Origin of the sequence: Pseudarthrobacter sp. B907 (assembly GCF_040137805.1) — a bacterium.
In the GTDB taxonomy this organism is placed as follows: domain Bacteria; phylum Actinomycetota; class Actinomycetes; order Actinomycetales; family Micrococcaceae; genus Arthrobacter.
In genome coordinates this window covers 166,031-206,710 of the sequence record NZ_JBEEQE010000007.1, presented here as the reverse complement: position 1 = coordinate 206,710, position 40,680 = coordinate 166,031, and the positions used below count along the sequence as shown (strand labels likewise).

Genomic DNA, 40,680 nt, shown 5'->3' with positions numbered 1-40,680 from the left:
ACCTGTGAGTCCAGCGTCGGCACCTGCGCCCTGTGCTACGGCCGTTCGCTGGCCACCGGCAAGACCGTGGACATCGGCGAGGCCGTCGGCATCATCGCCGCGCAGTCCATCGGTGAGCCCGGTACCCAGCTGACCATGCGTACCTTCCACACCGGTGGTGCTGTCTCCGCCGGCGGTGGCGACGACATCACCCAGGGTCTGCCCCGTATCCAGGAGCTCTTCGAAGCCCGCACTCCGAAGGGTGTGGCGCCGATTGCGGAAGCAGCCGGCCGCATCGCCATCGAAGAGTCCGAGCGTCAGATGCGCCTGGTCATCACCCCGGATGACGGATCCGAAGAGATCGCCTACCCGGTGCTGCGCCGTTCACGTCTTCTCATCGAAGACGGCGAGCACGTCAGCGTTGGCCAGAAGCTCATCAACGGTCCGGTCGACCCCAAGCAGGTGCTGCGCATCATGGGCCCCCGGGCCGCGCAGAAGTTCCTGGTGGACGAAGTCCAGGGCGTGTACCGCAGCCAGGGCATTGGTATCCACGACAAGCACGTCGAGGTTATCGTCCGCCAGATGCTGCGCCGCGTCACGGTCATCGAGTCCGGTGAATCGGACCTGCTGCCCGGCGAGCTCGCCGAGCGCAGCCGCTTCGAGGACGCCAACCGCCGCGTTGTATCCGAGGGCAAGACGCCGGCCTCCGGCCGTCCCGAGCTCATGGGTATCACCAAGGCGTCCCTGGCGACCGAGTCCTGGCTGTCGGCAGCTTCCTTCCAGGAGACCACCCGCGTCCTGACGCAGGCGGCCATGGAAGGCAAGAGCGACCCGCTGCTGGGCCTCAAGGAGAACGTCATCATCGGTAAGCTCATCCCGGCCGGCACGGGTCTCCCGCGCTACACCGAGGTCACGGTGGAACCGACTGAAGAAGCGAAGGCCAACCTGTTCACCGGCCCGAGCGCATTCAGCGACTTCTCCTACGATTCCCTGGGCGGCGACGGAGCTCCTGAGTTCCACGCCATCCCGCTGGATGACTACGATTTGGGCAGCGACTTCCGCTAACGGATAGCTTTCCCAAGGATGGTCCCGCACCGCAAGGTGCGGGACCATCCCCGTTTAACAGGGGAGTGGTCGACGTCGGAGGGCTGCAGTTTCCGGCCGATTAAGGGCTGGGGACCGTCCGTGTTAGACTGGAGACTAATTGTTATTGTGGCAGTGGATGAGTGCGCCGGTTGCAGCCGAGAGGCTGGACCAGGACGACGTTTCCGGTTTGCAGGGTTCTTGTGCAACGTATGCCACATTTTCGCATGCCTAGGGGCCATTCAGGATGAAAGTCCGGAGCCCCGGCGTGCGGTCCGACTATTAAGGCTTCGCCTCAGCTGCTCTGGAGAGAACTTCAAAGCTCGAGCGGCGGGGCGCAGCGACAAGAGAGCGGCTGCCAACGGCCGCTCCGGATAAAACGGAGAACACGAGAGTGCCTACGATTAACCAGCTGGTCCGCAAGGGCCGCACGCCTAAGGTCAAGAAGACCAAGGCTCCCGCGCTTAACGGCAGCCCGATGCGCCGCGGTGTCTGCACCCGCGTGTACACCACGACCCCGAAGAAGCCGAACTCGGCTCTGCGTAAGGTTGCGCGTGTGCGCCTCAACGGCGGCGTTGAAGTCACCGCCTACATCCCCGGTGTTGGCCACAACCTGCAGGAGCACTCCATTGTGCTCGTCCGTGGCGGCCGTGTTAAGGACCTCCCGGGTGTCCGTTACAAGATCGTCCGTGGCGCCCTCGATACCCAGGGTGTGAAGAACCGTAAGCAGGCACGCAGCCGCTACGGCGCAAAGATGGAGAAGAAGTAATATGCCTCGCAAGGGTCCGGCCCCCAAGCGGCCGCTAGTACTAGATCCCGTTTACGGCTCCCCGCTGGTCACGCAGCTGATCAACAAGGTGCTGGTTGACGGCAAGAAGTCCACCGCAGAGCGCATCGTCTACGGTGCACTCGAAGGCGCACGCGCCAAGTCCGGCGGCGACCCGGTTGCAGCCCTCAAGAAGGCCATGGACAACGTCAAGCCTTCCCTCGAGGTCCGCTCCCGCCGCGTCGGTGGTGCCACCTACCAGGTTCCCGTCGAGGTCAAGCCGGGCCGTTCCACGGCCCTCGCCCTCCGCTGGCTGGTCGGCTACTCCAAGGCCCGCCGCGAAAAGACGATGACCGAGCGCCTCCAGAACGAAATCCTGGATGCCTCGAACGGTCTCGGAGCCGCTGTGAAGCGTCGCGAAGACACCCACAAGATGGCCGAGTCCAACAAGGCCTTCGCACACTACCGCTGGTAATACTTCCCGGACGCCGCCGGCTCACCCGAGTCGGCGGCGAACGTGCAGTCCATCCGAAAGGGAGACACCGTGGCACAGGACGTGCTTACCGACCTTAGCAAGGTCCGCAATATCGGCATCATGGCCCACATCGATGCCGGCAAGACCACTACTACCGAGCGCATCCTGTTCTACACGGGTGTGAACCACAAGATCGGCGAAACGCACGACGGTGCGTCGACCACTGACTGGATGGAACAGGAAAAGGAACGCGGCATCACCATCACGTCTGCCGCCGTGACCTGCTTCTGGGAAAACAACCAGATCAACATCATTGACACCCCCGGCCACGTGGACTTCACGGTTGAGGTTGAGCGCTCCCTGCGCGTCCTCGACGGTGCAGTCGCCGTGTTCGACGGCAAGGAAGGTGTGGAGCCGCAGTCCGAGACTGTGTGGCGCCAGGCCGACAAGTACAACGTGCCCCGCATCTGCTTCGTCAACAAGATGGACAAGCTCGGCGCTGACTTCTACTTCACCGTCGACACCATCGTCAGCCGCCTCGGTGCCAAGCCGCTCGTCATGCAGCTGCCGATCGGCGCCGAGAACGACTTCATCGGCGTCGTCGACCTGCTTTACATGCGCTCACTGGTCTGGCCCGGCGACTCCAAGGGTGACGTCACCATGGGTGCCAAGTACGAGATCCAGGAGATCCCGGCTGACCTCAAGGAAAAGGCCGAAGAGTACCGCGCAACGCTTGTTGAGACCGTTGCGGAGTCCTCCGAAGAGCTCATGGAGAAGTACCTCGAAGGCGAAGAGATCTCGATCGACGAGCTCAAGGCCGGCATCCGCAAGATGACGATCAACTCCGAGCTCTACCCGGTCTTCTGTGGCTCCGCGTTCAAGAACCGCGGCGTGCAGCCGATGCTCGACGCCGTCGTGGACTACCTGCCGAACCCGCTCGACGTCCCCCCGATGATCGGTCACGATCCTCGCGACGAAGAGAAGGAACTGACCCGTAAGCCTTCCGCTGACGAGCCGTTCTCCGCACTGGCGTTCAAGATCGCCGCGCACCCCTTCTTCGGCCAGCTCACCTTCATCCGCGTGTACTCCGGTCACGTGGAAGCAGGCGCACAGGTGGTCAACTCCACCAAGGGCAAGAAGGAGCGCATCGGCAAGCTGTTCCAGATGCACGCCAACAAGGAAATGCCGGTCGACGGCGCTACCGCAGGCCACATCTACGCAGCGATCGGTCTCAAGGACACCACCACGGGCGACACCCTGTGCGATTCGTCCAACCAGATCGTCCTCGAGTCCATGAGCTTCCCGGAGCCCGTGATCTCGGTTGCAATCGAGCCGAACACCAAGGGTGACCAGGAGAAGCTCTCCACGGCCATCCAGAAGCTCTCCGCTGAGGACCCGACCTTCCAGGTCTCCCTCAACGAAGACACCGGCCAGACCATCATCGCCGGCATGGGCGAGCTCCACCTGGACATCCTGGTGGACCGCATGCGCCGCGAATTCAAGGTCGAGGCAAACGTGGGCAAGCCCCAGGTTGCCTACCGCGAAACCATCAAGCGTGCTGTGGAGCGTCACGACTACACGCACAAGAAGCAGACCGGTGGTTCGGGCCAGTTCGCAAAGATCCAGATCGCGATCGAGCCGCTGGACACGTCCGAAGGCGAGATGTACGAGTTCGAGAACAAGGTCACCGGTGGCCGCGTTCCGCGCGAATACATCCCTTCGGTTGACGCTGGTATCCAGGATGCGCTGAACGACGGCGTCCTGGCCGGCTACCCGGTTGTCGGCATCAAGGCCACGCTGATTGACGGCGCGTACCACGATGTTGACTCCTCGGAAATGGCGTTCAAGATCGCCGGCCGTATGGCTTTCAAGGAAGCTGCACGCAAGGCGAACCCTGTCCTGCTCGAACCGCTGATGGATGTCGAGGTCCGCACCCCTGAGGAATACATGGGTGAAGTTATCGGTGACCTCAACTCCCGCCGTGGCCAGATGCAGTCCATGGAAGATGCCCAGGGCGTCAAGGTCATCCGCGCGCACGTTCCGCTGTCCGGCATGTTCGGTTACATCGGCGACCTGCGTTCGAAGACCCAGGGCCGCGCTGTGTACTCCATGACGTTCAACAGCTACGCGGAGGTCCCGAAGGCAGTTGCCGACGAGATCATCCAGAAGAGCCGCGGCGAGTAGTCCTCCGGGACTCCACGCAGCAGCGACGAAAAACTCGGGTGCGGTTCCTGAACAGGGGATCCACCTGGTGCTGGCGGCCGGTTCCCGGTCGGATGCAATCCGGTCAAACCGGCCGCCAGCACGAACAGGCACTAGGCACTAGTATTAGTTCCTGAATCTGCAATTTCACCAATCCAAAGCCCCCCAAGTAGACTTGCTGGAGTTTCGGCCGCGACAAGCGCGGACGAAGGGTAAGTCATTTGAAAACGTTCTAGGAGGAACCTGTGGCAAAGGCAAAGTTCGAGCGGACTAAGCCGCACGTTAACATCGGTACCATTGGTCACGTTGACCACGGTAAGACGACGCTGACGGCCGCCATTTCCAAGGTGCTGTACGACAAGTACCCGACTCTCAACGAGAAGCGTGACTTCGCGTCGATTGACTCTGCTCCCGAAGAGCGTCAGCGCGGCATTACCATCAACATCTCCCACGTTGAGTACCAGACCGAGAAGCGCCACTACGCACACGTAGACGCTCCGGGTCACGCTGACTACATCAAGAACATGATCACCGGTGCTGCTCAGATGGACGGCGCAATCCTCGTGGTTGCCGCTACTGACGGCCCGATGGCTCAGACCCGTGAGCACGTTCTGCTCGCCCGCCAGGTTGGTGTTCCCTACCTGCTGGTCGCGCTGAACAAGGCTGACATGGTTGACGACGAGGAACTCCTCGACCTCGTCGAAATGGAAGTTCGTGAGCTGCTCAGCTCGCAGGGCTTCGATGGCGACGAAGCTCCGGTCATCCGCGTCTCGGGCCTGAAGGCCCTGGAAGGCGACCCGGAGTGGGTCAAGTCCATCGAGGACCTCATGGAAGCCGTCGACGAGTCCGTTCCGGACCCGGTACGTGACCGTGACAAGCCCTTCCTGATGCCGATCGAAGACGTCTTCACGATCACCGGCCGTGGCACCGTTGTTACCGGCCGCGCCGAGCGTGGAACCCTCGCCATCAACTCCGAGGTCGAGATCGTCGGCATCCGCCCGGTCCAGAAGACCACGGTTACCGGTATCGAGATGTTCCACAAGCAGCTCGACGAAGCATGGGCCGGCGAGAACTGTGGCCTGCTGCTCCGCGGTCTGAAGCGCGACGATGTCGAGCGTGGCCAGGTTGTCGTCAAGCCGGGTTCCATCACCCCGCACACCGACTTCGAGGCCAACGTCTACATCCTCTCCAAGGACGAAGGCGGACGTCACAACCCGTTCTACTCCAACTACCGCCCGCAGTTCTACTTCCGCACCACGGACGTAACCGGCGTTATCACCCTGCCGGAAGGCACGGAAATGGTTATGCCCGGCGACAACACTGAGATGACCGTTGCGCTCATCCAGCCGATCGCAATGGAAGAGGGCCTCGGCTTCGCAATCCGCGAAGGCGGCCGCACCGTTGGTTCGGGACGCGTCACCAAGATCATCAAGTAACTACTTGCTGATCCGAGCTTGATACCGACCGGCCGCGCCGTCTGACGGCCGTCGGAAGGTAGGAACAGCCCCGCTGCACTGCAGCGGGGCTGTTCTGTTTAACTCCCTGCTACGGTTGCCGAAGAAGAGTTCGCCAGATAGAAGGGAGTCCGCCATGGAATGGATCATTTTCCTCGCGGTCGTTGTTGCCGTCGTCGCGGCAGGCCTGTGGGTCAAGAAGCATTTCCGGCACGAGATCGAGCGCGCGAAGCGCATCAACCGCGCCAACAAGAACCGGTAGCCCTGGGGCGCCAGCCGGGTCAGGCCCCCCTGGCCCGGCCTAGCGCCTGGTACCAGTAGAAGGATTCCTTGGGGGTCCGCTGCTGGGTCTCGAAGTCGACGTGCACCAGGCCGAAGCGCTGGGAGTAGCCGGCGGCCCATTCGAAGTTATCCATCAGGGTCCAGACGTAGTAACCGAGAAGTTCGACGTCGTCGGCAATACCGCCGGGCGCGGTGGCGGCCAGGGCATGGCCCAGATGGTCGGCCAGGTAGTTGATCCGGCCCGTGTCCGCGATCGGCCCGTCCACGTGGTCCGGTTCGGGGAAGCTGGCACCGCTCTCCGTGATGTACAGCGGCGGCAGCGCCGCGCCGTAGCGGTCCTTCATTTCGCGCAGCAGGGGGCCCAGGTGGTCCGGGGCAACGGGCCAGCCGAAGCCCGTGGTTCCGTACTCCGGGAACGCGGCCATGTGGAACGGCAGCCGCACCATCGCGTCCGCGGGGCCCACCGGGCTGTCCGCGGGCCCGCGGCCGGTGGCCACTTTCACCGGGTAGTAGTAGTTCAGGCCGTAGAAGTCCAGCGGCTGGTGGATGTTGCGCAGATCCGCGTCGGAGATCCTGCCGAGGGAACGGAACCACGGGCGGGCCAGCAGCGGCGGCTTCGGGTAGCTCCCCAGCAGGATCGGGTCCGCGTAGATTCGGTTCAGTGCCAAGTCGAACACCTTCGCCAGCAGCCGGTCGCTGACGGAGCCGGACGCCGGGCGGACGGGGGAGTGCAGGTTGGTGACGCCGACGGCGCCGCTTACCCCGGCGGCCCGCAACGCCTGCACCGCGAGGCCGTGGGCCAGGAGTTGGTGGTGCACCGAGGGCAGCGCGTCGAAGAGCAGGTCGTGGCCGGGGGCATGGACGCCGAGGGCGTAGCCGTTGAGCGTAACCGAGGCGGGTTCGTTCAGGGTCACCCACTGGGTCACCCGGTCGCCGAAGCGGGCGCCGGCCGCGGCGCTGTACTCGGCGAAGCGCTCCGCCGTCGTTCGGTTCATCCAGCCGCCCCGGTGTTCGAGCGGGAGCGGGGTGTCCCAGTGGTACAGGGTCGCCATCGGGGAGATGCCGGCCTCGAGGAGCCGGTCAATGAGCCGGTCGTAGAAATCGAGGCCCTCAGCGTTGAAGGGGCCGGTGCCGTCGGGCTGGATCCGCGGCCACGAGATCGAGAACCGGTAGGAATCGATGCCGAGTTCGCGCATCAGCCGGACGTCTTCGTCCGAGCGGTTGTAGTGGTCGCAGGCGACGGCGGGGGAGTGGCCGTCCTGGATGCTGCCGGGTTTCTCGGCAAAGGCGTCCCAGCCCGAGGGGCCGCGGCCGCCCGCCGCAAGGCCGCCCTCGATCTGGAAAGCGGCGGAGGCCACCCCCAGCATAAAGCCGGGCCGCAGCTTCGCGGCGAGATCCTGGACTGCTGGCGAATCCTGCACGGTCATGCCCCCTATCTTCGTAGCGACCGTTGCTGAAGGCAATGACCGGAGGACGGTCCCCGTGCCCCGCAAAGGAGCGGGACGGGGGCAGCCGGGCCCTGATTCGCTTCTGCCGATTAATTCCGGCATACTAGATGAGTTGTTCAAGCGCTCTTTCGCGTCCCGATCCGGATAATGCCGGGTGCCAGGGTCCAGGTAAGAGCCCAAACATAACCCACTTCCCAAGGAATTGCGGACGAGTACGCGTGCAAAGCGCGACACGCCCGACCGCGGGGGTCGGTTGCGCCGGCAGGTTGAGGAACCCGGATTCATCCGGATTCAGCTTGTGCGGCGGGTGGTAGTTACGACTTCAAATGCTTCGGCAGCCGCACAACAGGTAAGTAAACAGAGCAGCATTTACTGAAAGAGAGTCAGGCGACATGGCGGGACAAAAAATCCGCATCCGGCTGAAGTCATACGACCACGAGGTCATTGACGTTTCAGCACGGAAGATCGTTGAGACGGTCACGCGCGCAGGCGCAACTGTAGTCGGCCCCGTGCCGCTGCCGACGGAGAAGAACGTTTACTGCGTAATCCGCTCTCCGCACAAGTACAAGGACAGCCGCGAGCACTTTGAAATGCGCACGCACAAGCGTCTTATCGACATCATCGATCCCACGCCCAAGGCTGTTGATTCGCTCATGCGTCTCGACCTGCCGGCCGACGTGAACATCGAAATCAAGCTGTAGGGAGGTGCTGAGAGACTATGACCGCAACCCGTAACGTAAAGGGCCTGCTGGGCACGAAGCTCGGCATGACCCAGGTCTGGGACGAGAACAACAAGCTCATCCCCGTCACTGTGGTCCAGGCAGACTCGAACGTCATCACGCAGCTGCGCAACGCAGAGACTGATGGCTACGTCGCCGTTCAGATCGGCTACGGCCAGATCGATCCCCGCAAGGTCACCAAGCCGCTGGCTGGTCACTTTGAAAAGGCAGGCGTCACGCCTCGCCGCCACGTCGTAGAACTGCGCACCGCAGATGCTGACTCTTACGAGCTGGGCCAGGAGCTCTCCGTTGAGCTCTTCGAAGCCGGCCAGAAGATCGACGTCGTTGGCACCACCAAGGGTAAGGGCTTCGCCGGTGTTATGAAGCGCCACGGCTTCCACGGCGTTGGAGCTTCCCACGGTGCCCACAAGAACCACCGTAAGCCCGGTTCTATCGGTGGAGCATCCACCCCGAGCCGCGTCTTCAAGGGCATGAAAATGGCCGGCCGCATGGGCGCCGTTCGTCACACCACGCTGAACCTCACGGTCCACGCGGTTGACGTCGAGAAGTCGCTGCTCCTGATCAAGGGCGCCGTCCCCGGCGCCCGCGGCCAGGTCGTACTCGTACGCACCGCCGTGAAGGGAGCCTAGTTCAATGACTAGCACTGTCAAGGTTGACCTGCCCGCAGAGATCTTCGACGTACAGACCAACGTGCCGCTGCTGCACCAAGTCGTCGTTGCACAGCTCGCTGCTGCTCGCCAGGGTACCCACAAGACCAAGACCCGCGCCGAGGTTTCCGGTGCAGGTCGCAAGCCGTTCAAGCAGAAGGGCACCGGCCGCGCCCGTCAGGGTTCCATCCGTGCTCCTCACATGACCGGTGGTGGCATCGTCCACGGCCCGACGCCGCGTGACTACAGCCAGCGCACCCCCAAGAAGATGATTGCTGCTGCCCTGCGCGGCGCTCTCTCTGACCGCGCCCGTAACGGCCGCATCCACGTCGTTGCTGAACTGGTCGCCGGCACCAAGCCGTCCTCCCGTGAAGCACTGGCAACGCTGCGTGGCGTCTCCGAGCGCAAGAACCTGCTCGTTGTCATCGACCGCGCCAACGATGTTGCTGCACTCTCCGTGCGCAACCTCCAGGATGTTCACGTTCTGTACGCAGACCAGCTGAACACCTACGACGTGCTCGTTTCTGACGACGTAGTCTTCACCAAGGCTGCCTACGAAGCATTCGTTGCTGACAAGGCTGCAAAGAACGAGGAGGATGCCAAGTGAGCGCAGCCACCATCAAAGACCCGCGCGACGTCGTGCTTGCACCCGTCGTCTCGGAAAAGAGCTACGGCCTGATCGACGAGGGCAAGTACACCTTCCTGGTGGACCCCCGTTCGAACAAGACCGAGATCAAGCTGGCCGTGGAGAAGATTTTCTCCGTCAAGGTCGAATCGATCAACACCATCAACCGTGCCGGTAAGCGCAAGCGCACCAAATTCGGATGGGGTACCCGCAAGAACACCAAGCGTGCCATTGTGAGCCTCAAAGAAGGCACTATCGACATCTTCGGCGGTCCGCTCTCGTAGCGGAGACCACTTTAACGAGGAAATAAATTATGGGAATCCGTAAATACAAGCCGACTACCCCGGGCCGTCGTGGCTCGAGCGTAGCGGACTTCACCGAAATCACGCGGTCGACGCCGGAAAAGTCGTTGGTACGTCCCCTCCCGAAAAAGGGTGGCCGTAACAACACCGGTAAGATCACGACCCGTCACAAGGGTGGTGGCCACAAGCGCCAGTACCGTCTGATCGACTTCCGTCGCCACGACAAGGACGGCGTCAACGCCCGCGTTGCCGAAATCGAGTACGATCCGAACCGCACGGCTCGCATCGCCCTCCTGCACTACGTTGATGGCACCAAGCGTTACATCATCGCCCCGAACAAGCTGGCCCAGGGTGACACCGTGGAAGCAGGTGCCGACGCTGACATCAAGCCCGGCAACAACCTGCCGCTGCGCAACATCCCGGTCGGTACCGTAATCCACGCAGTTGAACTGCGTCCGGGTGGCGGCGCCAAGATGGGCCGCTCCGCCGGCGCATCGATCCAGCTCGTTGCAAAGGAAGGCCGTTTCGCCCAGCTGCGTCTGCCTTCCGGCGAAATCCGCAACGTTGACGTGCGCTGCCGCGCAACCGTCGGCGAGGTCGGCAACGCCGAGCAGTCGAACATCAACTGGGGCAAGGCCGGCCGTATGCGCTGGAAGGGCGTCCGCCCGACCGTCCGTGGTGTCGCGATGAACCCGGTCGACCACCCGCATGGTGGTGGCGAGGGTAAGACGTCCGGTGGACGTCACCCCGTCAACCCGAACGGTAAGCGCGAAGGCCGCACCCGCCGTCCCAACAAAGAGAGCGACAAGCTTATTGTTCGTCGCCGTCGTACTGGCAAGAACAAGCGATAGGAGCCTGGACACATGCCACGCAGCCTGAAAAAAGGTCCTTTCGTTGACCAGCACCTCTTTGTGAAGGTAGCCAGGGAAAACGAAAAGGGCACCAAGAACGTCATCAAGACCTGGTCCCGCCGTTCGATGATCGTCCCCGACATGCTCGGCCACACGATCGCCGTGCACGACGGACGCAAGCACATCCCGGTGTTTGTCACTGAGTCGATGGTCGGGCACAAGCTCGGCGAATTCGCTCCCACGCGGACATTCCGCGGCCATGTCAAGGACGACCGTAAGGGCAAGCGCCGCTAGGCGCCTGCACTTACGTCAAAGACGAGAGAAGGAAAGCAATGGAAGCCAAGGCAATTGCGCGTCACATCCGCGTAACGCCTATGAAGGCCCGGCGCGTCGTCAACCTTGTTCGTGGTAAGCAAGCGAACGAGGCTCTGGCAATTCTGAAGTTTGCCCCGCAGGCAGCTTCGGAGCCGGTATTCAAGGTAGTTCAGTCGGCAATCTCCAACGCCCGGGTCCTCGCGGACCGCGACGGCGTGGCGTTTGACGAAGGTGACCTCATCATCAGCGAAGCGTTTGTTGATGAAGGCCCGACCATGAAGCGGTTCCAGCCGCGTGCCCAGGGTCGTGCATTTCAGATCAAGAAGCGCACGAGCCACATCACCGTGGTAGTCGCTACCCCGGAGAAAGAGGAGGCTCGCTAAGTGGGACAGAAAGTTAACCCGCACGGGTTCCGACTCGGTATCACCACCGATCACGTATCGCACTGGTTCGCCGACAGCACCAAGTCCGGCCAGCGGTACAAGGACTTCGTTCGCGAAGACATCCGTATCCGCCAGCTCATGTCCACGGGCATGGAGCGCGCCGGCATCGCCAAGGTTGAGATCGAGCGCACCCGCGACCGTGTCCGCGTGGATATCCACACGGCACGTCCGGGCATCGTGATCGGCCGCCGCGGCGCCGAGGCAGACCGCATCCGCGGCGAGCTCGAAAAGCTCACCGGCAAGCAGGTTCAGCTGAACATCCTCGAGGTCAAGAACCCCGAGATGGAAGCACAGCTTGTTGCCCAGGGTGTTGCAGAGCAGCTGACTTCCCGCGTGGCTTTCCGCCGTGCGATGAAGAAGGCAATGCAGTCCGCACAGCGCGCTGGTGCCAAGGGCATCCGTATCGCTTGCTCGGGTCGACTGGGTGGCGCAGAAATGTCCCGCTCGGAGTTCTACCGCGAAGGCCGTGTGCCCCTGCACACCCTGCGCGCGAACATCGACTACGGCTTCTACGAGGCCAAGACCACCTTCGGCCGCATCGGCGTGAAGGTCTGGATCTACAAGGGTGACGTCACCGCCAAGGAACTGGCTCAGCAGGCAGCTGCTGCTCCGTCCCGCGGCCGCGGTGCCGGCGACCGTCCGGGCCGCCCGGGTGGCGCCGACCGTGGTGACCGCCGTCGTCGTAACGACCGTCCGGCCGCCGACGCAGCTCCTGCTGCCGACGCTCCGGCAGTTGAGGCTGCACCTGCTGCAGTAGAAGGAGGACAGGCTTAAATGCTTATCCCACGTCGAGTCAAGCACCGTAAGCAGCACCACCCGGGTCGTTCCGGCGCTGCTACGGGCGGCACCGAGGTCTCGTTCGGCGAGTGGGGTATCCAGGCTCTGAGCCCGGCATACGTCACCAACCGTCAGATCGAGTCTGCCCGTATCGCGATGACCCGCCACATCAAGCGTGGCGGAAAGGTCTGGATCAACATCTACCCGGACCGTCCGCTGACGAAGAAGCCGGCCGAAACCCGCATGGGTTCCGGTAAGGGTTCTCCGGAATGGTGGGTTTCAAACGTCAAGCCGGGCCGGGTTCTCTTCGAACTCTCCGGTGTTAGTGAAGAGGTAGCTCGCGAGGCCCTGCGCCTGGCAATCCACAAGCTGCCGTTGAAGGCACGCATTGTGCGTCGCGAAGGTGGTGAGTAGAAATGGCAGTAGGATCCAAGGAACTTGCATCCGCACAGCTGGACGGTTTCGACAACGAGCGTCTCGTTGAAGAACTCCGCAAGGCCAAGGAAGAGCTGTTCAACCTGCGTTTCCAGTCCGCCACCGGCCAGCTGGAGAACCACGGTCGTCTGCGCGCGGTAAAGAAGGACATCGCACGCATCTACACCGTTCTCCGTGAGCGCGAGCTGGGCATTCGTGCCGAGGTTGCCGCACCGGTTGTGGAAGCCAAGGAAGAGAAGAAGTCCAAGAAGGCTTCGACCAAGAAGGCTGACACGGCTGAAACGGTTGAGACCGAGGAGGACGCCAAGTGAGTGAAAAGGACGAGAACGTGACGGAAACTGTTTCCGACGCAGCCAAGGCTGACGAGCGCGGTTACCGTAAGACGAAGCGTGGCTACGTGGTCTCGGACAAGATGGAAAAGACCATCGTTGTCCAGGTCGAGGACCGCGTGAAGCACGCCCTCTACGGCAAGGTCATGCGCCGCAACACGAAGATCAAGGCTCACGACGAAGAGAACAGCGCCGGCATCGGCGACCTCGTTCTCCTCGCCGAGACCCGCCCGCTCTCCGCTACCAAGCGGTGGCGCCTGGTGGAGATCCTCGAGAAGGCCAAGTAACACCAGCACCCTGGTGATACAGCTGAAGCCCTCGTTCCCCTTTGGGGAGCGGGGGCTTCTGCGTTGCCCGGGGTGGGGAGTCGCCACGGGGTCACGCAGGGCAGGCTTTTGCGGGGCGTACGACGCCGGTGGGCCGGGTTTCCGGGGGAGTGGGGCGGCCGGCGGGCCAAAAGGCTGTCCTGCGTGACGGCGTCGTCGCCTTGTTCCGACGCTCCCTCACTTGTGGTGCGCAATTGGTTGACGCTCCCTCACTTGTGGCTGTCTCTTGGATGACGCTCGATCACTCCTGCCTGAAGGCCTGCAGGATGTGAGGGAGCGTTGCTGGAAGGCCTGCAGGATGTGAGGGAGCGTCGTCGGAAGGCATGCAGGATGTGAGGGAGCGTTGCTGGAAGACCTGCCGGATGTGAGGGAGCGTCGACCAGGTGGATACGACGCCGGTGGGCCGGGTTCCCGGGGGAATGGGGCGGCCAGTGGGCCAAAAGGCTGTCGTGCGTGGCGCCGTCGGGCGCCGCCGACGGGCGGGGCCTCAAGCGTCCGTTCGCGCTTTGGTGCCGTGCGGGGGAGGGCAGCTGTGATATGGGGATGCGCCGGAAACGTGCTAAGATTTTGAGTTTGTATGGCGCCTTTCGTGCGTCATCGTCAACCTCGTAAACAATCGTGCCACGGCATAGTGCCCCCTCGCGCCTCGCGCGCCAGGGAAGCAACTGTTTTTGGCACGGGCGTTTAGGCCTGGTCTGGCAAAATCCAGGCAGGTCAAGAGACACCCCGATCAACCGTTCCGCAAGGCTCATTCCGTAGGAAGATTTTCGGTCTGAGAACCGGCGCGACGCAAGGAGTAAATAGTGATTCAGCAGGAGTCGCGACTCAAGGTCGCCGACAACACGGGTGCTAAGGAAATCCTTACCATTCGCGTTCTCGGTGGATCTGGCCGTCGCTACGCAGGCATTGGCGACGTGATCGTCGCTACCGTCAAGGACGCAATTCCGGGCGGCAACGTAAAGAAGGGCGACGTCGTCAAGGCTGTCATCGTCCGTACCAAGAAGGAACGCCGCCGTGCGGATGGTTCCTACATCAAGTTTGACGAGAACGCAGCTGTGATCCTGAAGAACGACGGTGACCCCCGCGGTACCCGTATCTTCGGACCGGTTGGTCGTGAGCTTCGCGACAAGAAGTTCATGAAGATCGTTTCTCTGGCTCCGGAGGTGCTCTAGTCCATGGCTAAGATCAAAAAGGGTGACCTCGTTCAGGTCATCACTGGCGCCAAGGCTGAGCGCGGCGGCGACCGTGGCAAGCAGGGCAAGGTTCTGCGCGTATTCCCGGAGACCAACCGCGTGTTGGTCGAAGGCATTAACCGCGTAACCAAGCACACCAAGGTCGGTCAGTCGCAGCGCGGCACCAAGACCGGTGGCATCGAGGTCGTTGAGGCTTCAATCCACATCTCCAACGTGGCCCTGGTTGACCCCTCGACCAAGAAGCCCACCCGCGTCGGTTTCCGCACCGAGACCGTTGAGCGCGATGGCGTGAAGCGTGAAGTGCGTGTCCGCGTGGCCAAGAGCTCAGGGAAGGACATCTAATGACTGAGACTCTCGAGACTCCGGCAAGCAAGATCGTTCCTCGTCTGAAGACCAAGTACGCGGATTCCATCAAGAGCGCGCTCGTTGAGGAATTCAAGTACGAGAACGTCAACCAGGTTCCCCGTCTGGTGAAGGTCGTTGTGAACATGGGTGTTGGAGATGCCGCCAAGGACTCCAAGCTGATCGACGGCGCCGTCCGCGATCTGACCCTGATCACCGGCCAGAAGCCGCAGGTAACCAAGGCCCGCAAGTCGATCGCACAGTTCAAGCTGCGCGAAGGCATGCCGATCGGTGCGCACGCAACTCTGCGTGGCGACCGTATGTGGGAATTCCTGGACCGTCTGGTCACGCTGGCACTGCCGCGTATCCGCGACTTCCGGGGCCTCAGCGGCAAGCAGTTCGACGGCAACGGCAACTACACCTTCGGTCTGACCGAGCAGGTTATGTTCCACGAGATCGACCAGGATTCCATTGACCGCGTTCGCGGTATGGATATCACCGTCGTGACCACTGCCAAGACCGACGACGAAGGCCGCGCGCTGCTCAAGGCGCTTGGCTTCCCGTTCAAGACCGAAGATTAATCTAGCTACGTAAAAGGTCCGGCTGGCTGGCTCTGATGCCAGGGCAGCGGAAACCGTTATGAGGAAGGGCAAGAGCCCACATGACTATGACAGATCCTGTCGCAGATATGCTTACGCGTCTGCGCAATGCAAACTCGGCATACCACGATTCCGTGTCTATGCCTTACAGCAAGCTCAAGGCACGCGTTGCTGACATCCTGAAGGCAGAAGGCTTCATCGCCTCCTGGAAGGAAGAAGACGCGGAGGTTGGCAAGAAGCTGACCCTCGAGCTCAAGTTCGGTCCGAACCGCGAGCGTTCCATCGCTGGCGTTCGTCGTATTTCCAAGCCGGGACTGCGCGTTTACGCAAAGTCCACCAACCTGCCGCACGTGCTCGGTGGCCTGGGTATCGCAATCCTGTCCACCTCTTCCGGCCTCCTGACTGACAAGCAGGCCGGCAAGAAGGGCGTGGGCGGCGAAGTCCTCGCTTACGTCTGGTAACGGGAAAGGAAGAGAATAATGTCACGTATTGGACGTCTCCCCATCACCGTTCCTGCCGGCGTTGAGGTCAAGGTTGACGGCTCTGTCGTCAGCGTCAAGGGTTCCAAGGGCGAGCTGAGCCACACTGTGGCCAGCCCGATCGAGGTCACCCTGGAAGATGGCACCCTGACTGTCGCCCGCCCGAACGACGAGCGCGCCTCCCGTTCGCTGCACGGCCTGACCCGCACCCTGATCGCCAACATGATCCAGGGCGTTACCGCAGGCTACGAGAAGAAGCTTGAGATCGTCGGTACCGGTTACCGCGTCCAGGCCAAGGGTTCTGACCTGGAGTTCGCTCTGGGCTACAGCCACCCGGTCAACGTCTCGGCTCCGAACGGCATCACCTTTGCAGTTGAGACCCCGACCAAGCTCTCTGTTTCAGGTATCTCCAAGCAGCAGGTCGGCGAGGTTGCTGCCAACATTCGCAAGCTGCGGAAGCCGGACCCCTACAAGGGCAAGGGCATCCGCTACGCCGGCGAAGTCATCCGCCGCAAGGTCGGAAAGGCTGGTAAGTAACCATGGCCATCGCAATTAACAAGAAGCGTACGAACAAGAGCAAGTCTGCCCAGCGCAGCCGCCGCCAGCTTCGTATCCGCAAGCGCATCTCCGGTACGGCTGTACGTCCTCGCCTGGTCGTCAACCGTTCCGCCCGCCACGTATTCGTCCAGGTTGTCGATGACACCAAGGGCCTGACCGTAGCGAGCGCCTCCACGCTGGAAGCCGACCTTCGTGCATTCGACGGTGACAAGACCGCCAAGGCCAAGCGCGTTGGCGAGCTCGTCGCCGAGCGTGCCAAGGCTGCCGGTATCGAAGCTGTTGTCTTCGACCGCGGTGGTAACAAGTACCACGGCCGGATCGCCGCCGTCGCTGACGGCGCACGTGAAGGTGGGCTGGCACTGTGACCGAAAATAACGAAAAGGACATTCAGGTGACTGAAGCTGTAGCTGCTCCGGCAACTGAGACCGCTGCGCCTGCTACCACTGACGACCGCCGTGGTGGCGCGCGTCGTGGCGAGCGTGGCGACCGCGGCCAGGGCCGTGGCGACCGTGGTGGCCGTGGTGGCCGCGACGGCGGCCGCGAAGCCGAGAAGAGCCAGTTCGTAGAGCGCGTCGTAACCATCAACCGTGTTTCCAAGGTCGTCAAGGGTGGTCGTCGCTTCAGCTTCACCGCCCTCGTCGTCGTCGGTGACGGCAACGGTATGGTCGGCGTCGGCTACGGCAAGGCTAAGGAAGTTCCCGCCGCCATCGCGAAGGGCGTTGAAGAGGCCAAGAAGTCCTTCTTCCGCGTTCCCCGCATCGGCAGCACCATCCCGCACCGCGTTCAGGGTGAGGCCGCCGCAGGCGTCGTAATGCTGCGTCCGGCTTCCGCCGGTACCGGTGTTATCGCCGGTGGTCCGGTCCGTGCAGTACTGGAGTGCGTGGGCATCCACGACATCCTCTCCAAGTCGCTCGGTTCCTCGAACGCCATCAACATCGTTCACGCGACCGTTGATGCGCTGAAGCGCCTCGAAGAGCCGGCAGCAGTGGCAGCACGCCGCGGCCTGCCCCTCGACGAGATCGCTCCGCCGGCAATGGTGAAGGCGCTCCTGAACCAGAAGGCAGGTGTCTGAGTCATGGCTAAGAACCTGATCCCCTCCGACGCTCAGTTGGAGATCACTCAGATCAAGTCCGCCATTGGCGGCAAGCAGAACCAGCGCGACACCCTGCGGTCCCTCGGCCTGAAGCGGATCGGACACACCGTTGTCCGCACCGCCGACGCCGTGACCGTCGGAATGCTCAACACGGTTCCGCACCTGGTAAAGGTAGAGGAGGCGAAGTAAATGGCAGAGAAGAACACCGCCGAGAAGGCACAGGGCGCCGCTGCTGAGAAGCAGAACGCACTGAAGGTTCACCACCTGCGTCCCGCCCCGGGTGCCAAGACCGCCAAGACCCGCGTTGGTCGTGGTGAAGGCTCCAAGGGTAAGACCGCTGGTCGCGGTACCAAGGGTACGAAGGCCCGTTACCAGATCAAGGCTGGCTTTGCCGGCGGCCAGCTGCCGCTGCACATGCGCCTGCCGAAGCTGCGCGGCTTCAAGAACCCGTTCCGGGTTGAGTTCCAGGTTGTTAACCTGGACAAGCTCAACGAGCTGTTCCCGGAAGGCGGCGACGTCACCGTGGAGAACCTGGTCGCAAAGGGTGCCGTTCGCAAGAACCAGCCCGTCAAGGTGCTGGGCACCGGCGACATCACCGTCAAGGTGAATGTCACCGCCCACGCATTCTCGGCCAGCGCCGCAGAAAAGATTGAAGCAGCAGGCGGCAGCACCACCGCCCTCTAAGGAGGCGGCGGGGCTCCAGCCCGTTGTTCAAACTCCCGGTACCGGGGCTCACGCCCTTGGTACCGGGAGTTTTTTCATTTTCCGGGCCCCGCCGATTGTCCGCGGGACGCATCCACCCGTTAGACTCGGTTGTTGGGTTTATTTGACCTATCTCACACGACTTTACTTAATACTCAGGAGGACGCTTGCTTAGCGCATTTGGCCGGGCCTTTCGCACGCCTGATCTGCGACGCAAGTTGTTGTTCACGCTGGGAATCATCACAATCTTCCGCTTGGGTGCCTTCATCCCCTCGCCTGGTGTGAACTACCAGAATGTCCAGCAATGCTTGCAGAACGGTCAGACCTCGGGCGGGATCTACCAGCTCGTCAACCTGTTCAGCGGCGGTGCATTGCTGCAGGTCTCGATTTTCGCGCTCGGGATCATGCCGTACATCACGGCCAGCATCATCGTCCAGCTGCTCCGCGTGGTCATTCCCCGGTTCCAGCAGCTCTACGAAGAGGGCGCCTCGGGCCAGTCCAAGCTGACCCAGTACACCCGCTACCTGACGATCGCCCTGGGCCTGCTGAACGCCACCACGCTGGTGTCCCTGGCCCGTTCCGGCCAGCTGCTGCCCAACTGCCAGCTGCCCATCATCCCGGACGCCAGCATCATCACCACCATCCTGATCATCATCACGCTGACGGCCGGCACCGGCCTCATCATGTGGATGGGCGAGCTCGTGACCGAGAAGGGCGTCGGCAACGGCATGTCCCTGCTGATCTTCACCTCGATCGCCGCAGGCTTCCCGACGTCCCTCGGCGCCATCTGGAAGGCGCAGGGCCCGGGCACCTTCTTTATGGTTCTCGTCATCGGCCTGCTGACCGTGGCGCTGGTGGTCTTCGTGGAGCAGTCCCAGCGCCGTATCCCGGTGCAGTACGCCAAGCGCATGATCGGCCGCCGCACCGTGGGCGGCACCAGCACCTACATCCCCATCAAGGTGAACATGGCCGGCGTCGTGCCCGTCATCTTTGCGTCCTCGATGCTGTACCTGCCGGGCCTGATCTCGCAGTTCAACCGGCCCGCGCCGGGGGAGCCCGTGGCGCCGTGGGTTGAGTGGATCAACAACAACCTCACCCGCGGTGACCACCCCATCTACATGGCCCTCTACTTCGCCATGATTGTGTTCTTCACTTACTTCTATGTTGCGATCACTTTCAACCCTGAGGAAGTTTCTGACAACATGAAGAAGTACGGCGGCTTCATTCCGGGTATCCGTGCCGGCAAGCCGACCGCGGATTACCTGCAGTATGTGCTTTCCAGGATCACCCTGCCAGGCGCGATCTACCTGGGCCTCGTGGCCCTGATCCCGCTGATTGCCTTGGTCTTGATCAATGCCAACCAGAACTTCCCGTTCGGCGGCACCTCGATCCTGATCATGGTGGGCGTTGGTTTGGAGACCGTCAAGCAGATTGATGCGCAGCTACAGCAGCGTCACTACGAAGGGCTTTTGCGATGACGAGAATGTTGATTATCGGACCTCCCGGTTCCGGCAAGGGGACGCAGGCGGAACGCATTTCGGAGCGCCTCGGCGTTGTGGCGATCTCCACCGGCGACATTTTCCGTGCCAACGTCAAGGGTGAGACGCCGCTCGGCATCGAAGCCAAGAAGTACATGGACGCGGGGGACTTCGTTCCGGACAGCGTCACCAACAAGATGGTCCGCGACCGGCTTACCGAGGACGACGTCGAAGCGGGCTTCCTGCTCGACGGCTACCCGCGGACCACCGCCCAGGTGGACTACCTCGACGCGATCCTCGCCGACGGCGAGCAGAAGCTCGACGTCGTCCTGCAGCTCACGGCCGACGACGAGGAACTCGTCAAGCGCCTGCTGGGCCGCGCCAAGGACACCGGCCGCAGCGATGACAACGAAGCCGTCATCCGCCACCGGCTGGACCTCTACCACGGCCAGACGGAGGCCGTGGTCGCCAAGTACGCCGAGCGCGGCATCCTCACCCAGGTCGATGGCATCGGCGGCATCGACGAGGTCACTGACCGCGTCATGGAGGCCATCAAGGCGGCGCAGTCCGCCTGATTCGGACCCGCAAACCATTGAGGCTCCTCCCGCAGTGCCGGGAGGAGCCTCAGGCATTTCTCCGCGCAGCCCTTCCCCGGGGAGCGCCGGAACCACCGAAAGGACGCTGAGGATGGCATTCGGCCAGACCCGCATTGAATACAAGACCAACGCCCAGATGCGGACCATGCAGGAGGCGGGTCTGGTCCTCAGCCGCGCCCTCGACGCCGCCGTCGCCGCGGCTGTTCCCGGCGTCACCACGCGCGACCTCGACGCCGTGTTCGCGGCCGTGCTGCAGGAGGCCGGGGCGAAGTCCAACTTCCTCGGCTACCACGGCTTCCCGGCCACCATCTGCACCTCCGTCAACGAGGAAGTGGTGCACGGTATCCCGGGCGACCGCGTACTTCAGGACGGCGACATCATCTCGATCGACGGCGGCGCGATCGTGGACGGCTGGCACTCGGACTCGGCCCGGACCGTGATCGTCGGCACGGCTGACCCGGAGGACCAGCGGCTTTCCGACGTCACGGAGGCGGCCATGTGGCATGGCATCGCGGCGCTTGCCACCGGAAAGTTCATCGGCGACATCGGCAACGCCGTGGACGACTACGTCTCCTCCGTGCCCGGTAAGCCGCTGGGCATCCTGGAGGACTACGTGGGCCACGGGATCGGCTCGGAGATGCATATGGCCCCGGACGTGCTGAACTACCGTACGGGCCACCGTGGGGCCAAGATCCGTCCCGGGCTGTGCCTGGCCATTGAACCCATGCTGGTCCGCGGCAGCATCGACACAGCCGTCCTCGAGGACGACTGGACGGTCGTCACCACCGACGGCAAACGGTCCTGCCAGTGGGAGCACTCCGTGGCTGTCCACGAGAAGGGCATCTGGGTGCTTTCCGCGCCGGACGGGGGAGCCGCGAAGCTGGCGCCCCTCGGCGTCGTGCCCGTCCCGATCCCTTAAAGCCCCTTAAAGCCAAGTAGCTCGCATTTGTTGTCGTTCCGAGCGTTCGAAACGACAACAAATGCGAGCTACGTTCGTTTAAGGCCTAGCTCTTGAGCTTCGGCTTTACGTCCTTGGTGTAGATGCCATCCAGGGTGGTCTTGAGTTCGGTCATGGTGGCCTTGACATCGCCCTGCTGGGTGAGGATCTTCGCAGCTGCCTTGGCCATCTCCTGGTCCGCGCCGGGCAGGAACACACGTGCGTTGTCCTGCACCCGGGTCGCCGAGAGCTGATCCATCGCCGTCTTGATCTGCGGGGTCTTGGCCAGGACCGCCGTCATGTCCGCGGAGGTGCGGGTGGGCATGTAGCCAGTGGCGGCGGAGAACGCCGCCGTGTTCTCCGGCTCCGTCATGAACTTCAGGAAGGTCGCTGCGGCGAGCTGGACTTCCTTGCTGACGCCGCTGGGAATGCCGAGGCCGGCGCCGCCGGTGGGGCAGACACCGCTTTCGTTCTTCGGGCCACCGGGCAGGAAGCCGACGCCGACGTTGAATTTGGCGGACTTCAGGACACCGAGCAGGGAGCCCGTGGAGGAGATCGTGGCGGAGGTGATGCCGGCCGCGAAGTCGTCGGCGGCCTCCTTGGAGGAAACACCGGCCCACTTGTCCTTGTAGATCGAGTCCTGCGCCCACTGGAGGGCCGCCACCGACTCGGTGGAGTCACAGTTGATGGTCCACTCGTTGGACCAGCTGCCGCCCCAGCCCCACAGGTTGTTCTGCAGCGTCCAGCCGGCGTAGCCCGCCAGCGCCGGGTAGATGTAGGCGTACTGGGCGCCGGAGCTGGCCATGAGCTTGGGAGCCCATTCGGCGAACTCCTGCCAGGTCTTCGGGGCCCGGTCCGGCAGCCCGGCGGCCTTAAAGTGGTCCTTGTTGTAGTAGAACAGCGGCGTGGAGCGGCCGTAGGGGAGGGCCCACTGCTTGTCGGCGTACTTGTAGTCGGCAACGAGGGACTTCTGGAAGTCGTCCACCTTGATGTCCAGCTGCTTGATCAGGCCGTCCAGGGGGATGATGTTGCCGTTGGTGTAGTACCGGAACCACCAGACGTCGGAGAGCACCACGAGGCCCGGCAGGGCCGACTTCGCGGCCTGGGAGGTCTGGAACTTCTGCGCGATTTCCTCGTAGTTGGCGCCGGCGGTGATCAGGTTGACCTTGATCTCCGGGAACTTCGCCTGGAACTTCTCGATGATGGCCTTTTCCACATCCTGGGATTTGCCCGGGTGGTTGGTCCAGAAGTCGATGGACGAGGCGGGCTTCACGCCGCTGAAGTCGATGTCGGCCGCGGCGGAGGTCGCGGTGCTGCCTCCGGTGGTCGGGCCGCCGCAGGCTGCCAGGGCCGCGGCCCCGGCTCCGGCGCCGGCCAGGCCAAGGAAGTTTCGGCGGTCAAGGGATAGTGCCATGGTGGATCCTCTCAAGGGTGCTGACTCGTTGTGATGTTTAGGGGTGATTGGGGAATTTCGGGTCATCCGGTGACGCTGCCCTGGGTGAGGCCGGCCACGATGTAGCGCTGCAGGGCCGCGAAGACCAGCAGGATCGGCACGATCACGAGCACGGCGCCTGCCATCAGAATGCCCCAGCCGGAACCGTTGCCCTCCGAGTTCTGCAGCAGGGTCAGGCCCACCGGCAGGGTCATGGTCTCCGGCCGGTCGGTGATGATGAGCGGCCAGATGTAGTCGTTCCATTCGCTCACGACGGTGACCAAGGCAACGGTGGCGATGGAGGGGCCGGAAACCGGGACCACCACCTGCCAGAGCCGGCGCCAGTGGCCGGCACCGTCGATCTCTGCGGCTTCCAGGATGGAGCCCGGCAGCGTCAGAAAGTGCTGGCGGAGCAGGAAGGTGCCGAAGGCGGTCCCGAGCCCGGGCAGGATGATGCCCCAGAGGGTGTTCTTTCCGCCCATGCCGGCGATCAGGATGTAGTTAGGCAGGATGGAGACCTGCGGCGGCACCATGAGGGCGACCAGGATGATGATGAAGATGGCGTTCTTGAAGGGGAAGCGGACGAAGACCAGGGCGTATGCCGTGAGGATGGCCAGGATCACCTTTACGGTGGATCCCACCGTGGTGACAATCAGGCTGTTGATGAAGAACTGCGCGAACGGCACGGTCGTCATCGCGACATGGTAGTTATCCAGGTTCACGCTCTCCGGCAGGAGCTTCAGGTCCATCGTGATGATCTCGCCGGGCTGCTTGAAGGAGCTCAGCACCATCCAGAGGAGCGGCAGGACGACGACGAGGGTCGCCAGGATCAGCGGGACGTAGCCGCCGGCAATGGTTTGGACCAGATTGGCGCGCGAGAACGGGCGGTCGCGCCGCGGCGGAGCCTCGGGGCCGGAAACGGGCCCGGCGTTGGCCGCGGGATCGGGGCTGACGGGGGAGAGTGTGCTCACGAGTAGTGCACCTTCCGTTCTACGAACCGCACCTGCAGCACGGTGATGACGAGCAGGATCGCGAACAGGACCACGGAGATGGACGCCGAGTAGCCCGCCCGGTTGAAGGCCCCGAAGGCCTGCAGATAGGCCTCGTAGATCAGGGTGGACGTTCCGTTGCCCAGCGGGGTCATGATGCGGATCAGGTCGAAGGCCTGCAGCGAGCTGAGCATGGTGGTGATCAGCAGGAAGAACGTGGTGGGGGAGAGCAGCGGTATCGCCATGCTGGTGAAGCGGCGGAACCCGTTGGCGCCGTCGAGCGAGGCCGCCTCCATCACGTCCTGGGGCAGCGACTGGAGGCCTGCGAGGTAGACGACGGCGCAGTAGCCGAGGTTCTTCCAGACGTACACGATGATCACCATGACCAGGGAGAGCTGCGGGTCGTTGATCCACTGCGGGCTCTGCTGCCCGATCCCGCGCAGGAGCCAGGACAGAACACCGTAGCCGGGGTCGAAGATGAACAGCCAGACCAGCCCGACGCCGACCCCGCTGAGTACGTAGGGGGCAAACACGGCGGACCGGGCGAAGGTGGTGCCGCGGACCTTGGAGTTCAGGGCCAGCGCCACCAGCAACCCGAGGACCATGGAGCCGCCGACCGTGATGAGCGTGAAGATGGCCGTGGTCCCCAGCACCTTGGGTGCGTCGGTGCTGGTGAAGAAGGTGATGTAGTTGTCGAAGCCGACGACTGTGGCGGAGGCGGAGCCCAGGGTCCAGTCCAGCGTCGAGTAGTAGATGTTGTTGATCAGCGGGAGGTAGGTGAACACCGCTATCAGTGCCAGGTTAGGCAGGGCCAGCGCGAGGAAGACGATGAAGTCCCTGCGGGTCCGGGCGGACCAGCGTCCCCTGCGCTGCTCCGGCGTGACGTTTGCGGCGGTAGCCGCAGGCCTGTCAGTCAGTTGTCTTGTCATGGGGTCTCTAACAGATCCGGGCCTGCCGGTGGCAGGCGGTTGGGCGGGGGATCAACTTAACTTCACCACATGGTTTGTGGGCGGATTCCCGCACAAGGCCCTCTCAGAGCTTTGTTCTGCCAGGCTTCCTTGCCCGTTTACCTCATGTTGGTTGCAGTATTCCATAACGTTCGTTTGCGCGCGGGGAGGTCGCGGTGGACGGTTTTCGGGCAGTGGGGGCGCACAATGAAGCCATGACTGCGATCACGGACGTTTCCGGCATCCGCGTGGGCCACGCGTCCCGGACCGGGGAGGGCTGGCTGAGCGGTGTGACCGTGGTGCTGCCGCCGCCGGGCACGGTTGGCTCGGTCGACGTCCGGGGCGGCGGCCCGGGTACGCACGAGACCGACGCGCTGGACCCCACCACACTCAGCGCCAACGTCGACGCCGTGGTCCTCACCGGCGGCAGTGCCTTCGGGCTGGCGGCCGCCCACGGCGCCCAGCGCTGGTGTGAGGAGCAGGGCAGAGGCTTCGCCGTGCCCGGCGGGGTGGTGCCGATCGTTCCCGCCGCGGCCATATTCGACCTGGGCCGCGGCGGAGACTTCGCCGCCCGCCCGGACGCGGCAATGGGCTACGCGGCAACCGCCGACGCCGCCGCCCGCCAGGACGGACACGACGTCGAACGCGGCAACACGGGCGCCGGCACCGGAGCGGCCATCGGCCGAGGCACGTACAAAGGGGGAGTAGGCACGGCCTCCCTCACCCTGGACAACATCTCCCCGGATGGGCCTGTGGTGGTTGGAGCGATAGCAGTAGTCAACGCGCTGGGACTCCCGTTCGACGCCTCCGCCGCGAACGCCGCAAAGAGGGCGAACCCGGACGGGGCGGCGGATCCGAAACCCGGCAGCGTGCGTCTAAGCGAGGAACGAGCGAGCACGCAGAGGGTTTCGGATTTGCCGTCCCCACCCCTTAACACCACGCTCGTCGTCGTCGCGACCAACGCCGTCCTGGACAAGTCCGAATGCAAGCGCACGGCCTCGGCTGCCCACGCCGGGCTCGCGCGGGCGCTGAACCCGAGCCATACGCTGGCCGACGGCGACACGGTGTTCGCGCTGGCCACGGGCGCCGTCGTACTGGACCGCAGCAGCGAGGCGGCGCGGCAGGTGAGCCTGATTACGCTGCAGAGCGCGGCGGCCGACGTTGTCCGGCTGGCCATCCTGGACGGGATCGCGGCCGCGGCGGAGGTGGAGACGCCTGCGGGGCGTTTTCGTGCATACCGGGACGGAGTGCGCTAGCATGGCTGGATTTAACATTCGGCCCGCAATGCCGTAGTGTTGACTGTTGGTTGTCTGCCCTGTTGTGCCCTTTTGTGGCCTGGTGGCTGCAGGCAAGCATGCAAAACAAGCAATTAAAAACGTCCGCAGTGGTCGCCGGTGCAAGCCGGAGGGGCTGCGGCAACAACAGTTAGCGGAGGGTATGGCCAAGAAGGACGGGGTCATTGAGATCGAGGGCGTTGTGACTGAGGCGCTGCCTAACGCGATGTTTCGCGTTGAGCTCACCAACAAGCACATCGTTCTGGCACACATCTCTGGAAAGATGCGCCAGCACTACATCAGGATTCTCCCTGAGGACCGGGTAGTGGTGGAGCTGAGCCCTTACGACCTCACACGTGGTCGTATCGTCTACCGCTACAAGTAAACACTGGGCGGCCAGGGCAACAGCCAAAGGCCGGTCCAGCTGACCAACTGCAACACGCAAAGGAACGCCATGAAGGTCAAGCCGAGCGTCAAGCAGATCTGCGAAAAGTGCAAAGTGATCCGCCGTAATGGCCGGGTCATGGTGATCTGCGAGAACCCGCGCCACAAGCAGCGCCAGGGCTAATTTCCTTCACAGGAAATCCTGGGTTGCTAACCCACGCAAGTAAATAAAAGGCAGCACAAGCTGATCTGGGACACTGAGCTAGAACGAGTCCGGACAGCTAACCCCCGGTCGGAGGCTGGGGCCGTACGGATTGTGCGGGTGTACTGCCTACGACCTCCGGTTTATTCAAGGAGCACTGCCACTATGGCTCGTCTCGCTGGCGTAGACATTCCCCGCGAAAAGCGGCTGGAAATTGCGCTTACTTACATCTACGGCGTGGGCAAGACCCGTGCACACGAAACCCTGGCTGCCACCGGCATCAGCGCTGACGTCCGGGTCAAGGACCTGACTGACGCTGAACTGGTTCAGCTGCGTGACTACATTGAAGGCAACTACAAGGTTGAGGGTGACCTTCGCCGCGAGGTAGCCGCCGACATCCGCCGCAAGGTTGAGATCGGCAGCTACGAAGGCCTGCGTCACCGCAAGGGCCTGCCCGTGCGCGGTCAGCGTACGAAGACCAACGCCCGTACCCGCAAGGGTCCGAAGCGTACCGTCGCCGGCAAGAAGAAGGCCGGACGCTAGAAATAGCGTTCTCCCTTCCCCCAATAACTTTCTGTAGGAGAAATAATGCCCCCGAAGACTCGTGGCGCGGTTCGCAAGCCGCGTAAGAAGGACAAGAAGAATATCGCGCTGGGCCAGGCGCACATCAAGAGCACCTTTAACAACACCATCGTTTCCATCACGGACCCGAACGGTGCTGTCATCTCCTGGGCTTCGTCCGGTGAGGTTGGCTTCAAGGGCTCCCGCAAGTCCACCCCGTTCGCCGCCCAGATGGCCGCCGAAGCCGCCGCAAAGCGTGCGCAGGAGCACGGCATGCGCAAGGTTGACGTTTTCGTCAAGGGACCGGGCTCCGGACGCGAGACCGCCATCCGTTCGCTGCAGGCCGCTGGCCTCGAGGTTGGGTCCATCCAGGACGTAACCCCCAGCGCGCACAACGGCTGCCGCCCGCCGAAGCGCCGCCGCGTCTAATTCTTAGCCGGAGCTTGCCCGGACCCTCACCGGTCCGGGCAAGCCCAGCCGCGTTAAGTCATTAGACCGATCTTTCCACCACCTGTGTTGCGTCATATAGCGGATGCTCGCCGAAAGGAAACCTAAGTGCTCATTGCACAGCGCCCCACCCTCTCCGAAGAGGTCGTCTCCGACAACCGTTCCCGTTTCATCATTGAACCGCTGGAACCGGGCTTCGGCTACACCCTCGGAAACTCCCTCCGCCGTACCCTGCTCTCCTCCATCCCCGGTGCCTCTGTCACGAGCATCCGGATCGATGGCGTGCTGCACGAGTTCACCACGGTTCCGGGTGTCAAGGAAGATGTCACCGAGATCATCCTGAACATCAAGAACCTGTCGGTCTCCTCCGAGCACGACGAGCCGGTTGTTGCTTACCTGCGCAAGCAGGGCCCGGGAGTCGTCACCGCCGCGGACATCGCTCCGCCGGCCGGCGTCGAATTCCACAACCCGGATCTGCACATCGCCACGCTGAACTCGAAGGGCAAGTTCGAACTCGAACTGACCATCGAGCGCGGCCGCGGCTACGTTTCGGCAGCTCAGAACAAGTCCGGCGACTCCGAGATCGGCCGCATCCCGGTCGACTCGATCTACTCGCCGGTGCTGAAGGTTACTTTCCGCGTGGAAGCTACCCGTGTTGAGCAGCGCACTGACTTCGACAAGCTGATTGTCGACGTCGAGACCAAGCAGGCCATCGCCCCGCGCGATGCGGTTGCTTCGGCAGGCACCACCCTGGTGGAACTGTTCGGTCTGGCCCGCGAGCTGAACACCGCAGCTGAAGGTATCGAGATTGGCCCGTCGCCGACGGACGCTGCCCTGGCAGCGGACATGGCCCTGCCGATCGAGGATCTGGACCTCACGGTCCGTTCCTACAACTGCCTCAAGCGTGAGGGCATCCACACCGTGGGTGAACTCGTTGCCCGCTCCGAGGCTGACCTGATGGACATCCGTAACTTCGGTGCGAAGTCCATCGACGAGGTCAAGGCAAAGCTTGTTGAACTGGGTCTGTCCCTCAAGGACTCCCCTCCCGGTTTCGACCTTGCAGCCCGCGCCGCAGCCATCGAAGAGGACGACGCCGCTTTCAGCGACGACGAGCTCTAAAATAGATCTTGGCCAGCAGGCTGGACGCACCGCAGCGTGCACAGCCCGCCGGCTTCCATATGAGGAGAAATAGTTATGCCTACCCCCACTAAGGGTCCGCGCCTCGGAGGCGGCCCGGCTCACGAGCGTCTTATGCTCGCGAACCTGGCAGCCGCACTGTTCGAGCACAAGCGGATCACCACCACGGTGACCAAGGCCAAGCGACTGAAGCCCTACGCCGAGCGCCTGGTGACCTTCGCCAAGCGCGGCGACCTGGCTTCCCGCCGTCGTGTGCTCGGCCTGATCAGCAACAAGGGCGTCGTCCACGAGCTGTTCACCGACATTGCGCAGGCAGTGGAGAACCGCGACGGCGGCTACACCCGCATCACCAAGATCGGCAACCGCAAGGGCGACAACGCTCCCATGGCTGTCATCGAACTGGTTCTTGAGCCGGTTTCCGCCAAGCAGGCCGTGGTGGCCGAAGCTACCCAGGCTGCAGCCAAGGCTGCTCCGGCCGCCGAGGAAGCCCCCGCCGAGGCTGAGGTTGCTGAGACCGAAGCTGCCGAAGCCAAGTACGCCGGCTCCAAGCCTGCTACCGCTGACAACGTCGCCCCCGAGGGCTTCGAGGTCAAGGGCAACGAGGACTCCATGAAGTTCCACGTTCCGGGATCCCGCTGGTACGACGCGACGGTCGCTGAAGTTTGGTTCGACTCCGCAGAGTCGGCCGAGGCTGCCGGCTTCGCTCCGGCCGGTGGCGAGGCTGCACAGGCTGTTGAAGCTGAGTAGTTCGGCCTTCGCGCCGCAGTAGACTTGGGTCTATGAACGAGCTCAAACCCGCTGCCCCCGTTATGGGGGGCGGCGGGTTTTTGCGTATCCGGCTGGACCTGTCCTACGACGGCGGACCGTTCAGCGGCTGGGCGCTGCAGCCCGGGCTCCGGACCGTCCAGGGAATCCTGGAGGAAGCCCTGGCCCTGCTGATCCGCCGGCCGGTCCGGGTCACAGTGGCGGGCCGGACCGACGCCGGCGTGCACGCCCGCGGACAGGTCGTACATCTCGACCTGAGCGAGGCGGAGTGGCGCGGGCTCAACCGCGGCGCCGAACTGGACCCCTCGGCCGCCCTGCTGCGCCGGCTCCGCGGTGCCCTGAGCCGCGGGCTGGGCGAACTCAGCGGCGCGATCGAGGTGCATCATGCCGCGGTGGCACCGGCCGGCTTCGACGCCCGGTTCTCCGCACTCTGGCGGCGGTACAGCTACCGGATCGCCGACGGTCCGTCCCGCTGGGACCCGCTGGGCCGGTACTCGACGCTCTGGCACAAGGAACGCCTCGACACCGCGCTGCTCAACGAGGGCGCCTCCCGGCTGCTGGGCTTGCAGGACTTCCGCTCCTACTGCAAGCCCCGTGAGGGCTCAACCACCATCCGGGAACTGCAGCGCTTCGAGTTCGCCCGCGGCGCCGACGGGGTTATTGTCGCCACCGTCCAGGCCGACGCCTTCTGCCACAACATGGTCCGCTCCCTGGTGGGTTCGGCGCTCTACGTGGGGTCCGGGGCCGAACAGCCCGGCTGGCTGTACGAACGGCTGATCGCCCGGCAACGGGACGCCCGGTCCGTCCTCGCCGCCCCGCACCCGCTGGTGCTGGAAGAAGTGGCCTACCCCTCGCCGAGCGGTCTGCTGGCCCGGGCCGAACTGACGCGCGCCCGCCGAGAGTAGGCCGGCCGCGCAGTTCCCCCACCTTTGCCTGCATTAGACCTGGCCGGGGCGGCGGGTCGGCGCAACACGCCGGATGACGGCGTCGAAGTTGGGGAAATTCCGACCCGCGACACGCTGGCTAGAAGGCAGCCGGGTGGCCATCCGCCGGGAGGTCCACGGTAAAGGTGCTGCCGCGGCCCGGGAGGGTGCTGCAGGAGATGGACCCGCCGTGTCCCTCCACGATCGCTTTGGTGATGGACAAGCCGAGTCCGGCCCCGGGGATCGCCCCGTCACGGACCGCCGGGCTCCGGAAAAAGCGGGTGAAGACCCGGGCGGCGTCGGCGGCGGTCATGCCGATGCCGTTGTCTTCCACCTGCAGCAGCACCCGGCCGCCGTCGGCGCGGGCCGAGACCGTCACGGCGCCGCCGTCGGGGGAATACTTGATGGCATTCGAGACCAGGTTGTCCAGCGCCTGGCCGATGCGAAGCGGGTCCACGTTTGCCCATAGCGGCGCCGGAACGTCCATCTCCAGTGAGACCTGCGAGGACTGGGCGTGGGCCTGCGCGGAGCCGAGACTTGCCTCCACAAGCCCGGCCAGGTCGGTCTTCCGCGGGTGGACCTGGACCGCGGAGCTGGCGGACATCAGCAGGTCCGAGACCAGCGCCAGCAGCCGCTCGGCGTTGCGCTGGGCCACCTCGATCCGGCGCAGCACCGGCAGCGGAAGCTCCTCGCCCAGCACCAGGTCCAGATTGCCGATGATCGACGTCAGCGGGGTCCGGAACTCGTGCGAGACAGTCGCGACCACGTCCTCCTTGGCCGCCAGGGCGTTCACCAGCCCGGTCACCTCGTTGTAGACGACGACGGCGCCGCGGAAGTCGCCGTCGTCGTTCTTCAGCGGCCCGGCCCCGGTGGACACCACCCGGCTTCCGGGAGCCGCCCCGAAGCAGACGAGGTGGTCAGCGAAGGATTCACCGGCCAGGGCCCGGCGGAGCGGCCGCCTTCCGGGAGGCAGCGGTGTTGACTGGTCCCGGCCGGTCAGCAGGAGGTGTTCTTCCCATTCCGGATCCGCTGGTCCGGCATGCCCCGGCGGCGCCGCGGACGCCTCCAGCCGGGCCTGCCAGCTGTTGGTGAGCAACCGACGGCCGTCCGCCCCGACCGCCACGATGCCGACGTCGACGGTGTCCAGGATGGTGTTCAGGAGCCGCTCGCGCTCCCGACTTTCCGTCAAAAGGGCCTCCAGTTCCGCCTCCTTGGCCTCGACCTTGCGCTGCTGGCGGCGCAACTGCGCCCTGGCGAACTGCATGGCCAGCGAGACGGCCAGCGTCATCAGGGCCAGGAGCGCCACCGTGGCGATGCGCCCGGGAGCGTTGTCGGCACCGCCGGCGATGAACCAGGGCAGGCCCGCCAGCAGGGGACCGAGGAAACTGAGGGCCACAATTGCCGCCGGGGCGAGCCTGGAAGCGGAGATCCAGACGACCGGAAGCACAGAAAGCACTCCCAGGCCCGGGAGTTCCTCGGCCGCGGCGACCCGGCTCAGCCCGATTGCGGCCAGGTCCAGGACCGGGATGGCCAGCGAGGTGAGCGGCCCGAACCGTTGCCACGGCACCAGGAGGCAGGCCAGAAATAGCGCGGCGTGCAGGGCCAGGGCGGCCTGGCCCCAGGCACTGGAGGTGTGGAGGTTCCAGGCGGCCGGCGCCGCCGCGAGACCGGCGGCAAACACCAGGGTCAAGGGCAGTTGGCTCGCCACCACCCGGGCGCGCGGGGGCAAGGCGCCAAAGTGGCGGTCGACGCCCACGCCGCTAACCAGCCGCCGTTCACTCAAAGACCAGTGTCCCTTCCTCGCAACTGGAGTTTACATTGCTGTCACACTAACTTGACATTAAACCGATGAATGTTGCCCGTGTTACTGCGCCGGTGCCCCAAATCGGCGCCCGGGGTGGGTATTGTGGCAGGACATGCGTACGCCGTAGCCCTGCGGCTCGGCGTGGCAACCGGGGCATGGGGCCCCGGTTTGTAGCGGCTTTAGAGCTGACCGGCATCGGATGTGAGGGTGGCATGACTGACCTTGGGGTGGCCGTTGTTGTTGAGGACGACGCGGATGTGCGCAACCTCGTGGAGGCGGTGCTCCGGCAGGCCGGTTTTGAGGTGCACTCGGCCGCCGAGGGGCGGGAAGGCGTTGAGGTAGTCCGGCACCGGGAGGCGAATGTTGTCACCCTGGACGTGGGACTGCCGGACATCGACGGCTACGAGGTGCTGCGCCGGATCCGGCAGTTCAGCGATGCGTACATCGTGATGCTGACCGCAAGGACGGATGAGCTCGACACGCTGACGGCGCTCCATACCGGCGCCGACGACTTCCTGACCAAACCGTTCCGGCCCCGTGAATTGCGTGCCCGGGTGGCCGCGATGATGCGGCGGCCGCGGCACGACGGCCACGGAGTGCTGACCCTGGCGCCCGCACGGCCGGCCGAGGCCGCCGAGGCTCCGGATAACGTCCTGCGGCACAACGGGCTGGCCCTGAACCCGGAGATGCGTTCGGTGACGGTCGACGGGGAGCCGCTCGCCCTCACCCGCAGCGAGTTCGACCTCCTGCAGGCCCTCCTGCGGGGCGCCGGCGCCGTGAAATCCAAGACCGAGCTGGTGCGCGTGGTGCGCGGGGAGTACTACCGCGCCGATGCCTACATCAGCGAGTCCGACGAACGGGCCGTTGAGGTGCATATCGGCAACCTGCGCCGAAAACTCCGGGAGGACCCGCTGCAGCCGCGCTGGCTGCAGACGGTGCGCGGCGTGGGCTACCGGCTCGCGCCCGCCCGCGCCTAGCGCTCCCAGAGGATGTAGCTGAACTGCAGCTCATCCACGGTTTCGCTGCCGCGGGCGGCGACATCATCCAGGCGCGAGGCGGCCTCTGCCAGCCTGCCGGACCGGATGGCTTCCTCCAGGTCGGCCGCGAGTTCTGCCAGGCGCAGGCCCCCCACCATCGAGGAGGACGTCTTGAGGCTCAGCACGGCGTCAAGCGCGGCCGCCTGGTCGCGGCGGTCCAGGGCCGTGGCCAGGGCGTCATAGCGCTGGTCCCACATCTGCGCGTAGTCCCGGGCAAAGCCTCTGGCGACGGCGGCGCTGTTCAGCTGCTCGCCCAGGTCCTGCAAAGCTGCCGGGTCCACCAGCGGCGCCGCGCCGGAGCACGGTGCCGTCAGAGGGGCTCCGCCGACGGGAGCTTCGGCGGCGGGCAGGGGCCCCGTTTTTCCGTCGTCGGGGCAGGCAGCTAAAAGAGACATGGCACTACGGTACTAGGTGTCCAGACCGGTGCCAGAGGCGGCGAGGTATCCTGCGGAAACCCTGCGGCTATCCTTGACCCGCCCCGGCGGCGTGCTTCAGTGGCCACTGAAAGTCTCGATGGCGTTGATCACGGCGGGCCCCAGAATGGCGATAAAGAGCACCGGGAAAATGAAGAACAGCAACGGGAACAGGATCGTGACCGGGAGCTTCATGGCCTTCTCCTCGGCACGCTGACGGCGCTTGACGCGCATCACCTTTGCCTGGATCCGGAGCACCCTGCTTATGGCGATGCCGTATGTGTCGGCCTGCACCACGGCCTGGACGAAGCTGCGCAGCTCCGGGATGCTCGTCCGCTCCGCGAGGGCCTGGTACGACTCCCGCCGGCTGCGTCCCACCTGCATGTCCTGCAGGGTGCGGACGAGTTCCTCCGCGAGCGGGCCCTTCCCGTTTTCCCCCGCCCGGGCCATGGCACCCTCGAACCCGAGGCCGGCCTCGACCGAAATCAGCATCTGGTCCAGGGTGTTGGCCAGTTCCAGCTGCATGATCTTCTGGCGCTCCTGGCCCTTGCTGTACAGCAGGAGGTCCGGGATGAAGTAGCCCAGCAGCATTACAAAGAGCCCGACCAGCTTGAGGACCGGCGTTGGCGTGCTGGCGAGCCACAGGCCCAAGAGGGCTCCCACCATCCCAAGCAGCGGTTTGGCTGCCAGCACGCGGCCCAGGGGAAGGGAGGCCGGGCGGCCGGCCAGGGCGAGCAGCCGGTCAAGTTTGCGGACGTAGGCCGTGGGCGTCAGGAAGTGGCCAAAACGTTCCAGCAGCGCCGCACTGGGCGGCCCGGCGGATTCGGCCGGCCCGGAGCCCAGCGAGAGTATGTCCCGGATGGCGCGCTGGGATTTCCGGTCCACGGCCAGCAGCGACCACACGGTGTAGGCCAGCGGACCGCAGATTAGCAGGAGGCCGGCAAGGATCAATGGACTCATCGGAACCTCAGAACTTCAAATCGATGATCTTGCGCATCCACAGACCACCAATGGTCATCAGGATCACGGAGGCAGCCATCATGGCCCAGCCCAGCGGGTTGGTGAACATGACGTTCATGTAGCCGGGGTTGACTAGCATCAGCATGAGCACAATCCCGATCGGCATGGCCATCAGGATGTAGGCGGAGAACTTACCTTCGGCTGCGAGGGACTTGATGTGGCCCTTGATCTCGGCGCGCTCACGGATGGTCTCATTGACCTGGTCCAGCACCTCGGCGAGGTTGCCACCCACCTCCCGGTTGATCTGGATGGCCTGCGCGATCCAGACAAAGTCCTCATTGCGCATCCGCTCAGCTGTGTCGTTCAGCGAGGCCAACAGATCGCGGCCAAGGCTGGTTTCGGTGATGACGCGGCGCATTTCCTCCGCAGTGGGGCTCTGCGATTCGCTGCCGGCAGCGTCGATCGCGCGCAGGATGCTGTGCCCGGCCCGCAGGCCGCCGGACAGCAGTTGCAGGGTGTCGCCCAGCTGGTCATCGAATTTGGCACGGCGCTTGCCAGCCAGGAAGGTGACAACCAGGTGCCCGGCCACGGGGGCGAGCGCCACCAGCAGAATGGCCAGCAGGAGACCGCCGACGACGAAGCCGGCCAGTGCACCCACGAAGGCGCCGACCAGCAGGAGGATGTAGAAATCGCCCTGGCCCATGCGCAGCCCCGCCTGCTCGAGGGCCTCCCGGTTGAACAGCCGGATCTTCCGCTGTGCGAAGAAGCCGTCCGCCAGGTTGACGGCGGAACCGGCGAAGCGGCTGAGCGAGGAATCCGTGACGGCCTGGACCGGGCGCCGTCGGTCCAGCGGAACGCGGGCGGTCCCCGGCGAGAGGACCGCCGTGGCCAGCAGGAGGACGGCAGTGACAAGGAAGACGACGCCGGCAGTCAGTGTCATGGCCGGTTCACGCCTTTCCGGCCGGGGCCAGCGGAGCCGCGAAGACGCCGGGGGAGACGTGGATGCCCATGTCCTCGAACCGGTCGATGAAGCGCGGCCGGATTCCGGTGGCCACCGGTTTGCCCAGGAACCGGCCGTGCGCGTCCACCCCGGCGGAGTAGTCGAAGATGAAGGCGTCCTGGAGGGTGACGATGTCGCCCTCCATGCCCTGCACCTCGGTCACGTGGGTGATGCGGCGGGTGCCGTCCCGCAGGCGGGAGATCTGCACGATCAGGTTCACGGCGGAGGCGATCTGCTCACGGATGGCGCGCAGGGGCAGGTCCATGCCGGCCATCAGGACGAGGGTCTCGAGGCGGGCGACGGCGTCGCGCGGTGAGTTGGAGTGGACCGTCGAGAGGGAGCCGTCGTGGCCGGTGTTCATGGCCTGGAGCATGTCCAGGGACTCGCCGCCGCGGACCTCGCCGACGACGATCCGGTCCGGCCGCATACGCAACGAGTTGCGCAGCAGGTCGCGGATGGTGACCTCGCCCTTGCCTTCCGTATTGGGCGGCCGGCTTTCCAGGCGCACCACGTGCTCCTGCTGGATCTGCAGTTCCACCGCGTCCTCGATGGTGACGATGCGCTCGTCGTGCGGCAGGAAGGAGGAGAGGACATTGAGCAGGGTGGTCTTGCCGGTGCCGGTGCCGCCGGAGACGATGATGTTCAGCTTGGCCCGGACGCAGGCATTCAGCAGCTCCGCCATCTCCGGGGTCAGCGTGCCGAAGTCGATCAGGTTGCGGACCGTGAGGGGGACTTTGCTGAACTTTCGGATGGTCAGCGACGAACCGCCGACCGCCAGCGGGGGGATGACGGCGTTGACGCGGGAGCCGTCCTCGAGCCGGGCGTCCACCAGCGGCGAGGACTCGTCGATCCGGCGGCCCACCTTCGAGACGATCCGTTCGATCACCTTGCGCAGGTGGTCCTCGGAGCTGAAGCGCGAATCGGTGAGGGTCAGCTGGCCTTTCCGCTCGACGTAGATCTGGTCCATCCGGTTGACCATGATCTCGGTGACGGCGGGGTCGTCGAGCAGCCGCTGGAGCGGGCCGTAGCCGAGCACGTCGTCGGCGACGTCGCGGACCAGGCGGGTGCGCTCCTCGGTGGAGAGCGGCACCTGCTCGGCGTCGATGATGCGGGTCAGCTCATCCCGGGCGGTGGCGCGCAGCTCGTCCTCCCTGACCGCCGAATCGCTGAACCGTGTGCCCATCCGCTCGAACAAGGCGGTGGCGGCGCGTTCCTTGAGCGCGGCAAAGGCATCCACGGGCTGCTGGCCCTTGGCCCGGACGGTGTCCGGGTGTTCCGCGAACGCCGGCGCGGCGGCAGCGGCGAGGCGCGAGGGCTCAGGGCGGGTCGGCTCGGGGCCCTCGGGTTCGGGGCGGGCCGCCCCGCCCCGCGGGCCGGCGGACGGCGCTGCGGACAGTGTGACCGGTGACGACGACGACGGTGCCGGGTGCGTGTGGGGGCCGGCTTCCGCCGCGGAGAGGCGCTCGGAGAGTTTCACCTAGACCACCACCCGTCGGTGCAGCTTCTTCTGGGCGGTCGCCCGCCAGGCCGGATCGAAGCGCGTCACCAGTTGGCGGAGGCCCTTAACCGCGGGGTCCTTGCGGCCGTCCTGGAGGACCGGGACCCCGCGGTTGGTGGAGTACGCCACGGCCTTTGAGCGCGGAATGCTGACATCCACCGGGGCGCCGATGGTGGCCTCGACGTCCTGGACGCTGAGCCCGGACTTGGAGTCGGCCATGTTCAAAACCACATGGCGGGTCTCCGGCAGCAGGTCCAGCCGGCGCAGGATTTCCAGGCCGGAACGGAGCCCGCGGATGCTGGGCACATCCATGGCGCTGACCCAGACGACGTCGGTGCACTGCTCCATCGCGGCCAGGCCTACCTCGGGCAGGCCGGGGGCGGTATCGATCACGACGTACTGGAACTGCTCCGCGAGCTGTTCGATCAGCCGGCTGACCTGCTGGGGCGTGATGTCGTCGGCCTCCACCGGGGTCCGGGGTGCGCAGAGGGCGTAGATGCTGCTGGGGTGGACCGTGAGGAAGGCTTTGAGGACCAGCGAGTCCTGGCTGGCCGACGCGGAGACGGCGTCGGTCACGGTGTGCTCCGGGTTCAGGTACAGGCCGGAGGCGACGTCGCCGAACTGCAGGTCCAGGTCCACGATGACGACGCCCATCGGGGCGACCCGCCCCAGCCCGATGGCGATGTTGGTGGCGATGGTGGTCTTGCCGACCCCGCCCTTGGGCGAGAAGACGCCGATCACCAGCCCGCGGGGCCTGCTGTCCGGCTGCTGAACGGCGGTGGTGCGGTTGCGGCTGGCGAACGACTGGCAGGCGCGTTCCAGCAGCACCCGGATTTGCGCCGGATCGGACCCGGGACTGAGGATGTCGCGGATGCCGGCACGCATGGCCAGAAGGATGAAATCGGGGTCGGGTTCACCGACCAGGATGACGCTGAGCTCGGGCAGCTGGACATCAAAGACCGTGGCGAGCCGCAGGGCATCCTCGATGGGCACGTCCGGGCCAAGGATGAGCACCTCGGGACGTTCCTGGTTGAGGTTGGCGAACAGCTCACCGGGGTCCGCCGGGTTGACGAAGGCGAAGGTCTGGACACCGCCCGGCAGTCCGCCCGCGACGGCTTGCCGGACCCGCGTGTCAAAGTCGGCGTTCGGAGTGATAAGGACGAATCGGCTCACTTGTAGACCTCCGGCTTGGTCATGATGCCAGGGCGCCCACTGTCCGTGGCGTCAAGGGGTTCGCGGCTCAACCAGATACTGGCGCCTTCGCTGAAATTCGACGCGTAGACAATCTTTGTCGCCTCGACGTCGTTGACGGCCACAGTCACGATCATCGAGCCGACCGGCAGTGAGGTGTCAGCCGTCGGCGCCGCCGGACCGCTTGGTGATGGCTGGGGGGTAGGCGTGGTGACGGGGGCGCGCTGCACCGCTGTGACGAGGGCCTTGTGGACCGACAGCTGGGTGGTCTCTTTCTCGCTCTTGCCCTCGATTCCGCCGCTCTTCAGGTTGATGAAGACGCCGACGTGGTCCCCGGCGGCGATGCGGCCGCCAACGACGCGCTGCGGTTCGAGCTGGAAGGAGACCTCCTGCAGGCCCTTGGGAATGTCCACGGTACCGCTGGTCTTGAGCGCAGCCGGTTCGATCAGCCGCTCGGCGACGAGCTGCTCGCCGGGCAACAGGTCGACGGCGGTGACCTTGCCGGCGAGCCCTTCAAGGTTCTTCAGAGCCGTTTTGGAGACGGCCTTGCCGGGGAGCTCCTGGCTGGTGACAAAGGCGGCAAGGGTGGCGACCGGGGTGCCGGCGGGAATGGCCTTTTGCACCACCATCACGGTGACCGGCTCCAAGTCCTTCACGGCCCGGCTGTCGGCGCCCTGGGCGTAGCTGACAACGAGGATGGCACCAACGATGGCCAGCACAACGGCGGCCAGTCCTGCCAATAAGCGTGACTTCAAAAACTGCTCCTGAACCGATTAGGGGATTGCGGGGTACAAGGTGCTACTGGGTGAGGCGGACGATCGTGGCTCCGTTGGCGTCGACGGGACCAAGAGTGAAGCCGTCCGCCAGGGAAACGTATTTGATGAAGCTGCCGATGATGCCGCGGCAGTTGCCGTCGCAGGCCACGGCCGCGGTGACTGTCGGCGTCGTATTTTGGAAGGCGTCCGGGAGCGTACTGTTGCCGCTGAATTTCCAGCCCTTGACCTTGAACGCGGCGAACGTCGTCAGGCCGTAGACGGCGCTGCTGCCGGTACCGGTGACCCGGTTGAAAACTGGAAGCAGGACGACCACCTCCTTGCCTGCTGTAATGTCGGCGGCCCAGCTGTTCAGCGTGGCTGCACAAATGGCGGGGGAGCTGTTTCCCGGGTCGCTCCCGCCCTCGGCCACAGCCAGGTCGATCAGCCCGCCGCACACGCCCGGATCGCTGACCAGCCAGCCGAAGCCGCCCTCCACGGCCGCTCCCGAGGGCCCGTAGTTGCAGTCCGGGTTGGCGTTGCTGCCGTGGTTCTGGAGCAGCTGCAGGGTGCCGTCGACGTGACCCTGGACCTGGCAGATCGAAAAGGCGACCGGAAACGCCGTCGGGCCCTTGACCGGGCTGCCCCACGTGACGCTCGACGTGGCAGAGACTTCCGCGGAGTTGTAGCCGAAGATCCGGGCGAAAAACAAGGACGCCCGATTGGGCTCTTTGCCCGGCTCCTGCGCTGCCGCGGCAACGGTGACGGTGCGGTTCGCCTTGTCCAGCAGAAGGGCCTGGATGTTGCTGGCGCCGTCGCCGGCATTGCCGTTGGCCAAGGCCCCTGCGAGCGTTGACGTGGCGGAGCACTCGACGTCGTTGATGTCCTTGGCGCACTTCTGCGCAACGGCCAGGGCCGCGGCGTCGGCGCCGTTGCGCAACTGCGTCCGCTCGGCATAGAGCATGCCTACGTCGACAGCCAGCGCGCCGAAGCCCAGCAGAACCACCATCAGGATCGCGACCATGATGGCGATCCCGCCGCGCTCGCGGTCCGCGCCGGGGACCGGATCAGTTAGCCGCCGCACAGCATGACTCCTTTGCCCTCCATCGGGAACGGCCCGGCAATGCCGGTCATAGTGGAGAGCGTGTAGGTGATCTTGACCGTGACCTGTGCCCCGGACGTACAGGGGGTGGGAGTGATCGTGATGTTGGTGTCGGCCAGGGCCGGCTGCAATGCGGCAGCTGCATTTTTCACTGCCGTCTTGGCGGCGGTGGTGTTGTTATTGATGGCCATCACCCGGACGCCTTCACGGGCTGCGCTGGAGAGCGAAATCTGCACGTTATACGCGCGGCCGAACTCCATGATGCCCAGCAGGATCATGACCAGCACCGGCGCCAGCAGGGCGAACTCCACCGCAACGGCGCCCCGTTCGCTTGTCTTGGACATGGGGGACCGCCTTCCTGGGGTGGAGAATCGCAGATGCCAGTGTGGCGGCGGCTATCGCCGCC

General features: G+C 64.5%; 50 protein-coding genes and 1 pseudogene. 38 read left to right on the top strand and 13 right to left on the bottom strand.

Annotation, left to right across the window (positions count from 1 at the left end; translation table 11 throughout):
* The 6 genes and pseudogenes from ABLI39_RS08725 to ABLI39_RS08700 all read left to right on the top strand — a co-directional run.
* A pseudogene (locus ABLI39_RS08725) lies at positions 1 to 1,044 on the top strand (DNA-directed RNA polymerase subunit beta'); the annotation flags it as partial.
* Positions 1,045 to 1,456: 412 nt separating this feature from the next.
* On the top strand, positions 1,457 to 1,831 hold the full coding sequence (gene rpsL / locus ABLI39_RS08720) for a 30S ribosomal protein S12 (protein ID WP_011692814.1): 375 nt from the start codon (positions 1,457 to 1,459) through the stop codon (positions 1,829 to 1,831).
* Position 1,832: 1 nt separating this feature from the next.
* Positions 1,833 to 2,303, top strand: coding sequence for a 30S ribosomal protein S7 (rpsG, locus tag ABLI39_RS08715; RefSeq protein WP_026531948.1), 471 nt, complete (start codon positions 1,833 to 1,835; stop codon positions 2,301 to 2,303).
* Positions 2,304 to 2,372: 69 nt separating this feature from the next.
* Positions 2,373 to 4,487, top strand: coding sequence for an elongation factor G (gene fusA / locus ABLI39_RS08710; protein ID WP_349413020.1), 2,115 nt, complete (start codon positions 2,373 to 2,375; stop codon positions 4,485 to 4,487).
* A 263-nt stretch (positions 4,488 to 4,750) separates the two neighbouring features.
* Positions 4,751 to 5,941 (top strand): elongation factor Tu, encoded by a 1,191-nt coding sequence (gene tuf / locus ABLI39_RS08705; RefSeq protein WP_349413019.1) that lies wholly within the window; start codon positions 4,751 to 4,753, stop codon positions 5,939 to 5,941.
* Between the two features lie 154 nt (positions 5,942 to 6,095).
* On the top strand, positions 6,096 to 6,221 hold the full coding sequence (locus tag ABLI39_RS08700) for a hypothetical protein (protein WP_349413018.1): 126 nt from the start codon (positions 6,096 to 6,098) through the stop codon (positions 6,219 to 6,221).
* A 19-nt stretch (positions 6,222 to 6,240) separates the two neighbouring features.
* Here the strand turns inward: ABLI39_RS08700 and ABLI39_RS08695 are convergent, their stop codons facing one another.
* Positions 6,241 to 7,668: a GH1 family beta-glucosidase gene (locus ABLI39_RS08695; protein ID WP_349413017.1), complete on the bottom strand. Its 1,428-nt coding sequence runs from the start codon at positions 7,666 to 7,668 to the stop codon at positions 6,241 to 6,243.
* Between the two features lie 413 nt (positions 7,669 to 8,081).
* Here ABLI39_RS08695 and rpsJ point away from each other — a divergent pair, with 413 nt between their 5' ends.
* The 23 genes from rpsJ (at position 8,082) to map (ending at position 21,438) form a co-directional block, all read left to right on the top strand.
* Complete coding sequence (gene rpsJ, locus ABLI39_RS08690; RefSeq protein ID WP_003803825.1) at positions 8,082 to 8,390, top strand: 30S ribosomal protein S10; 309 nt, start codon at positions 8,082 to 8,084, stop codon at positions 8,388 to 8,390.
* Positions 8,391 to 8,407: 17 nt separating this feature from the next.
* Positions 8,408 to 9,058, top strand: coding sequence for a 50S ribosomal protein L3 (gene rplC, locus ABLI39_RS08685; protein ID WP_003803812.1), 651 nt, complete (start codon positions 8,408 to 8,410; stop codon positions 9,056 to 9,058).
* A gap of 4 nt (positions 9,059 to 9,062) precedes the next feature.
* Entirely contained in the window at positions 9,063 to 9,683 is a 621-nt protein-coding gene (rplD, locus tag ABLI39_RS08680; RefSeq protein WP_138768569.1) for a 50S ribosomal protein L4, read from the top strand.
* Positions 9,680 to 9,985 (top strand): 50S ribosomal protein L23, encoded by a 306-nt coding sequence (rplW, locus tag ABLI39_RS08675; protein ID WP_018773664.1) that lies wholly within the window; start codon positions 9,680 to 9,682, stop codon positions 9,983 to 9,985. Before rplD ends, rplW begins: the two co-directional genes overlap by 4 nt.
* Before the next feature lie 29 nt (positions 9,986 to 10,014).
* Entirely contained in the window at positions 10,015 to 10,854 is an 840-nt protein-coding gene (gene rplB, locus ABLI39_RS08670; RefSeq protein WP_024366131.1) for a 50S ribosomal protein L2, read from the top strand.
* 12 nt (positions 10,855 to 10,866) lie between these two features.
* Positions 10,867 to 11,148 carry a 30S ribosomal protein S19 gene (gene rpsS, locus ABLI39_RS08665; protein ID WP_018773666.1) on the top strand — a complete coding sequence of 94 codons (282 nt, stop codon included), beginning with the start codon at positions 10,867 to 10,869 and terminating at the stop codon, positions 11,146 to 11,148.
* Between the two features lie 38 nt (positions 11,149 to 11,186).
* Entirely contained in the window at positions 11,187 to 11,552 is a 366-nt protein-coding gene (rplV, locus tag ABLI39_RS08660) for a 50S ribosomal protein L22 (protein WP_003803798.1), read from the top strand.
* A complete protein-coding gene (gene rpsC / locus ABLI39_RS08655) occupies positions 11,553 to 12,386 on the top strand; it encodes a 30S ribosomal protein S3 (RefSeq protein WP_146336867.1) in 834 nt (277 codons plus the stop codon).
* On the top strand, positions 12,387 to 12,803 hold the full coding sequence (gene rplP / locus ABLI39_RS08650; protein WP_138768571.1) for a 50S ribosomal protein L16: 417 nt from the start codon (positions 12,387 to 12,389) through the stop codon (positions 12,801 to 12,803).
* A 2-nt stretch (positions 12,804 to 12,805) separates the two neighbouring features.
* Complete coding sequence (rpmC, locus tag ABLI39_RS08645) at positions 12,806 to 13,135, top strand: 50S ribosomal protein L29 (RefSeq protein ID WP_138768572.1); 330 nt, start codon at positions 12,806 to 12,808, stop codon at positions 13,133 to 13,135.
* Entirely contained in the window at positions 13,132 to 13,440 is a 309-nt protein-coding gene (gene rpsQ, locus ABLI39_RS08640) for a 30S ribosomal protein S17 (RefSeq protein WP_056737811.1), read from the top strand. The genes rpmC and rpsQ overlap by 4 nt, the downstream gene beginning before the upstream one ends.
* Before the next feature lie 842 nt (positions 13,441 to 14,282).
* Positions 14,283 to 14,651, top strand: coding sequence for a 50S ribosomal protein L14 (gene rplN, locus ABLI39_RS08635; protein WP_003803789.1), 369 nt, complete (start codon positions 14,283 to 14,285; stop codon positions 14,649 to 14,651).
* A 3-nt stretch (positions 14,652 to 14,654) separates the two neighbouring features.
* Positions 14,655 to 15,014 (top strand): 50S ribosomal protein L24, encoded by a 360-nt coding sequence (rplX, locus tag ABLI39_RS08630; protein WP_066436866.1) that lies wholly within the window; start codon positions 14,655 to 14,657, stop codon positions 15,012 to 15,014.
* Positions 15,014 to 15,595 carry a 50S ribosomal protein L5 gene (gene rplE / locus ABLI39_RS08625; protein WP_056737813.1) on the top strand — a complete coding sequence of 194 codons (582 nt, stop codon included), beginning with the start codon at positions 15,014 to 15,016 and terminating at the stop codon, positions 15,593 to 15,595. The genes rplX and rplE overlap by 1 nt, the downstream gene beginning before the upstream one ends.
* Before the next feature lie 80 nt (positions 15,596 to 15,675).
* Positions 15,676 to 16,074 carry a 30S ribosomal protein S8 gene (gene rpsH / locus ABLI39_RS08620; protein ID WP_056737814.1) on the top strand — a complete coding sequence of 133 codons (399 nt, stop codon included), beginning with the start codon at positions 15,676 to 15,678 and terminating at the stop codon, positions 16,072 to 16,074.
* Between the two features lie 18 nt (positions 16,075 to 16,092).
* Positions 16,093 to 16,629 (top strand): 50S ribosomal protein L6, encoded by a 537-nt coding sequence (gene rplF, locus ABLI39_RS08615; RefSeq protein WP_028269576.1) that lies wholly within the window; start codon positions 16,093 to 16,095, stop codon positions 16,627 to 16,629.
* A 2-nt stretch (positions 16,630 to 16,631) separates the two neighbouring features.
* A complete protein-coding gene (gene rplR / locus ABLI39_RS08610; RefSeq protein WP_018773674.1) occupies positions 16,632 to 17,015 on the top strand; it encodes a 50S ribosomal protein L18 in 384 nt (127 codons plus the stop codon).
* A gap of 26 nt (positions 17,016 to 17,041) precedes the next feature.
* Entirely contained in the window at positions 17,042 to 17,722 is a 681-nt protein-coding gene (gene rpsE / locus ABLI39_RS08605; RefSeq protein WP_173403037.1) for a 30S ribosomal protein S5, read from the top strand.
* A gap of 3 nt (positions 17,723 to 17,725) precedes the next feature.
* Positions 17,726 to 17,932, top strand: a complete 207-nt coding sequence (rpmD, locus tag ABLI39_RS08600; RefSeq protein WP_056626615.1) for a 50S ribosomal protein L30 — start codon at positions 17,726 to 17,728, stop codon at positions 17,930 to 17,932.
* Positions 17,933 to 18,427 carry a 50S ribosomal protein L15 gene (gene rplO / locus ABLI39_RS08595; RefSeq protein ID WP_146336869.1) on the top strand — a complete coding sequence of 165 codons (495 nt, stop codon included), beginning with the start codon at positions 17,933 to 17,935 and terminating at the stop codon, positions 18,425 to 18,427. It abuts the gene before it with no gap.
* Positions 18,428 to 18,612: 185 nt separating this feature from the next.
* Complete coding sequence (gene secY / locus ABLI39_RS08590) at positions 18,613 to 19,923, top strand: preprotein translocase subunit SecY (RefSeq protein ID WP_349413016.1); 1,311 nt, start codon at positions 18,613 to 18,615, stop codon at positions 19,921 to 19,923.
* A gap of 5 nt (positions 19,924 to 19,928) precedes the next feature.
* A complete protein-coding gene (locus ABLI39_RS08585) occupies positions 19,929 to 20,498 on the top strand; it encodes an adenylate kinase (protein WP_349413028.1) in 570 nt (189 codons plus the stop codon).
* Positions 20,499 to 20,610: 112 nt separating this feature from the next.
* The gene (gene map, locus ABLI39_RS08580; protein ID WP_349413015.1) at positions 20,611 to 21,438 is read left to right on the top strand and encodes a type I methionyl aminopeptidase; all 828 of its coding nucleotides are present in this window, start codon (positions 20,611 to 20,613) and stop codon (positions 21,436 to 21,438) included.
* A gap of 85 nt (positions 21,439 to 21,523) precedes the next feature.
* Here map and ABLI39_RS08575 read toward each other — a convergent pair whose 3' ends face one another.
* From ABLI39_RS08575 to ABLI39_RS08565, 3 genes are all read right to left on the bottom strand, one after another.
* Positions 21,524 to 22,870: an ABC transporter substrate-binding protein gene (locus ABLI39_RS08575; RefSeq protein ID WP_349413014.1), complete on the bottom strand. Its 1,347-nt coding sequence runs from the start codon at positions 22,868 to 22,870 to the stop codon at positions 21,524 to 21,526.
* Between the two features lie 62 nt (positions 22,871 to 22,932).
* Entirely contained in the window at positions 22,933 to 23,859 is a 927-nt protein-coding gene (locus ABLI39_RS08570; RefSeq protein ID WP_497899620.1) for a carbohydrate ABC transporter permease, read from the bottom strand.
* Positions 23,856 to 24,806 carry a carbohydrate ABC transporter permease gene (locus ABLI39_RS08565; protein WP_349413013.1) on the bottom strand — a complete coding sequence of 317 codons (951 nt, stop codon included), beginning with the start codon at positions 24,804 to 24,806 and terminating at the stop codon, positions 23,856 to 23,858. The genes ABLI39_RS08570 and ABLI39_RS08565 overlap by 4 nt, the downstream gene beginning before the upstream one ends.
* Positions 24,807 to 25,039: 233 nt before the next feature.
* On the opposite strand from ABLI39_RS08565, the gene ABLI39_RS08560 reads away from it, so the two are divergent.
* From ABLI39_RS08560 to ABLI39_RS08525, 8 genes are all read left to right on the top strand, one after another.
* Positions 25,040 to 26,080 carry a P1 family peptidase gene (locus ABLI39_RS08560; RefSeq protein ID WP_349413012.1) on the top strand — a complete coding sequence of 347 codons (1,041 nt, stop codon included), beginning with the start codon at positions 25,040 to 25,042 and terminating at the stop codon, positions 26,078 to 26,080.
* Between the two features lie 181 nt (positions 26,081 to 26,261).
* The gene (infA, locus tag ABLI39_RS08555; protein WP_009358723.1) at positions 26,262 to 26,483 is read left to right on the top strand and encodes a translation initiation factor IF-1; all 222 of its coding nucleotides are present in this window, start codon (positions 26,262 to 26,264) and stop codon (positions 26,481 to 26,483) included.
* A gap of 69 nt (positions 26,484 to 26,552) precedes the next feature.
* Positions 26,553 to 26,666, top strand: a complete 114-nt coding sequence (gene rpmJ, locus ABLI39_RS08550; protein ID WP_009358722.1) for a 50S ribosomal protein L36 — start codon at positions 26,553 to 26,555, stop codon at positions 26,664 to 26,666.
* A 183-nt stretch (positions 26,667 to 26,849) separates the two neighbouring features.
* The gene (rpsM, locus tag ABLI39_RS08545) at positions 26,850 to 27,227 is read left to right on the top strand and encodes a 30S ribosomal protein S13 (RefSeq protein WP_011775569.1); all 378 of its coding nucleotides are present in this window, start codon (positions 26,850 to 26,852) and stop codon (positions 27,225 to 27,227) included.
* 45 nt (positions 27,228 to 27,272) lie between these two features.
* Positions 27,273 to 27,674, top strand: coding sequence for a 30S ribosomal protein S11 (gene rpsK, locus ABLI39_RS08540; RefSeq protein ID WP_018773682.1), 402 nt, complete (start codon positions 27,273 to 27,275; stop codon positions 27,672 to 27,674).
* 126 nt (positions 27,675 to 27,800) lie between these two features.
* Entirely contained in the window at positions 27,801 to 28,811 is a 1,011-nt protein-coding gene (locus ABLI39_RS08535) for a DNA-directed RNA polymerase subunit alpha (protein WP_024366109.1), read from the top strand.
* Between the two features lie 75 nt (positions 28,812 to 28,886).
* Positions 28,887 to 29,576, top strand: a complete 690-nt coding sequence (rplQ, locus tag ABLI39_RS08530; protein WP_349413011.1) for a 50S ribosomal protein L17, sunset domain variant — start codon at positions 28,887 to 28,889, stop codon at positions 29,574 to 29,576.
* A gap of 32 nt (positions 29,577 to 29,608) precedes the next feature.
* The gene (locus ABLI39_RS08525; protein ID WP_349413010.1) at positions 29,609 to 30,499 is read left to right on the top strand and encodes a tRNA pseudouridine synthase A; all 891 of its coding nucleotides are present in this window, start codon (positions 29,609 to 29,611) and stop codon (positions 30,497 to 30,499) included.
* A gap of 118 nt (positions 30,500 to 30,617) precedes the next feature.
* Here ABLI39_RS08525 and ABLI39_RS08520 read toward each other — a convergent pair whose 3' ends face one another.
* Positions 30,618 to 32,300: a sensor histidine kinase gene (locus ABLI39_RS08520; protein WP_349413009.1), complete on the bottom strand. Its 1,683-nt coding sequence runs from the start codon at positions 32,298 to 32,300 to the stop codon at positions 30,618 to 30,620.
* A 233-nt stretch (positions 32,301 to 32,533) separates the two neighbouring features.
* On the opposite strand from ABLI39_RS08520, the gene ABLI39_RS08515 reads away from it, so the two are divergent.
* Entirely contained in the window at positions 32,534 to 33,298 is a 765-nt protein-coding gene (locus ABLI39_RS08515) for a response regulator transcription factor (protein WP_349413008.1), read from the top strand.
* Here the strand turns inward: ABLI39_RS08515 and ABLI39_RS08510 are convergent.
* From ABLI39_RS08510 to ABLI39_RS08475, 8 genes are all read right to left on the bottom strand, one after another.
* Positions 33,295 to 33,753, bottom strand: coding sequence for an Hpt domain-containing protein (locus ABLI39_RS08510; protein ID WP_349413007.1), 459 nt, complete (start codon positions 33,751 to 33,753; stop codon positions 33,295 to 33,297). The genes ABLI39_RS08515 and ABLI39_RS08510 overlap by 4 nt on opposite strands.
* A gap of 96 nt (positions 33,754 to 33,849) precedes the next feature.
* Positions 33,850 to 34,731, bottom strand: coding sequence for a type II secretion system F family protein (locus ABLI39_RS08505; RefSeq protein WP_349413006.1), 882 nt, complete (start codon positions 34,729 to 34,731; stop codon positions 33,850 to 33,852).
* A 7-nt stretch (positions 34,732 to 34,738) separates the two neighbouring features.
* The gene (locus tag ABLI39_RS08500) at positions 34,739 to 35,671 is read right to left on the bottom strand and encodes a type II secretion system F family protein (protein WP_349413005.1); all 933 of its coding nucleotides are present in this window, start codon (positions 35,669 to 35,671) and stop codon (positions 34,739 to 34,741) included.
* A gap of 7 nt (positions 35,672 to 35,678) precedes the next feature.
* A complete protein-coding gene (locus ABLI39_RS08495) occupies positions 35,679 to 37,208 on the bottom strand; it encodes an ATPase, T2SS/T4P/T4SS family (protein WP_349413004.1) in 1,530 nt (509 codons plus the stop codon).
* A complete protein-coding gene (locus ABLI39_RS08490) occupies positions 37,209 to 38,402 on the bottom strand; it encodes a CpaE/TadZ family protein (protein WP_349413003.1) in 1,194 nt (397 codons plus the stop codon). It abuts the gene before it with no gap.
* A complete protein-coding gene (gene cpaB / locus ABLI39_RS08485; RefSeq protein WP_349413002.1) occupies positions 38,399 to 39,175 on the bottom strand; it encodes a Flp pilus assembly protein CpaB in 777 nt (258 codons plus the stop codon). The genes ABLI39_RS08490 and cpaB overlap by 4 nt, the downstream gene beginning before the upstream one ends.
* Positions 39,176 to 39,218: 43 nt before the next feature.
* A complete protein-coding gene (locus tag ABLI39_RS08480; protein WP_349413001.1) occupies positions 39,219 to 40,256 on the bottom strand; it encodes a pilus assembly protein TadG-related protein in 1,038 nt (345 codons plus the stop codon).
* Complete coding sequence (locus ABLI39_RS08475) at positions 40,244 to 40,618, bottom strand: TadE/TadG family type IV pilus assembly protein (RefSeq protein WP_349413000.1); 375 nt, start codon at positions 40,616 to 40,618, stop codon at positions 40,244 to 40,246. The genes ABLI39_RS08480 and ABLI39_RS08475 overlap by 13 nt, the downstream gene beginning before the upstream one ends.
* Positions 40,619 to 40,680: the final 62 nt, after the last annotated feature.

What these genes read in the sequence shown, in the direction of transcription:
- rpsG (WP_026531948.1), top strand. Translation starts at nt 1,833, where the DNA reads ATGCCTCGCAAGGGTCCGGCCCCCAAGCGGCCGCTAGTACTAGATCCC.
- ABLI39_RS08700 (WP_349413018.1), top strand. Translation starts at nt 6,096, where the DNA reads ATGGAATGGATCATTTTCCTCGCGGTCGTTGTTGCCGTCGTCGCGGCA.
- ABLI39_RS08695 (WP_349413017.1), bottom strand. Translation starts at nt 7,668, where the DNA reads ATGACCGTGCAGGATTCGCCAGCAGTCCAGGATCTCGCCGCGAAGCTG.
- rpsJ (WP_003803825.1), top strand. Translation starts at nt 8,082, where the DNA reads ATGGCGGGACAAAAAATCCGCATCCGGCTGAAGTCATACGACCACGAG.
- rplC (WP_003803812.1), top strand. Translation starts at nt 8,408, where the DNA reads ATGACCGCAACCCGTAACGTAAAGGGCCTGCTGGGCACGAAGCTCGGC.
- rplD (WP_138768569.1), top strand. Translation starts at nt 9,063, where the DNA reads ATGACTAGCACTGTCAAGGTTGACCTGCCCGCAGAGATCTTCGACGTA.
- rplB (WP_024366131.1), top strand. Translation starts at nt 10,015, where the DNA reads ATGGGAATCCGTAAATACAAGCCGACTACCCCGGGCCGTCGTGGCTCG.
- rpsS (WP_018773666.1), top strand. Translation starts at nt 10,867, where the DNA reads ATGCCACGCAGCCTGAAAAAAGGTCCTTTCGTTGACCAGCACCTCTTT.
- rplV (WP_003803798.1), top strand. Translation starts at nt 11,187, where the DNA reads ATGGAAGCCAAGGCAATTGCGCGTCACATCCGCGTAACGCCTATGAAG.
- rplP (WP_138768571.1), top strand. Translation starts at nt 12,387, where the DNA reads ATGCTTATCCCACGTCGAGTCAAGCACCGTAAGCAGCACCACCCGGGT.
- rpmC (WP_138768572.1), top strand. Translation starts at nt 12,806, where the DNA reads ATGGCAGTAGGATCCAAGGAACTTGCATCCGCACAGCTGGACGGTTTC.
- rplX (WP_066436866.1), top strand. Translation starts at nt 14,655, where the DNA reads ATGGCTAAGATCAAAAAGGGTGACCTCGTTCAGGTCATCACTGGCGCC.
- rplE (WP_056737813.1), top strand. Translation starts at nt 15,014, where the DNA reads ATGACTGAGACTCTCGAGACTCCGGCAAGCAAGATCGTTCCTCGTCTG.
- rpsH (WP_056737814.1), top strand. Translation starts at nt 15,676, where the DNA reads ATGACTATGACAGATCCTGTCGCAGATATGCTTACGCGTCTGCGCAAT.
- rplF (WP_028269576.1), top strand. Translation starts at nt 16,093, where the DNA reads ATGTCACGTATTGGACGTCTCCCCATCACCGTTCCTGCCGGCGTTGAG.
- rplR (WP_018773674.1), top strand. Translation starts at nt 16,632, where the DNA reads ATGGCCATCGCAATTAACAAGAAGCGTACGAACAAGAGCAAGTCTGCC.
- rpmD (WP_056626615.1), top strand. Translation starts at nt 17,726, where the DNA reads ATGGCTAAGAACCTGATCCCCTCCGACGCTCAGTTGGAGATCACTCAG.
- rplO (WP_146336869.1), top strand. Translation starts at nt 17,933, where the DNA reads ATGGCAGAGAAGAACACCGCCGAGAAGGCACAGGGCGCCGCTGCTGAG.
- ABLI39_RS08585 (WP_349413028.1), top strand. Translation starts at nt 19,929, where the DNA reads ATGTTGATTATCGGACCTCCCGGTTCCGGCAAGGGGACGCAGGCGGAA.
- map (WP_349413015.1), top strand. Translation starts at nt 20,611, where the DNA reads ATGGCATTCGGCCAGACCCGCATTGAATACAAGACCAACGCCCAGATG.
- ABLI39_RS08575 (WP_349413014.1), bottom strand. Translation starts at nt 22,870, where the DNA reads ATGGCACTATCCCTTGACCGCCGAAACTTCCTTGGCCTGGCCGGCGCC.
- ABLI39_RS08565 (WP_349413013.1), bottom strand. Translation starts at nt 24,806, where the DNA reads ATGACAAGACAACTGACTGACAGGCCTGCGGCTACCGCCGCAAACGTC.
- ABLI39_RS08560 (WP_349413012.1), top strand. Translation starts at nt 25,040, where the DNA reads ATGACTGCGATCACGGACGTTTCCGGCATCCGCGTGGGCCACGCGTCC.
- infA (WP_009358723.1), top strand. Translation starts at nt 26,262, where the DNA reads ATGGCCAAGAAGGACGGGGTCATTGAGATCGAGGGCGTTGTGACTGAG.
- rpmJ (WP_009358722.1), top strand. Translation starts at nt 26,553, where the DNA reads ATGAAGGTCAAGCCGAGCGTCAAGCAGATCTGCGAAAAGTGCAAAGTG.
- rpsM (WP_011775569.1), top strand. Translation starts at nt 26,850, where the DNA reads ATGGCTCGTCTCGCTGGCGTAGACATTCCCCGCGAAAAGCGGCTGGAA.
- rpsK (WP_018773682.1), top strand. Translation starts at nt 27,273, where the DNA reads ATGCCCCCGAAGACTCGTGGCGCGGTTCGCAAGCCGCGTAAGAAGGAC.
- rplQ (WP_349413011.1), top strand. Translation starts at nt 28,887, where the DNA reads ATGCCTACCCCCACTAAGGGTCCGCGCCTCGGAGGCGGCCCGGCTCAC.
- ABLI39_RS08525 (WP_349413010.1), top strand. Translation starts at nt 29,609, where the DNA reads ATGAACGAGCTCAAACCCGCTGCCCCCGTTATGGGGGGCGGCGGGTTT.
- ABLI39_RS08515 (WP_349413008.1), top strand. Translation starts at nt 32,534, where the DNA reads ATGACTGACCTTGGGGTGGCCGTTGTTGTTGAGGACGACGCGGATGTG.
- ABLI39_RS08510 (WP_349413007.1), bottom strand. Translation starts at nt 33,753, where the DNA reads ATGTCTCTTTTAGCTGCCTGCCCCGACGACGGAAAAACGGGGCCCCTG.
- ABLI39_RS08505 (WP_349413006.1), bottom strand. Translation starts at nt 34,731, where the DNA reads ATGAGTCCATTGATCCTTGCCGGCCTCCTGCTAATCTGCGGTCCGCTG.
- ABLI39_RS08500 (WP_349413005.1), bottom strand. Translation starts at nt 35,671, where the DNA reads ATGACACTGACTGCCGGCGTCGTCTTCCTTGTCACTGCCGTCCTCCTG.
- ABLI39_RS08475 (WP_349413000.1), bottom strand. Translation starts at nt 40,618, where the DNA reads ATGTCCAAGACAAGCGAACGGGGCGCCGTTGCGGTGGAGTTCGCCCTG.